Here is a 57,439-nt window from a genome sequence, read left to right on the forward strand (position 1 = left end):
TGAGCCGCTTGAGCTGCCCCTCGAACGACGGCCGGAACGCGTTCGCCAGCGGTACGACGAAGGCGTCGTACTCCTCGTTGATCCGCTTGGCCGCCGCCATGTCGGTCCTGACCCCGTTGGAGACGATCTCGGTCCCCGGTGTCTGAAGGATCTTGTGGGTGGCATCACTGAAGATCAGGTTGCCGGAGTTGGTGGCGATGACGTCCCGGTGGAGGGCTTCCTCGACGGGGACGACGTCGTAGGGGCTCTTCCCCGACCTGAGGAGGATGCGCTTCGAGGGGCGAACGTTGTGCGACACAAACGTCAATTTAAGTTTTGCCAGAGTTTCATTTCTATAAGCAACCAGCACAACCTTTTTGCCGTATGCGAAGCGTGAGCAAACAGTGACCTGCGGCGTGTCCGGGGGCTGGACCGAGGCGCGCCGACCGGCCCCCTTCGCGTAGATTGCGGAAGAGCCGAGGTGCGAGGGGACGGAACGCAAGGTGGCAGGGGCAAGACAGGCCGTGAGCGAGGCCCGCAGGATCGTCGTCAAAGTGGGTTCCTCGTCGCTGACCACCGCCTCGGGCGGCCTGGACGCCGACCGGGTCGACGCGCTCGTCGACGTCCTCGCCAAGAGCCGCAGCGGCGGGGAGAAGGAGATCGTCCTCGTCTCCTCCGGCGCCATCGCCGCCGGTCTCGCCCCGCTGGGCCTGCGCCGCCGCCCCAAGGACCTGGCCCGCCAGCAGGCCGCCGCCAGCGTCGGCCAGGGACTGCTCGTCGCCCGCTACACCGCCTCCTTCGCGCGCTACGGCGTCCGCGTCGGCCAGGTGCTGCTGACCTCCGACGACATGAGCCGGCGCGCCCACCACCGCAACGCCTCCCGCACCCTCGACAAGCTCCTCGCCATGGGCGCCCTCCCGATCGTGAACGAGAACGACACCGTCGCCACGGACGAGATCCGCTTCGGCGACAACGACCGGCTCGCCGCGCTCGTCGCCCACCTCGTCCACGCCGACCTGCTGGTGCTGCTCTCCGACGTCGACGGCGTGTACGACGGCGACCCGAGCAAGCCGGGCACCTCGCGGATAGCGGAGGTGCGGAGGCCCGCCGACCTCTCCGGTGTGGACATCGGCAGCGCCGGAAAGGCGGGCGTCGGCACCGGCGGCATGGTCACCAAGGTCGAGGCGGCCCGGATCGCGGCCGCCGCAGGCATCCCCGTGGTGCTGACCAGCGCGGTCCACGCGGCCGACGCGCTGTCCGGCGGCGACACCGGCACCTACTTCCACCCCGCCGACAAGCGCTCGGCCGACCGGATGCTGTGGCTCCAGCACGCGTCCACCCCGCAGGGCTCGCTGACCCTGGACGACGGGGCGGTGCGGGCGGTCGTGGACCGCCGCAAGTCGCTGCTGCCGGCCGGAATCGCCTCCGTCGAGGGCGAGTTCACCGCGGGCGACCCCGTCGAACTGCGGGACGGCGAGGGGCACGCGGTGGCCCGCGGACTCGTCAACTTCGACGCCAAGGAGATCCCCCGGCTGATCGGCCGCTCCACCCGGGAACTCGCCCGTGAGCTGGGACCGGCGTACGAGCGCGAGGTCGTGCACCGCGACGATCTGGTGATCCTGCACCCCTGAAAGCCTGCGATCTCCCGCGAAAGCCTGCCGCCGGGTTCCAGTACACCCGAAAACGGGGTGAACGCCCCGATCGTCGCGTCGCCCTCAGGTGGACGTTCCGCAAAACCGCCACGCGGACGCCCCCGGCCTGCTCAACTTTGTCTCAGGGACACGTTCCGCAGGACCACGAGCACGAGCGCTGCTCGGCCATTGGGTAAAGGAGGCCGTCGTGAGACGAGTGCGCCCTGGGGCGTCGGCGGCCCGCGGCGGTACCGGCGGTACCTCCTCGCGCGCGTCCGGCGAGGAGCGTGCCCTGACCAGTGTCGCGGCCGGCGACCGGTACGAGAAGCCGGAGGACCTGCCACGCCTGTGGCACGTCACCCTCAGCGTCTCCGGCAAGGAGACCCCGCTGAAGGAGGTGCGGCGCGGCCTCGAACAGCTGGCCCACGACCATCCCTTTCTCCTGACCAGCAGATACGCCAACGACCACGCGGAGATTCGCTACTGGGAGGAGGCCCGCGACCTGCACGACGCGGCCGCCGTGGCCCTGCGTCTGTGGGGCGAGCACCGCCAGACCGCCCAGCTCCCGCCCTGGGAGATCGTCGGCCTGGAGGTCATCGACCGCGAGACCTACCACCAGCGCCTCGCCGAGGGCTACGGACCGGCACCGGCGACGCCGGTGGGCGTTCATCCCTTTTGACCCTGTCTCGCGGTGTGGAATGCCCGGTGGACGCGCCCGTGCGGCGCACTACGCTTCCCTTATGACCACGCTTTCGCCGTACGACTCGATGTCCCCGGTCACCCAGGCCGCCTACCGCGCCAAGGCCGCCGCCGCCGACCTCGCGCCGCTGCCGCGGGCCGACAAGGACGACGCGCTGCTCGCCATCGCGGACGCGCTGGAGGTCCGTACGAGCGAGATCGTCGAGGCCAACGCCAAGGACATCGCCAAGGCCCGCGAGGCCGGCACCAGCGAGGCCATCATCGACCGGCTGACGCTGACGCCTGAGCGGGTACGGGCCATCGCCTCCGACGTGCGGGACGTCGTCGCGCTGCCCGACCCGGTCGGCGAGGTCGTCCGCGGCTCGACCCTGCCGAACGGCATCGACCTGCGCCAGGTCCGTGTCCCGCTCGGCGTCGTCGGGATCATCTACGAGGCCCGCCCGAACGTCACCGTGGACGCCGCCGCCCTGTGCCTGAAGTCCGGCAACGCGGTGCTGCTGCGCGGCTCGGCCTCCGCGTACGAGTCGAACAGCGCCCTCGTGCGGGTGCTCCGTGACGCCGTGGGCGGGGCCGGGCTGCCCGCCGACGCCGTGCAGCTCGTGCCCGGCGAGAGCCGCGAGAGCGTGCGCGAGCTGATGCGGGCGCGCGGCCTGGTCGACGTGCTCATCCCGCGCGGCGGCGCCTCCCTCATCCAGACCGTCGTGACCGAGTCGATCGTCCCGGTCATCGAGACCGGCACCGGCAACTGCCATGTCTACGTCGACGCCAACGCCGACCTCGACATGGCGATCGACATCCTGATCAACTCCAAGGCGCACCGCGTCAGCGTCTGCAACGCCGCCGAGACGCTCCTCGTCCACCAGGACATCGCCCCCGAGTTCCTGCCGCGCGCCCTGGACGCCCTCGCGGAGGCCGGGGTGACCGTGCACGCCGACGAGCGGGTGCTGGCGTACGCCAAGGACTCCAAGGCCACCGTCGTCGAGGCCACGCCGGAGGACTGGGAGACCGAGTACCTCTCCTACGACATCGCCGCGGCGGTCGTCGACTCGCTGGACAGGGCCGTCGAGCACATCCGGCTGTGGACCTCCGGCCACACCGAGGCCATCGTCACGACCTCGCAGCAGGCCGCCCGCCGCTTCACCCAGCTGGTCGACTCCACCACGGTCGCGGTCAACGCCTCCACCCGGTTCACGGACGGCGGCCAGTTCGGCTTCGGCGCGGAGATCGGCATCTCCACGCAGAAGCTGCACGCCCGCGGCCCGATGGGTCTGCCCGAGCTGACCAGCACGAAGTACATCGTCACCGGGGACGGACACGTACGGCGCTGAGGGCGCACGACCTGGGCGCGCGGCGGGGCATATGCATCCGACACGCGCGCCCTTTCGCGGTGTGCCGCAGAGGAGATGTCTCATCCACCGGATGAATTTCCATACCGTCTGCCCAAATTGACCCCCCAGGTCTACTCTGGATCCGTGCCGGAGGACGTGGGGGGCACGCCGTTCCCTGACGGCTGGGAGCCCGACGACGACCACGACCGCGGGGTGTCGGACGAAGAGTTCGCCTCCGTGGTCTTCGACGAGGCCTTCGTGCGGGCGGCCGTGGTGCACGAGCCGACCGCCGTCGAACGCCTCCTCGCCGCCGCGCAGGCGAGAGCGGAGGCCTCCGAGGCCGAGGCCCGCCGGGCGGCGCTCGGCAGGGGCGAGCGCTACGAGGACGGCTACGGCCCCGACGGCCCCACCGGATTCGGCCATGATCCGGAACTCGACGACCTGGACGACACCGACCTCCTCGAAGGCCGCTACGGCGCCCCCGGGACGTACGGCAAACAGGTCCGCTGGCACCGTCCCGTCGCCTGGATGCTCGCCCTCGTGATGGGTATCGGCATGGTCGTGCTGGCTTTCGCGGCGGTCTACCGCAGCGCCTCCTCCGATGGTGGGGACCCGGTTCTGCCGCCCGCCTCGACCGGCTTGGAACAGGGCACCGCGGCCGCGCCCTCCGCGTCCGCCGACTACTCCCGGCCGGCCGTCTCCGCGGTCCCGCGCACGCCCTGAACGCCGGCCGCGAGCCCATGACCGGTCCTGGTGAGGACCTGTCAGAAGTTGTCGCGTAGCGGGGCGTTTACCTGAGCCCCCCGCGACCTACTCTGAAGATATGGGAGGGCCTGGAAATCCACCCGAGGGGACACCCGAGGGCGGCCCCGGAGGTGGAGAGGACGAATACCGATCCGTCGTCTTCGACGAGTCGTTCGTCCGCGCTGCCCGCCTCCAGGAGTTCTCCGCGCAGGAGCGCATCGCCGACCACGCACCCGCCGTACGCCGTCGCCCCCCGCTGCGCCGCGGCCTGTCCCGGCAGGCGCTGATCCTGGTCCTGCTGATCGCCGTCGCCTTCGGCACCGCCATCTACATGGGCGTACGGCACCCCTACCAGACCCCCGCCGCACAGCAGCCCGTCGAGCCCCTGCGGATGACCGTCATCCCGCTCGCCCCGCAGGGCAAGGTGCCCGGGCACACCGACCCCGAGTACCTGTACGCGCACAGCCCCGCCGCGCAGTACCGCATCGGCGCCGAGGGCATCCCGCTGCCCGCCTCCCGGCGCACCGCGCACTTCTCGGACAGCCAGGTCGTCGCCGCCCTCACCACCGCCAAGGACTACATCGTCCGGTCCTCGCTCTACCCGGAGGTCCTCACCGGCGAGCAGGTCCGTCCGGTGCGCGTCCTCCTCGACGCGGACCAACTCGACCAGTTCGACGAGGGTTTCGACCGTCCGGCTGCCGACGGACGGCATGCTCCCACCGGATGGCTGGTTCGCTTCGACCCGTCCGGCGCCGAACTGGCCGACAGCAGGATCCGGGTCCAGGGCACGCTCCAGGCCGCCGAGACCGACTCGTCCACCCTCGAGGTCACCGCGGACCACACCTTCGTGTACGCGCTACGGCCCACCGGTGCCGGTGACAAGGCCGAGGCGTCCTTGTTCACCGTCCGCCGCGAGCTGCATTTCCGCTTCGACCGCGACGACCTGCGTGTGCACACCGCCCAGCTCGTCGTCTCCTACGTGCAGGCAGGCCCGCTGTCCTGCGCCGAGGACTCCACCAACCACCTGCACCCGCTGCTCGCCGGCCAGACCGCCAAGACCGGCGGCCCGGCCGGTACGGACCCGTACGCGACGGGCGGCGCTACGGCGCTGTGCGGGTCGCTGGCGACGAGCGCGCAGCCGAAGGTGTGAGCGATCGAAAGTGTGAGCGAGTGAAGGCGTGAGTGGTCGACGGCGTGAGTGAGCGAAGCACCGGGGTGTGAGCAGCCGGCGGGGCTTTCCGGTCCCGTCGGCTGCGGTGACCTCTCGGTCAGTCGCCGTCCCGCGGGGGTGTGTCCGTCCCGTTCGCCGGGCCCGGCGTGTCGGTCGGGTCCGTCGTGTCCGTCGGCGGCTGGTCCTGCGGTGCCGAGCTCGCGAACCCGCCGAAGCCGCGCCGCACCCGGCCACCCAGGTCCCCGGCCCCGCCGGCGATGTCGCTGACCAGCTTCATCAGCGGGTCCTTGGAGGTCTTGACGTGCGTGGCGTAGTGCGACGCCGACTCCCGGAACGAGTCCGAGACCGAGGTGTCCTTGTCCTCGCTGCGCCGCGGGTAGTGGCCGTCCATGATCCGCTGGTAGTCCCGGGACTCGGACCACTTCTTCAGCTCGGCGGCACGGACGGTGGTGAAGGGGTGGGAGCGCGGCAGCACGTTGAGGATCTTCAGCACGGAGTCGCGCAGGTCGCCGCCGGCCTCGTACTCCTCGGCCTGCTTCAGGAACGAGTCCACGTTCATCTCGTGCAGGTGGTTGCCGCCGGCGAGCTTCATCAGGCCGCGCATCGAGGCCGTGAGGTCCTGGCCGACCAGCAGGCCCGCGCGGTCCGCGGACAGCTCCGACTTGCGGAACCACTCACGCAGCGCGGTCACGATCGTCATGATCGCGAGATTGCCGAGCGGGATCCAGGCCACCTTGAGGGCGAGGCTGGTCAGGAACAGCAGGATGGTGCGGTAGACCGAGTGGCCGGACAGGGCGTGACCCACCTCGTGCCCGACCACCGCCCGCATCTCCTCCTCGTCGAGCAGTTCGACGAGGCCCGTGGTGACGACGATGATCGGTTCGTCCAGGCCGATGCACATCGCGTTGGGCTGCGGGTCCTGGTTGACGTACATCGGCGGGACCTTCTCCAGGTCCAGGATGTAACAGGCGTCCCGCAGCATGTCGTTGAGGTGCGCGAACTGCTGGTCGGAGACGCGCACCGAGTCGGACAGGAACAGCAGCCTCAGGCTGCGCTCGGGCAGCAGACCGCTCAGCGCCTTGAAGACCGTGTCGAAGCCGCTCAGCTTGCGCAGCGCCACCAGGGCGGAGCGGTCGGCCGGGTGCTCGTACGCACGCGAGGAGATCCCCGGGAAGCGCCTGCGCTGCCTGCTCGGCACGTTCTCGTGCCCGTTCTGCTGGTGGCCGTCGGACATGTCTTCCCCCATGTGCGTGTGTGTGGCCGGTGCGTGTGTGTGGCCTTTGCGGACCCTTGTGCGGTCCTTTGCGCCCCCGAAGCAGAGCCCAGCCTAGGCGGAGTTACGGTGGACGGGCACTACAGCGAAGGAGTTCCGCGCCATGGAGCACAACCCCCGGGCCGCCTGGCTCGCCGAGGCCGCGCGCGCCGCCGAGCAGCAGGGGGCCGGGAATCTGCTCCGGGTCGTACTGATCGTGATGGTGCTGGGCTGTGTGCTGACCGCGTGGTTCCTGCTACGGGGATACAAGCGGAAAGACGACTGAGACGAGGCGAAGGTTCCCAATGGCGGAGTCGGCGTGATCGGCGTCGGACCGCCCGCTTACGATGGGCCGACGTCTTTATCCCGCCCACACCGGATAGGTCCTGCTGAAGATGAGCTTCCACAGCACCGCTGCCCAGTTGGTCACGCTCGCCGCCGAGGGCGAGGAGCACGGTGGCAACCACGAGAGCCTCGACCCGCTGGTGACCGGCGGCGGCGCCTTCATCGTCCTGCTGCTTCTGCTGTGGATCACCACCCGATTCAACCGCGACCGCTGAGGCACCCGGTGCCCATAGCCGGGCACTCCGGGCATCCGCCGACCGGCGCCCTCAGGCCGGGCCGGTAGGGTCTGCACGCATGGGAGAGCAGGACATGCCTACCGGCCCGGGCAACGGCCCGTCGACCCCCGGCAAGCGTCGTCTCGGCGTCATGGGCGGGACGTTCGACCCGATCCACCACGGGCACCTCGTGGCGGCCAGTGAGGTCGCCGCGCAGTTCCACCTGGACGAGGTGGTGTTCGTCCCGACCGGTCAGCCGTGGCAGAAGAGTCACCGCAAGGTCTCCCCGGCCGAGGACCGCTACCTGATGACGGTCATCGCGACCGCCGAGAACCCCCAGTTCTCGGTCAGCCGCATCGACATCGACCGCGGCGGCGCCACCTACACCGCGGACACCCTGCGCGACCTGCGCGCGCTCAACCCCGACACCGACCTCTTCTTCATCACCGGCGCCGACGCCCTCGGTCAGATCCTGACCTGGCGGGACGCGGAAGAGCTGTTCTCCCTCGCGCACTTCATCGGGGTCACCCGGCCGGGCCACGTCCTGTCCGACCCCGGCCTCCCGGAGGGCGGTGTCTCGCTCGTCGAGGTCCCCGCCCTCGCCATCTCCTCCACCGACTGCCGTGCGAGAGTCGCCAAGGGCGACCCCGTCTGGTATCTGGTGCCGGACGGAGTCGTGCGCTACATCGACAAGCGCGAGCTGTACCGCGGCGAGTGAGCCGAGAGGGGCACCGGTGAACGACCGATACGACGCGGGATACGGCGACAATCACGACGACCAGTACGAGCTCGTCGGCTACGACGAGTACGGCCGGCCGGTGTACCGGCCGGCCGCGCCGCGGCAACAGCCGCAGCAGGCCCCCCAGCAGCCGTACGACCCGTACGCGCAGCAGCAGGGCTACGGATACGACCCGTACGCCACGGGCGGGCAGCAGCCGGCCCCTTCGTACGACCCGTACGACACCGGCCGGCAGGCACCCGTGCCGCCGCCCTACGACCCCTACGGCACCGGTGCCCAGCAGACCGGCGGGGCGGCGCCGTCGTACGACCCCTACGGCCAGAGGGCGGCCGGCGGGCAGCAGCCCCGCGTCGCCGAGCAGACCGCCTACATTCCGCAGCAGGCCGGCCCGGCCGAGGCGGACGCCGCGGGGCGGGACCACCGCTCCGGCGCCGACGAGCGCCACCGGGTCGAAGGCGAACGGGACTACCACACCGAGCAGTTCGCGTTCGTCGAGGAGCCGGACGGCGACTCCGAGGACGTCATCGACTGGCTGAACTTCACCGAGAACCGCACCGAGCGCCGCGAGGAGGCCAAGCGCCGCGCCCGCAGCCGTCTCGTCGCCCTCGTGGTGGTCCTGGCGCTGGTCGCGGTCGGCGGCGTCGGCTACCTCTGGTACGCCGGGAAGTTGCCGGGGCTGTCCTCGTCCTCGGATTCGAAGACCGGAACCGCCACCGCCGTCGGTGCCCAGAACCGTGACGTGATCGTCGTGCACCTGCACAACACCGCTCAGGGCGGCACCTCCACGGCGCTGCTCGTCGACAACACCACCACCAAGCAGGGCACCACCGTCCTGCTGCCCAACTCGCTCGCCCTGACGGACGACGACGGCACCACGACCACCCTCGCCAAGTCGGTCGAGGACGACGGCTCCTCCGGTACCCGCGACTCCCTCGACGGCGTCCTCGGTACCGACATCGAGGGCACCTGGCGCCTCGACACGCCCTACCTGCAGAACCTGGTCGACCTCGTGGGCAACATCGAGGTCGACACCAACACCGACGTGCCCGACCCGGACGCCAAGAAGGGCGAGGCGCCCCTGGTGAAGAAGGGCGAGGGCCAGACCCTCAGCGGCAAGATGGCCGTCGCGTACGCCACCTACCGCGCCTCCGGCGAGGCCCAGAACGCCCAGCTGGAGCGGTTCGGCCAGGTCATGCAGGGCGTGCTGCGCAAGCTGTCTTCCGACCCCACGGCGGCGACGACCACCGTGCAGACGCTGGCGCAGATCCTCGACCCGTCGCTCACCGACAAGGACCTCGGCACCTTCCTCGCCAAGCTCGCCGACCGCGCCAAGGGCGGCGACTTCAAGACCGCGCTGCTGCCCGTGCAGACCGACGGCACCCTGAGCGCCAAGGCGAGCGACAGCGTCGTCAAGGACGTCCTCGGCGGGACCGCGAAGAGCCCCGACAAGGACGCCGCGGTCAGCGTCTCCGTCCAGAACGCCACCGGTGTCAAGGACAACACCGAGAAGGCCCGCGTCGTCCTCCTCAACGGCGGCTTCACGTTCCTGGAAGGCGGCACGGCCTCCGCGGCCCGGGCCACGTCCAAGGTCGTCTACGCCGACGCCGCCGACAAGGCGAACGCCACCGAGGTGGCCAAGACCCTGGGCCTGGCAACCAGCTCCGTCACCAAGGGCAAGGTCTCGGGAAGCGCGAACGTCGCCGTCGTCCTCGGCCAGGACTACAAGCCGGCCTCCTCCTGACCGAGCCGGCCCGGGGCGGCCCCACGTGATCCATAATCGCGTGGGGTGGCCTCGGCGGTCCGTGAGACCCTTGGTGTCAAGTGTCCGCCGACCGAAAGCCTTGTAGTGACCGCGACTGACCGCTCTCTCGAGCTCATCACCACCGCCGCTCAGGCGGCCGCCGACAAGCTGGCGCACGACGTCATCGCCTACGACGTCAGCGACGTCCTGTCGATCACCGACGCCTTCCTGTTGGCTTCCGCGCCCAACGACCGCCAGGTCAAGTCGATCGTCGACGAGATCGAGGAGCGGCTCTCGAAGGAGCTCGGCGCCAAGCCGGTCCGCCGCGAGGGCGACCGCGAGGCCCGCTGGGTCCTGCTCGACTACGTGGACATCGTCGTCCACGTCCAGCACAGCGAGGAGCGGGTCTTCTACGCCCTGGAACGGCTGTGGAAGGACTGCCCCGAGCTCGAGCTGCCCGCCGACGCCAAGGCGACCCGCGGCAAGGGCGAGGAGCACGCCAAGCTGCGCGCCGAGGAGGACGCCGCCGAGTTCGGGGACCCGCGGTGAGCGCCCCCGCGGGAGCCGGCCGGAAGCCGGGCCGTGGCCGCCGTGTCATCCTCTGGCGGCACGGCCAGACCTCGTGGAACGTGGAGCGTCGCTTCCAGGGCACGACGGACGTCTCCCTCACCGAGACCGGCGTTCTCCAGGCCCAGCGCGCCGCCCGGCTGCTGGCCTCCCTGGAGCCCGACGCGATCGTCGCCTCCGATCTTCAGCGGGCCGCCGACACGGCCGGCGAGCTCGCCGCGCTCACCGGCCTGGAGGTGGCTCACGACGAGGGGCTGCGCGAGACCTACGCGGGCGTCTGGCAGGGGCTGACGCACGAGGAGATCATCGCCCGGCACGGCGAGGAGTACGCGGCGTGGAAGCGCGGCGAGCCGGTGCGCCGCGGCGGCGGCGAACTGGAGACCGAGGTCGCCGACCGTGCCGCCCCCGTGGTGTTGCGGCACGCCGAGAAGCTCCCCGACGACGGCACGCTCGTCGTCGTCAGCCACGGCGGCACGATCCGGACGACCATCGGGCGCCTCCTCGGCCTGGAGGCCCACCACTGGGAGAGCCTCGGCGGACTCTCCAACTGCTGCTGGTCCGTCCTCGGCGAGGGGGCCCGCGGCTGGCGCCTCCTCGAGCACAACGCCGGCACCCTCCCGGAGCCGGTGCTCGGCGACGACGACTGAGCGTCGCACCAGGGCCCGCGACCCGGATTTCACTTTCCGGCAGGTCGCAGGCTAAAGTTCTTCTTGTTCGCCCCGCCGAGCGGGAAGAACGCAAGGGGCTATAGCTCAGTTGGTAGAGCGCCTGCATGGCATGCAGGAGGTCAGGAGTTCAATTCTCCTTAGCTCCACAGATCGACAGTCTTGATCGCACTCTTGAGTTGTCAAGGATCGCGAGTTGTCGAAGATCGCTTGATGAAGATCCCGTCCCATTGGGGCGGGATTTCTTTTATGCCCGCCTCAGAAGGGCCGTGCGCCGGGCCGTCTCCTCGTCGTCCGGCGTGTAGACCACGATCCGGCACTCCGGCATCCCGTTGATCGACAGCGACACCGACGTCATCCGCAGCTCACCCACCTCCGCGTGCCGGAACGTCTTCACCCGCCGCCCGGGCTCCGCCACGTCGCCGATCTCCCACAGCCGCGCGAACAGCGGGCTCGCCGCAGACAGCCTGCGTATGAAGCCCTCCCAGGAGGGCTCCCCGGCATGCAGGCCGTACGCGGCGCGCAGGGTCGCCACCATCACCGGCAGCTCCGACTCCCGGAACACCAGCGGGCAGTCCTCCTCCGGCACCGTGAACAGTCCCCACAAGGCGTTGGGCGGGTGCTTGGCCGGCATCGGCTCGGAGAGGAACAGATCGCGGTAGACGGAGTTGGCGGCCAGGATGTCGTACCGCGAGTTGTAGACCACCGCGGGGCGTGGTTCGAGGGCGTGGATGATGCCCAGGACCTCCGGTCCCACGGTCTGTGCGAGGGCCTCCGGGGCGTGCGCGTACGGCACTTCGGCGAGGTGGTACAGGTGCTCCCGCTCCGGCGGGTCGAGCCGCAGCGTGCGTGCCACGGCATCCAGGACCTGTGCGGAGGCGTTGATGGGCCGGCCCTGCTCCAGCCACGTGTACCAGGTCACACCGACGCCCGAGAGCTGGGCGACCTCCTCGCGGCGCAGCCCCGGTGTGCGGCGTCGGAGGCCCGGCGGCATGCCCACGTCCGCCGGTGTCACCCGGGCCCGCCGCGTGCGCAGAAAAGCGGCCAGCTCGGGCCGGCGGCGCTGTGTCGTCCCCATCGTCACGTCCCCCATCGTCGACGCCGGACCGGTCTTCTGCCAGGTGCTGTCAGTACCAGCATCAACGGGCACTCGGCACCCGTACCGGAGGGCCGCCAGGCTCGGCGCATGACGACAACTCCCCGGACGGAGCCGGGTCCTGCACCCGTTCCAAGTCCTGCGATCAGTAAAGCGCCCGCCACTGACAATCCGCCCCGCCCGCTGCTCGCGCTCGTCCTCGCCGCCCAGTTCATGGCGCTGCTCGACGTGTTCATCGTGAATGTCGCGGCCCCCACCATCGCCACCGAACTCCACGCGTCCGGCGCGGACTTGCAGTTGGTGATCGCCGGATACGCCATCAGCTACTCCGTGCTGCTGATCACCGGCGCACGCCTCGGCGAGCGATTCGGTCACGGCCGGGTCCACCTCGCCGGACTCGCTCTGTTCACGGCGGCCTCGCTCGCCTGCGGTCTGGCGCAGGGCGCCACCGAACTGATCGTGTTCCGGCTGGTCCAGGGCGCAGGGTCGGCGGTGATGATCCCGCAGGTGCTCAGCCTGATCCAGCGCAACTTCACCGGCGAGGCCAGGGTGAAGGCGTTCGGCGCCTACTCGGCGGTCCTCGCCGTCGGCGCCGCCGCCGGGCAGGTCCTCGGTGGCGTCCTGGTCGACGCCGACCTGTTCGGCACCGGCTGGCGGCCGGTGTTCCTGGTCAACGTGCCGGTGGGCGTCGTACTGCTGGCCCTCGGCAGTCGCGTACTGCCGCCCGGCGACGGAGCCGCGGCACCGCGGCCGGCACGCGGCCTCGATCTGCCGGGTCTGGTGCTGCTCGGGGCGGCCGTGTCGCTGTTCACGGTGCCGCTGGTGCTCGGGCAGGAGGAGGACTGGCCGCTGTGGTCCTGGCTGTCGCTGGCCGCGGCGGCGGTCGTGTTCGGCCTGTTCTGCTGGTACGAGTCCCGGCTTGCCCGGCGCGGCGGTGCCCCGCTCATCGCGCCCCGCGTTCTGCGCCATCCCGGGATGGGCCTCGCCGTCTTCCGGATCCTTGCGGTGATGGCCGTCAACGGCGGCTTCCTGTTCGCGCTCACCCTGCAGGTTCAGGGCGGTCTCGGCCACAGCGCGCTGCGGGCCGGCCTCACCTTCGCGCCGACCGCTGTCGTCTTCGGCCTGGTCGGCCTGACCTGGCGCAACTGGCCGGCATCCTGGCAGCGCGCCCTGGCCCCGGCCGGGTTCGTGATCACCGCGCTGGCGGTCGCGGGAGTGGGCCTGGTCCTGAAGGGCGGCGACGAGGGCGGCGCGCTGTTGTACGTCGCGTACGCCGGCGTGGGCGCGGGGCTCGCGCTCGCCTTCAGCCCGACGCTCACCCGGGCGCTGGCCACGGTGCCGCCCGAGAACGCGGCGGACGCCAGCGGTCTGCTGGCCACGGTCACCCAGCTCGGCCAGCTCACCGGGGTCGCGGTGTTCGGCACACTGTTCTTGAACCGGCTTGAGTCACTTGGGGCCTCGGAGGCGTATACCTCTGCGGAGGCGCTTTTGGCGTGCATGTTCGCGCTGGCCGGGACGGCCGCGGTGGGTGCCGTGTCCGGACTGGTACTGAGGCGTCGCTGACCGTATTGGTCCGGCCGTGGCAGAATCAAACGGCCGGAAGGGGGCGCGGCCCGACGGGAGGGAGTAGTGATGCCTGCGAGCATCCTCGCGGAGGTCGGCCACCTTCGCGAAGCAGCATCGACACGGGATACAGTCGTCCGTCTCTGCTGCCCTTCCTGCGGTTCCGTCCATGTGGCCCAAGTGCTCGGTGACAACGGCGGGGTTTCCTACGTGTGCACGGCCTGCGGCCACAGCTGGAGCTGATCGATGGGTGCACACAGGCGAAAGTGCGACTGGTGCGGCAGCGGCACGCCGATCGTCCGTGACATGGAGCCGGTCAACCCCGAGTACCAGTACTGGTGCGAGGAGTGCGCGCGGGCGCTGATCATAAAAGGCGACCCGATCGAGACGTACCGGGAACTGGAGGGCGAGCCGATCTACGGCCGGCTCCTCGAAGAGCACTGCACGCTCAAACGGTTCTATTCGTTCGTCACGGCGTGAGTCTTCACGGCGTGAGTCGTGCCCGCGTGATCCGGCATCAGCTCTCGTAACCGGACAGAACGGAAACGATTTGGTGCTCCCCCGGATCGGCCGGTAATGTTGGCGTCGTCGCCGGGGGAACCGGGCGACGCGGTCAATATGCGGCTCCGCCGCGTGGCCACCAGGGGCTATAGCTCAGTTGGTAGAGCGCCTGCATGGCATGCAGGAGGTCAGGAGTTCAATTCTCCTTAGCTCCACATAAGTTGAAGGCGGGTCATCCAAGAGGATGACCCGCCTTCGGCGTGTGTGCGGGCCCGCCCCTCAGGGGCGGGCCCGACGGCGTGTGTTCAGCGGCCCAGGGCGCGGCGGCCGCGGCCCTGGGAGAGGACCGGGAGGTTGTTGCGGGTCGCACCCTGCGAGCGGGTGTCCTCCTCGATGCGCAGGGCGAGCGCCGGGCAGCGTCTCACCGCGCGCAGGGCCTTCGCCTCCGCGTAGCGCGGTACCTGGGCCTGCGCGACGGTGGGGAAGCCGTCGGCGCCCAGTTCGAAGACCTCCGGGAGGATGTCGGCGCACAGGCCGTGGCCCCGGCACAGCGTCCAGTCGACGTAGATCTTCTGGCGGCTGGGGCCGTTCTCCTCGGACTCGCCGCCGCCCGGGATGCCCGTGGGCATCTTCCCGCCCTCGAAGAGCGGCAGAACGCCTTCCACGGGCCTTCCGCAGCCGTTCCCGAGGACGTGCGCGGCCAGGTCGTCCGTGAACGCCTTGATCGTCGACTCCAGGAACATCGCCGACCCGTCGGGATGCGAGCACGCACCGCGCCGCTTCACGTTCTTGGCGACCTGCTTGAGGGCCTCCAGGGCGGCCGGGCCGCCGCCGTTGATGATGTCCTCCATGCCGCGCGCGGCGGCCGGCAGGCCGAGATAGCAGGGACCGCACTGTCCCGCGCTCTCCTCGGCCAGCCACTGCGCCACGCGCAGGGACTCACCCAGCGGACAGGTCTCCTGGCTGATCGGCAGGATCGCGCCGGCGCCGAGCGCACCGCCCACCGCGTCCAGGGAGTTGCGGGAGACGATCGCCTCGTTGACCGTCGCCGCGTCGATCCACTTGCCGTGGTAGCCGCCGGTCAGCACGCCCTGCGGGACCGGCGGGGCGCCGGCGAGCTGGAGGACGTAGCGCAGCGGCACGCCCGTGGGGACCTCGATGACCATGGGGCGCGCGACCGCGCCGGAGACCGTGAGCATGACGGTGCCGGGCTCGTCGTAGAGGCCGGTGTTGCCGTAGCGCTCCGGGCCGATGCGGGCGGCGATCGCCAGCTGGGCGAAGGTCTCGGCGTTCGACAGCAGGGTGGGGGCGCCGCCCACGCCGGTCTGCGAGGCGCTGACCTTGCGGCCCGGCGGGATCGCGGGGCCGCCGTCGATGGAGCGGATCAGCGACGCCGCCGCTCCGGTGACCATGCGGATGGGATTGCGCTGCACGCGCGCGCGGAGAGCCGATCGGCGGCCGTTGCTGAGGCCGCGTTCGGCAAGCGCGGCCTCCATGGAGCGTTGCGTCGACTCACGGGTGACCCCCACCACGAGCGTGCGGGCACCCAGCGCCTCCGCGACCAGCAGTGCGCCGTCCAGGATGAGGTGCGGGGCACGGTTGATGAGCACCGTGTCCTTGCGGCAGGCCGGTTCGTCCTCGCTGCCGTTGACGACGACGACCGGCCGTACGCCGCGCTTGATCGCCGACTCGGCGACGGAGCGCAGCTTCTTGTGAAAGGGGAAGCCCGCGCCGCCGCGGCCCTTCAGGTTGATGTTCTCCGAGAGCTTCGCGAGCTGCTCTCCACCCATGGGTTCGAGCGGCCCGTGCACCTTGAGGTGCATGGGCAGATCGAGCCTTTCGACAAGGTCGAAGCCCGACGTGAGCTGGGGAAGGCCGACCACGCGGACTTCTGGGACGTCGGGCAGGGCCTCGTTCACTTAAAGCCTCCGGAAGGCGTGTTCCAAGGTTCGCCCGAACCCGGTGCGTCGAAGTCGTACGAAGCACCGGGCAGTGTTTCAGTGGCGGGACCGCTGTTGTACGTGTCGTTCGGGTTGTACGTGCCGTACATGGTGTTCGACTCACCGGTGTCGTACATGTCACTCGTGCCGTATCCGGCCGCGCCGGGATTGCCGTAGGCAGGGATGTTGTATCCGGTGTCCTGGAGCGGGTCGTAGGAGGACGGGGGCGCTTCGCCGACCGGCGGCGGTGACGGGATCGGCCAGCTGCCCGACGTGCTGCCGTTGTCGGCGCGCGGGATCGCCTCCGTGGGCTGCATGTCCATCGGCAGGTCCATGCGTGCGGTCTGGTCGGCCGCATAGGGCTGCCGTTGGCGTGGCGTCGACACGGCCCGGTAGGCGGCCGCGAAGCCGTTCGCGGGCTCCGGGGCCGCGGGGGCGCCCAGGGGTGAGTCGTACGGGGGCGTCATACCGGGCTGGGAGCGCGTCCCCCGCTGGTTCTCGTAGCCCGGCAGTGCGGCGCTCTCGGCCGCCCTGGCCCGGGGTGCGGCGCCCTCGGCCATCCTGGCCCGGCTCGCGTCGAGCTCCTCGCGGCCCGGCCGTTCCTCGCCGGTCCCCAGGACCGAGGCGATCTTGTCGGCGACCCTGCGCTTGACCGGGCGCGGGGCCGCGCGCAGGGCGAGGGCCGCGGTGACGCCGAGCAGGGACAGGCCGTAGAGGATCACGAAGATCGGCTTGGCCGGGCGGCCCGCGTACAGGCCGTGGATGAGCGCCGCGCACCAGGCCGGGTAGGCCAGCATGTGCATGGCGCGCCAGCGGGCCGCGATCGGGGCGGGGGAGGCGAAGGCGCTGCGCATGGCGCCGGTGATGCCCACGAAGATCATGAGCAGGCCGGCCAGGGAGCCGAGGCCGATCAGCCCGGCGCTTCCGGTCACGCCGAGTGAGAAGGGGATCAGCGCCGAGATCAGACTCGTGTGATCGAGCGCGATTTTGGTGGTGATGTGCAACAGCAGGAACGCGATCGAGGCGACCGCGGTCGTCCGGTGCACTGCCTGTCCGATGATCCGTTGGCGTGTGTTCAGGAAGATCCGGTCCTGGGCGACCAGGCCCCAGATCACCGAGCAGCTGAGCGAGACGAGAGACAGGACGCCCGCGCCGAAATTCAGGAAGTCCAGGACTGTGTCACCTCCGACCAGCACGAATACGGGTATGAGGAGCAGGAAGGCAGCCGACGCCATCCCATAGGCCGACCGGCCCGGCTTGGGGAGCGAGCTGTTACTACGACGAGGGTTCATGGGGGCAACTCCGAGCAGTTTCGGGAAAGCGGTCCCGCTGCCGCACTCTAAGTGGCTCCATACCGATGGGTACGAGGTTTGAGTTATTGCGTTGTTATCAAACGACAGCGAGGTCGTTGTGATGTCCCTTAGTGGCTGTTACGCGAAGTAACCTTTGACGTTGGTTCAGTTGTTGTCGGGTGTCATCAGTGTGCTGGACGGGTCTGCTGAACGGGGTCTGTGACGGCGGCACCCGGTGCCAAGAAGGCATACGTAAGCGCGTCGCATCGTGCTCAACGGCTGCGGTACCCTAACGCCATGCGTGCCGTACGCCTTCTGCTTAGCGAGCCGCGCTGATCAGTCCCGACCACCGGGCGAATCGGATGGTCGGAATCGGCGCGGCGTCCCCTCCTGTGCGAGGGGATTTTTCGTTTCTTGGATGTCACAGCCGCTGGCAGAGACGATCGATGGAGCTTTGAGGATCATGAGCGAGACGAACCCCGCTGCCGCCGCTGCCGTGCCGGCGGAGGCAGCGCCGCACCGCTACACGGCCGCCATGGCGGCCGACATCGAAGCACGCTGGCAGGACTTCTGGGACGCCGACGGCACGTATGCGGCTCCGAACCCCAGTGGCGACCTGTCCGGTGACGCGGAGCTGGTCGCCAAGCCCAAGAAGTTCATCATGGACATGTTCCCGTACCCCTCCGGCGCGGGCCTGCATGTCGGCCACCCCCTGGGCTACATCGCCACCGACGTGTTCGCCCGGTTCCAGCGCATGACCGGCCACAACGTCCTGCACACCCTGGGCTTCGACGCCTTCGGCCTGCCCGCCGAGCAGTACGCCGTGCAGACCGGCACGCACCCGCGGGTGTCCACCGAGGCCAACATCGCGAACATGAAGGTCCAGCTGCGCCGGCTGGGCCTGGGCCACGACAAGCGCCGGTCGTTCGCCACGATCGACCCGGACTACTACAAGTGGACCCAGTGGATCTTCCTGCAGATCTTCAACTCCTGGTACGACGACGAGGCCGACAAGGCCCGTCCCATCTCCGAACTGATCGCCCGGTTCGAGAGCGGTGAGCGCCCCGTACCGGGGCACACGCGCGCGTGGCACGAGCTGAGCGACACCGAGCGGGCCGACGTCCTGGGCGAGTTCCGCCTGGCGTACGCCTCCGACGCGCCGGTCAACTGGTGCCCGGGCCTGGGCACCGTGCTGGCCAACGAGGAGGTCACCGCCGACGGCCGCTCCGAGCGCGGCAACTTCCCCGTCTTCAAGGCCAAGCTGCGCCAGTGGAACATGCGCATCACCGCCTACGCCGACCGGCTGCTGGACGACCTGGACGAGCTGGACTGGCCCGAGGCCATCAAGCTGCAGCAGCGCAACTGGATCGGCCGCTCCGAGGGCGCCCGCGTCGACTTCCCGATCGACGGCGAGAACATCACGGTCTTCACCACGCGCCCGGACACCCTGTTCGGTGCGACCTACATGGTGCTGGCGCCCGAGCACCCCCTGGTCGAGAAGTTCACCCCGGCAGCCTGGCCCGAGGGCACCCACGAGGTGTGGACCGGCGGTCACGCCACCCCCGGCGAGGCCGTCGCCTCGTACCGCGCGCAGGCCGCCTCCAAGTCCGACGTCGAGCGGCAGGCCGAGGCCAAGGACAAGACCGGCGTCTTCATCGGCGCGTACGCGACCAACCCCGTCAACGGCGACCAGGTCCCGGTCTTCATCGCCGACTACGTGCTGATGGGCTACGGCACCGGCGCGATCATGGCCGTCCCTGCGGGCGACCAGCGTGACTTCGAGTTCGCGCGCGCCTTCGAGCTGCCGATCCACTGCATCGTCGAACCGACCGACGGCCGGGGTACGGACACCTCGACGTGGGAGGACGCCTTCGCGTCGTACGACGCGAAGATCATCAACTCGTCCAATGACGGGATCTCCCTGGACGGCCTGGGTGTCGCCGAGGCCAAGGCACGTATCACCGAGTGGCTGGAGCGGTCCGGTGTCGGTGAGGGCACCGTCAACTTCCGCCTGCGTGACTGGCTGTTCAGCCGCCAGCGCTACTGGGGCGAGCCCTTCCCGATCGTCTACGACGAGGACGGCATCGCCCACGCCCTGCCCGAGTCGATGCTGCCGCTGGAGCTGCCGGAGGTCGAGGACTACTCGCCGCGCACCTTCGACCCGGACGACGCCGACACCCAGCCCGAGACCCCGCTGTCGCGCAACGAGGACTGGGTCAACGTCACCCTGGACCTGGGCGACGGACGCGGCCCCCGCCCGTACCGCCGCGAGACCAACACCATGCCCAACTGGGCCGGTTCCTGCTGGTACGAGCTGCGCTACCTGGACCCGCACAACGACCGGAAGCTGGTCGACCCGGAGATCGAGCAGTACTGGATGGGCCCGCGCGAGGGCCAGCCGCACGGCGGCGTCGACCTGTACGTCGGCGGCGCCGAGCACGCCGTACTGCACCTGCTGTACGCGCGCTTCTGGTCCAAGGTCCTGCACGACCTGGGTCATGTCTCCTCGGTCGAGCCGTTCCACAAACTGTTCAACCAGGGCATGATCCAGGCCTACGTCTACCGTGACAGCCGCGGCATCGCGGTGCCGGCCGCCGAGGTGGAGGAGCGCGACGGCGCGTACTACTACCAGGGCGAGAAGGTCTCCCGACTGCTGGGCAAGATGGGCAAGTCCCTGAAGAACGCGGTCACTCCGGACGAGATCGCCGCCGAGTACGGCGCCGACACCCTGCGCCTGTACGAGATGGCGATGGGTCCGCTGGACGTGTCCCGGCCGTGGGACACGCGCGCGGTGGTGGGCCAGTTCCGGCTGCTGCAGCGGCTGTGGCGCAACGTCGTGGACGAGACGACCGGCGCCCTGGCGGTGGTCGACATCGAGGACGCCGACATCGACGCGGACACGCTGCGTGCTCTGCACAAGGCGATCGACGGGGTGCGCCAGGACCTGGAGGGCATGCGGTTCAACACCGCCATCGCCAAGGTCACCGAGCTGAACAACCACCTGACCAAGGCGGGCGGAGCGGTGCCCCGCTCGGTCGCCGAGCCGCTGGTGCTGCTGGTCGCGCCGCTGGCCCCGCACATCGCCGAGGAGCTGTGGCGCAGGCTGGGCCACACCGACTCGGTCGTCCACCAGGACTTCCCGGTCGCCGACCCGGCCTACGTCGTGGACGAGAGCGTGACCTGCGTCGTGCAGATCAAGGGCAAGGTCAAGGCCCGCCTGGAGGTCTCCCCGTCCATCTCCGACGACGAGCTGGAAAAGGTCGCGCTGTCCGACGAGAAGGTCGTGGCCGCACTGGACGGCGCGGGCATCCGCAAGGTGATCGTGCGGGCTCCGAAGCTGGTGAACATCGTTCCGGCGTAGGCGTACGCCTACGGGGCCGACGTGAGCGCCTGGCGGTCCCGCCGGTGCGTGCGTCCCGAAGCGTGAGCGCCTCGGGGTGGTCCCCTACGGGCAGGTTCGGGGTTCTTCCGGAACTCCGGGCCTGCTCGTTGCGTTTACCGTTGAAGAGCGGCGCGGTGCGTGCCGCGCCGGCCGAGAAGGAGCGTCGTGGAAGCAGTGATCGCAGTAATCGCCCTGCTCTTCGTGCTCTTCGTCGCGCTCGGCGCCTACGCCACCGTGAAGGTGGTCGGCGCCGCCAAGCGCGGAGTGGACCGCACCATCACGCAGGCCCGCCGTACGGTCGAGGACCACACCCTGCGCGCCAAGTCCTTCGCCCAGCTCGGCCCGGGGGGCGAGATCGCCCAGCTGCGGCTCAAGCTGCGCACGTCGATGCGCGCCACCCAGGAGGCGCTGCACGCGGGCGTGGCCGAGGACGAGTCCCTCAAGGAGTCCCTCGGCCTCTTCGAGCGGCTCAGCGCGCACGGGCACGAACTGGACGCCGAGCTCCGACGCCTGGAGTCCGAGCCCGACAAGTCCACGCTCGGCGAGCGGATGCCCGCTCTGCGCGAGCGCACCGAGCGGATCACTCAGTCGGCGGACGCACTGCGCTGGGCGGCCCGCGACCGGGCCCGCCGCTTCGCCGACGACGACCTGGACTCGCTCAGTACGCAGATCGACGTCGAGGCCGGCGCCCTGCGGCACTGGACGACAGCGGAACCCGCCTCCGCCACACCGCCGCCCCCGTGGCCGGAGGCCCCGGCCGCCGCCGAGGCCGGCACCGCTCAGCAAACCTGGCCGGAGACACCTGGGGCCCGCACCGCCGAGGAGCCCACGCGGCCCGCCATCACCCCGCCGGGCCCGCGCCCCACGTACCCCTGGCAGAAGAAGACCCGCCCGGAGAGCACGACTTGATCCGGACACGTGCGCCCAGGTGAGAGGGGCCGGGCTGCCGCCGGGGCGCTACGCCAGGTAACCTCCAGCTCATGTCCCGCCATGTCGCGATCGTCACCGATTCAACGGCCTACCTGCCGCCGCGGACGATGGAGCGTCACGGCATCACCGCGGTGCCGCTGACCGTGGTTCTCGGCGACCGGGCGCTCGAAGAGGGCACCGAGATCTCGACCCGCTCCCTGGCCCAGGCGCTGCAGAAGCGGCGCTCCGTCACCACCTCGCGCCCCAGTCCTCAGGTGTTCGCGGAGACCTACCGCAAGGTCGCCGAGGCCGGCGCCACCGGCATCGTCTCCCTGCACCTGTCCGCCGAACTCTCCGGCACGCACGACGCGGCGGTCGTGGCGGCGCGTGAGGCGCCGGTTCCGGTGCGGGTGGTGGACACCGGCATGGTCGCCATGGCCCTCGGGTTCTGCGCGCTGGCAGCGGCCGAGGCCGCGGAGACGGGCGGCACCGTGGACGAGGCCGTCACGGCCGCGGAGAAGCGGGCCGCGGGCACGTCCGCCTACTTCTACGTCGACACCCTCGACTATCTCCGCCGCGGCGGCCGGATCGGCGCGGCGCAGGCCCTCTTCGGTTCCGCGCTCGCGGTGAAGCCGTTGCTTCAGCTGCAGGGCGGGCGGATCGAGCCCTTGGAGAAGGTGCGGACGGCGTCCAGGGCCATCGCCCGCCTCGAGGAGATCGCGGTGGACCGGGCCGGCAGCGCGCAGGTCGACATCGCCGTGCACCATCTCGCCGCCCCCGAGCGGGCGTCGGCCCTGGCGGACCGCCTGCGGGTGCGGGTGCCGGGACTGGCCGATCTGCATGTGAGCGAGGTCGGGGCGGTGATCGGGGCGCATACGGGGCCTGGGTTGTTGGGGGTTGTGGTCTCCCCGCGTTGAGGTCGGCGGAGTGAGCTGTGGGCGGAGTGTGGACGGCCGCTCGGGGATGCCTGGGGCGTGATCGCTCGTGCGGGTGACGGAGTTATCCACAACCAGGCGGTAATCCCCGGGAATTGACCAAGATCATCGCGGAAGTGCCGATCTGACCGATCCTCGGCGCATGGCACTTCGATCACGCTCACGCACAGCGAACGCAACCAGTGGCCCGGGACGCGGCCCCGCTTCCGACGGACGCACCCGTCATCGTCGGCGACCCACCCGCGGTCGTGCCCGGCATGCCTCAGCGGACGAACTCCGGCGACGGGCGGAGGCGTTGTTCGCCGAACGCGCAGGGGAGTGGCGGGAGTCGGGGAAGGGGCCACCGGGCGGGGGAGGGCAGGTCGCGGAGAGCGGCGACGGGAGCGCGGGTGCGGGGCCCGACACACTGGGCGTCGACGTGGCCGTGCCTGCGGGCCGGGCGGGGCATGAGCGTCGTGAGGCTTTGCACGCCGACATGACCGTGGGAGTCGAGGATGCGCCTGATCACGTGACCTCGGAAGCGGCCCCGGAGGCGGAGGACGCGGGTGGCGGCTTGACCGTTGGGTGGGCTGGGTCGGATGGGTCGGTCGGGTCGGTTGGGCGAGGTGGGTCGGTCGGGTCGGCTGGGCGAGGGGGGCCGGTCGAGTCGGTCGGGTCGGCTGCATCCGGTGGGTCGGATGGGTCGACTGGGTCGGCTCGACGAGGTGGGTCGGTCGGGTCGGCCGGGCGAGGGAGGTCGGTCGGGTCGGCTGCATCCGGGGGGAAGGTTGGGTCGGTCGGGTCGGTCGGGTCGGCTGCATCCCATGGGCTGGTCGAGTCTCTTGGGGCAGACGGGATCGGCGAGCCTGGCTTCCGAGGCGGTGAGGCGGCTCTTGGCGTCGGCGAGACCGGCCTTGAAGGCGGTCCCGGCTCAGTGGGTCGGGGGCGGGTGTGGGCCGGGCTTGCTCTGCGGGAGCGGATGCCGGTGTGGGTGCAGACGAGGTGTGGTCTGGAACGGCGAAGCGTCCTCGCGCTCTCCGTGTTGCTCGTGGTGGCCGCCGTTTTCGCCGCGCAGCACTTCTGGGCGGGCCGGACCGAGGCCGTCCGAGCGCCCGAGGTGGTGCGCGCGGCCACTCCGTACGAGGAGGGGCGGCAGAGCGGCGAGCAGACGGAGCCGTCGACTGCCTCGGCCGGTGCGCCGAACGCCGTGGGGACGGCCGGGGTCGAGATCGTCGTGGACGTCGGCGGCAAGGTTCGTGAGCCGGGTATCCATCGCCTTCCGGCCGGTTCGCGGGTCGCCGACGCGTTGCGGGCGGCCGGTGGGGCGCGTCCAGGTACTGACCTCGACGGTCTCAATCGGGCCCGGTTCCTCGTGGACGGAGAGCAGGTGATCGTCGGCGGTCCTGTTGCCGCCCCGATGCCTGGTGCGGGCGGTGCGGGCGGTGCGGGCGGTGCGGGCGTGGGCGGCCCGGCCGGCTCGGTGGCCGGAGCGGCACCGGCTGCCCCTGTCTCCCTCAACACGGCCACCGTGGACCAGCTCGACACGCTGCCGGGCGTCGGCCCGGTGCTGGCGCAGCACATCGTCGACTACCGCACCCAACACGGCGGCTTCCGCTCGGTGGACGAGCTGCGTGAGGTCAATGGCATCGGCGACCGCCGCTTCGCCGACCTGCGGAATCTCGTACGGCCATGAGGCACACCCCCGGCGGGCCGACGGAGCACGACCTCCCCGGATCCGGACCCGGCTCCGGCTCCGGTTCCGGTTCCGGCTCCGAACCCGGCTCCGGACCCTGCTCCGAACCCGCCTCCGGCATCCGCCTCGGCCCTGGCGTTGGCATCGGCCCCGGCCCAACCGGCGGCCCCGGCCCCGGCCCCACCGTTCACGCGGCCTCCGGGAAACGGCTGGGAGACGCACACCCCCGCCAGGAAGGGCCGGCGGATCTACGTCTCGTACCACCCGCGCTCGCGGCCTGGGCGACGGCCGCGCTGACGCTGGACGCCCCACCGCAGTGGGTCACCGGCCTGGCGGCCGGGTGTCTGGCCGTGGCAGGTGTACTCCTCATGACCTTGCGGGCGCACGTCCGGCCCGCGCGCGTCACCTGGCCGCGGGCCTCCGCCGCCGCCGTGCTGCTGTGTGTCGGGGCGGCCGCCGTGTCAGCCGGGCTTCACGGGGCCGATCTGCGGCGGGGGCCGGTGCCCGAGTTGGCACGGGAGTACGCGACCGTGACAGCCGAGGTCGAGGTGACCTCCGATCCCCGGCTCACCCGGCCCCGGATCAGGGGGAACCACGCGGCGCCGGTCTCCGTGCTGATCAACGCCGAGGTACGGCGTGTGGAGGCGGTGCGCAGGGCGGCGGTGGCGACGCGTACGCCGGTGCTGATGATCGTCGATGCGGGGTCGGGGGCCGGCCGACCTGTGGTCGGGGCGTCGGGAACGCGGGCCGCCGGGCCGCCGGCCGAAGGCACGCCGGCCGGATCGCGGCCCGACGGCCGGGAGGCGCAGGCTTCTCCGGACGGGCCGGGCCGGTCGCCCTGGCTCGGGCTGTTGCCGTCCACACGGCTGCGTGTGACCGCGCGACTGGCGCCCGCCGCGGTGGGCGGCGACCGGGTCGCTGCCGTGCTGCGGGTGCGGGATCGGGCGGCGCCGGAGGTGGTGGGGGAGCCGTCGGCGGCGCAACGATTCGCGGGCCGACTGCGCGCGGGGCTGCGGGAGGCCACGGACGGGCTGTCGGCGGACGCACGGGCGCTGCTGCCGGGGCTGGTCGTCGGGGACACCGCACGGATCACCCCGGAACTGGACGAGGCCTTCAGGGAGACCGACCTCGCGCACACCCTGGCCGTCTCAGGGAGCAACCTCACGATCATCCTCGCCCTGCTCGTCGGCCCGCCCGGTCTGGCCCAGCTCGCCGAGCGCCGCGGACTGGCGCCGCGCCTGGGCATCTCGCTGCGGACGACCGCGCTGCTCGGCGGGGTGCTCACCCTCGGGTTCGTCGTCGTGTGCCGGCCGGACCCGAGTGTGCTGCGGGCCGCGGCCTGCGGAGCCGTGGCGCTGCTCGCGCTCGCGACCGGACGCCGGAGGTCGTTGATCCCGGCGCTGGCCACGGCCGTCCTGCTGCTGGTGCTGTACGACCCTTGGCTGGCCAGGAGTTACGGCTTCCTGCTCTCCGTCCTGGCCACCGGCGCCCTGCTCACGCTGGCGCCCCGCTGGAGCCTCGCCCTGCGACGACGCCGGGTTCCGCCGAGACTCGCCGAGGCGCTGGCGGCCGCGGCTGCCGCGCAGGCCCTGTGCGCGCCGGTCGTCGCCGTGCTGTCGGCGCGGGTGAGTCTGGTGGCGGTGCCGTGCAACCTGCTGGTGGAGTTCGCCGTCGCGCCGGCCACGGTGCTGGGTTTCGCGGCGTTGGCGACGGCGCCCGTGGTGATGCCGGCGGCCAAGGGGCTGGCCTGGTGCGCGAGTTGGCCTGCGGAGTGGATCGCGGAGATCGCCCGGACCGGGGCCTCACTGCCCGGCGGGGGAGTGGACTGGCCGGACAGCTGGGCCGGGGCGGTGCTGCTGCTCCTCGTCACCGTGGTCGTTCTGCTGGTGGGCCGTCGGCTGTTGGCGCATCCCTGGTTGTGTGCGGCCTGCGGGCTGCTGGCTCTGCTGGCGGTCGTGCAGCCGCCGCCGCTGACCAGGGTGATCACGGGCTGGCCGCCGCCGGGTTGGCGGCTGGCGATGTGCGACGTGGGACAGGGCGACGCGACGGTACTCGCGGCGGGCGACGGCACGGGTGTGGTCGTGGACGCCGGACCCGACCCGACGCTCGTCGACCACTGCCTGCGCACACTCGGCATCACCAGGATCCCGCTGGTCGTACTGACCCACTTCCACGCCGACCATGTGGCGGGGCTGCCCGGAGTGCTGCGCGGACGATCGGTCGGGGCGATCGAGACGACGGGCTACGAGGAGCCCGTGGACCAGGCCGAGTTCGTACGGCGGGAGGCGGCGGCGCGACGCATTCCCGTGACCCGTGGCGTGGCCGGAGAGCAGCGCCGCACCGGGGCGCTGGCCTGGGAGGTGCTGTGGCCGCCGCCGAGCCCGGCACCGGAACCGGAGGGACCGAACGACGCGAGTGTCGCGTTGCTCGTCAGGACGGCCGGGCTGCGGTTCCTGCTCCTCGGCGATCTCGAACCTGCGGCGCAGCAGGCGCTGTTGCGGTCACCGTCCGGTGCACGGCTGGGCGGGGTGGATGTGCTGAAGGTCGCCCACCACGGCTCGGCCTACCAGGACCCGGAGCTGATACGCCGGGCGGCCCCGCGGCTGGCGCTCATTTCCTGCGGTGCCGACAACCCGTACGGGCACCCGGCTGCGAGTACGGTCGCGGCGCTTCGCGCCAGGGGCGCGATGGTGCTGCGGACCGACCAGGACGGGGCGCTCGCGGTCGCGGGTACGGGCGGCGGTGAGCTTCGAGTGGGGCGAGACTGAGGCCATGAACTCCGCACAGGTCGATGCCTATCTCCGCCGTCTGGGAGCCGAGCCGTCGGGGTGGCCCACAGGCGCCCACGGGGCCCCGAGCGCCACCGTCGAGGTCCTGCGCGATCTGCATCTGCGTCATCTGCAGCGCGTGCCCTTCGAGAACCTGTCGATCCACCTCGGGGAGGAGATCGTGCTGGAGGAGAAGCGGCTGCTGGACAAGGTGGTGGGCGCGCGGAGGGGAGGGTTCTGCTACGAACTCAACGGCGCGTTCGGGGCGTTGCTCACCGCGCTCGGATTCGACGTCACGTTGCTCGCGGGGCGGGTGTACGGGGAGGAGGGGCGGCTGGGGATTCCGTACGACCATCTCGCGCTGCGGGTGCGGACGGTGGATGGGGGTGAGTGGCTGGCCGACGTCGGGTTCGGGGCGCACAGTCACTATCCGCTGGCGTTCGGGGCGCGGGAGGAGCAGGAGGATCCCGGCGGCACGTTCCGGATCGTCGAGGCGGGTCCGGACGCGGCCGGTGTGCGGGCGGCGGACCTGGACGTCGTCGTGAACGGCAGACCTCAGTACCGCCTGGACCCGCGACCGCGGGTGCTCGGTGACTTCGTGGCCGGGGCCTGGTGGCACCGCACCTCGCCGGTCTCGCACTTCACGCAGTCGCTGGTCTGCTCGCGGGTGACGGAGGACGGAGGGAGGATCACGCTCAGCGGCCGCACCTTCAAGACGACGGTTGCTGACGGGACGCGGGAGGAACGCGAGCTGGACTCGGCAGAAGAGGTGTTGGCGGTGTACCGGGAGCGGTTCGGGATCGAGCTCGACGATGTGCCGACTGTGCGAGACCCCGACTCGCATGGCTGATTCGGACCACACGAGGCCTCTCGGGGCCACGCGTCCTTAGATCCGGCACATGTGCTGGTTTCCCATGATCTGGCCCTCTGTTGCCTCGAAAGCCCCATCAGTGGTCGAATGCGTCTTCGACAACAGCAATGTCGAGGCGTGCAGGGGTGTCGAAGATGATCGGTCGCTGGCTGGGAAGTCGAACGAACCGGACGCAGCGGACGAGTCCCCTGGCGGCGTTGCGGACCCCGCCGAGCGCCGGGGTGCTCAGCTGCCGAGTGCTCGACCCGGTCAACGAGCCGGTGACCCATGCCGAGTTCGCGGTCACCGACACCACGGGCCGCAAGGTGGTCGGCGGAGGTATGGATCCCTTCGGGTCGTTCGTGACGACGGTGCCGGCGGGGGAGTACCGGCTCGCGGTCTCGGCCGAGGGATACACGCCGTACCGGGCGACCGCGGTGGTCGGGGAGAACGCGCTCGCCTCGCTCGGCGATGTGACCCTCCAGGTGGCCCGGCCGCCCGAGCTGCCGTCGCCCGGGGACTGGGAGATCGAGCCGACGCACTCCTCGATCGCCTTCACCGCGCGGCACATCGGGCTGGCCCGGATCCACGGGCGGTTCAACTCCTTCGCGGGGGTGATACGCATAGCCGACCAGGTGGATCATTCGGCGATGCACGTGGTGATCGACGCGGCGTCCATCGACACGAACGTCAGGATGCGCGACGACCATCTGCGGTCGGAGGACTTCCTTGACGTGCAGCGCTTCCCGGTGCTGGAGTTCTACAGCGATCGGTTCGTGCACAAGGGCGGCAACCGGTGGGCGATCACGGGCGCGCTGTCGCTGCACGGGGTGACGCGTACGGTCACCCTCGACACGGAGTACCTCGGACTCGGCAACGGCATGGAGGGCGAGGTGCGGGCGGCCTGCCGGGCCACGACCGAGCTGCGCCGGGACGACTTCACGGTGAGCTGGCAGACGATGCTGGCGCGGGGGATCGCCGTGGTCGGGCCCAGCATCCGGGTCGACCTCGACGTGCAGGCCGTGCGCAAGGGCTGAGCCGATGGCCCGGGTGGGGTACCGGACAATGTCTTCGTGAGTGATGTGAGACATGTGCTGGTGCTGCCCGACCGTGATGCCGCGGAAGAGGTGGTGCAGGCGCTCGGGGACCGGTTCGGGGTCGACGAGGAACCGCGGCTGGTACGCGACGCGCTGGCCGGTGAGGACGATGCCGAGGACGCGCAGTGGCTCGTCGTGCTGCGGGACGAGGCGGAGCGGCTGGATCCCCGGGAGCTGGACGAGTTCGCCGGAGAGTGGGACGGGTGGCGGGAGGAGCCGTAGCTCCGCCGGCCACCGGTGAGGTCGTCCGAGCCGGGCCCGGCACTCGTTGTCAGTGGTGCATGCCATGCTTGGCGCAATGCCCAGGAAGACTGCGAATGACGATCCTCTCGCCCCGGTGACTCTTGCCGTGGGCCAGGAGGACCTCCTGCTCGACCGTGCCGTGCAGGAGGTGGTGGCCGCCGCCCGGGCCGCCGACGCCGACACGGACGTACGTGACCTGACCTCGGATCAGTTGCAGCCCGGGACGCTCGCCGAGTTGACCAGTCCGTCGCTCTTCGCGGAGCGGAAGGTCGTCGTCGTGCGCAATGCGCAGGATCTGTCGGCGGACACGGTCAAGGACGTGAAGGCATTTCTCGGGGCGCCGGCTGAGGAGATCACGCTCGTGCTGCTGCACGCGGGTGGCGCCAAGGGCAAGGGGCTGCTGGACGCCGCGCGCAAGGTGGGGGCGCGGGAGGTGGCGTGCCCGAAGATGACGAAGCCGGCGGACCGGCTGGCGTTCGTGCGGGGTGAGTTCCGGGCGACCGGGCGGTCCGCGACGCCCGAGGCCTGTCAGGCGCTGGTCGACTCGATCGGGAGTGATCTGCGGGAGCTGGCGTCCGCCGTGTCCCAGCTCGTCGCCGACGTCGAGGGGACCATCGACGAGGCCGTCGTCGGGCGGTACTACACAGGGCGGGCCGAGGCGTCCAGCTTCACCGTCGCCGACCGGGCGGTGGAGGGGCGGGCCGCCGAGGCGCTGGAGGCTCTCAGGTGGTCGCTGGCGACGGGCGTCGCACCGGTGATGATCACCAGCGCGCTGGCGCAGGGCGTGCGGGCGATCGGCAAGCTGTCGTCGGCTCGGGGCGGCCGGCCGGCCGATCTCGCGCGGGAGCTCGGGATGCCGCCGTGGAAGATCGACCGGGTGCGGCAGCAGATGCGGGGGTGGACGCCGGACGGCGTGGCCTTCGCACTGCGGGCCGTGGCCGAGGCCGACGCCGGCGTGAAGGGCGGCGGGGACGATCCCGAGTACGCCCTGGAGAAGGCCGTGGTGGCGATCGCGCGAGCCGCGCGATCCAGGGGACGGGCGTGATCCAGTAGCCCTTCCCTCCCAACGGAGGAGAATCGTGCGTATCAGCCATCGCCGGATCAGGAAAGGTGGCGATCGCCGTGGCTGAACACCCGCACGCCATGCTCGTCCGCAAGGGCTACGAAGCGTTCCAGCGCGGAGACATGGACACTCTGCGCGGCCTGATGACCGGGGACTGCACGCACCATGTACCCGGCTCCCACCCGCTCTCGGGAGACTTCAAGGGAGTCGACGCAATCTTCGACGGGTACTACGGTCGGCTCTTCTCGGAGACGGGCGGGTCGTTCCGTGTCGACCTGCTCAACATATTCGTCGATGGCCGCGGGCACGCCGTCTCCGTGCACCGCTTCACCGCCGACCGGGGCGACAAGCACATCGAGGAGAACGGGGGCATCGTCTTCCGGATCGTCGGAGACAAGATCACCGACCTCGACGAGTGCGCGGAGGACATCGAGAAGGGCAACGCGTTCTGGTCGTGACGGTCGGTGGGCCGCGCAGGCATGCCGAAGGCCCCGGCCCTCACCCTGGGGAAGGGCGAGGCGCCGGGGCCTTCGTTCAAGACGCTGGATCCGCGCCCGCGTGGCGAACGCAGGCCGCGCGCAGATCCGTGAGTGCCGGTCGGGAGCGGATGAGAGAGGGCCCGCTCTGGGTCCTTCCGGCGAGTCGGACCCCGAAGGATCCGGTCAGATCAAAGAAGGGTTCAGCCCTTGAGGGTCGCGACCTTCGACGCCAGCGCCGACTTCTTGTTGGCGGCCTGGTTCTTGTGGATGACGCCCTTGGAGACGGCCTTGTCGAGCTGGCGCGCGGCAGCGCGCTGGTACTCGGTGGCCTTCTCGACGTCACCCGCGGCAGCGGCCTCACGGGCCTTGCGGATCGCGGTCTTCAGGGAGGACTTGACGGCCTTGTTGCGCAGCCGGGCCTTCTCGTTGGTCTTGATCCGCTTGATCTGGGACTTGATGTTCGCCACGAATGAGCCTCTACAGGTTCAGGCACGGGGCCGCGCGGGTCCCGTACCGGTGATTTTCCAGAAGTCGTGTCTCGTGCTGAGAGGGCAGGAGACACAGCCACCCAGGCTACCAGTGGGCGACCGAGTGGCCCAAACCGGTCGCCGGTCCCCGCCCGTGGGACCATGGAGGCTACGTATCGATCCGACCCGAGACCGCAGACACTGCGGACGCCTCAAGAATCAGGACCCTGCGTGCCCGCGATCCCTAGCCATGTGCCCGAGCCGAGCCGTACCACCCCGGCTCTGATCCGCAACTTCTGCATCATCGCGCACATCGACCACGGCAAGTCCACGCTCGCCGACCGGATGCTCCAGCTGACCGGTGTGGTCGAGCAACGGCAGATGCGTGCTCAGTACCTCGACCGCATGGACATCGAGCGTGAGCGCGGAATCACGATCAAGTCACAGGCTGTGCGTCTGCCGTGGGCTCCCACCCACGACAAGGACAACACGCACATCCTCAACATGATCGACACCCCGGGGCACGTCGACTTCACCTACGAGGTCTCGCGGTCGCTCGCGGCCTGCGAGGGCACCGTGCTCCTCGTCGACGCCGCCCAGGGCATCGAGGCTCAGACCCTCGCCAACCTCTACCTGGCGATGGAGAACGACCTCAAGATCATCCCAGTACTGAACAAGATCGACCTGCCGGCCGCCCAGCCGGAGAAGTTCTCCGAGGAGCTCGCCAACCTCATCGGCTGTCAGCCCGAGGACGTGCTCAAGGTATCGGCGAAGACCGGCGTCGGTGTGGACGCGCTCCTGGACCGGGTCGTCCGTGACGTCCCCGCCCCGGTCGGTGTCGCGGACGCCCCCGCCCGCGCGATGATCTTCGACTCGGTGTACGACTCGTACCGGGGCGTGGTCACCTACGTCCGCGTCATCGACGGCCAGCTCAACAAGCGTGAGCGCATCAAGATGATGTCGACCGGCGCCACCCACGAGCTTCTCGAGATCGGCGTCTCGTCCCCCGAGATGACGCCGGCCGACGGGATCGGCGTCGGCGAGGTGGGCTACATCATCACCGGCGTGAAGGACGTCCGTCAGTCCAAGGTCGGTGACACCATCACCAGCAAGGACAAGGGCGCCACCGAGGCCCTCGGTGGGTACAAGGACCCCAAGCCGATGGTCTTCTCCGGCCTCTACCCGCTGGACGGCTCGGACTACCCCGACCTCCGCGAGGCGCTGGACAAGCTGCAGCTCAACGACGCCGCCCTGGTCTACGAGCCGGAGACCTCCGCGGCCCTCGGCTTCGGCTTCCGCGTCGGCTTCCTCGGCCTGCTGCACCTCGACGTCATCCGTGAGCGTCTGGAGCGCGAGTTCAACCTCGAACTCATCGCCACCGCGCCCAACGTGGTCTACCGCGTGATCATGGAGGACGGGAAGGAGCACACGGTCACCAACCCGAGCGAGTTCCCCGAGGGCAAGATCGACAAGGTCTTCGAGCCGGTCGTCCGGGCCACGATCCTCGCTCCGAGCGAGTTCATCGGCTCGATCATGGAGCTCTGCCAGACCCGCCGCGGCACCCTCCTCGGCATGGACTACCTCTCCGAGGACCGCGTCGAGATCCGCTACACGCTCCCCCTCGCCGAGATCGTCTTCGACTTCTTCGACAACCTGAAGTCCAAGACCCGCGGTTACGCCTCCCTGGACTACGAGCCCACCGGCGAGCAGGACGCCCAGCTGGTCAAGGTCGACATCCTGCTCCACGGCGACCGGGTCGACGCCTTCTCCGCCGTCACCCACAAGGACGCCGCGTACGCGTACGGCGTACGGCTCGTCGCCAAGCTGCGCGAGCTGATCCCGCGCCAGGCCTTCGAGATCCCCATCCAGGCCGCCATCGGCTCCCGGGTCATCGCCCGCGAGACCATCCGCGCCATCCGCAAGGACGTCCTCGCCAAGTGCTACGGCGGTGACATCTCCCGTAAGCGGAAGCTGCTGGAGAAGCAGAAGGAAGGCAAGAAGCGGATGAAGATGGTGGGTTCCGTGGAGGTTCCGCAGGAGGCGTTCATCGCCGTCCTGTCCAGCGACGAGAGCGCGGGTTCCGGCAAGGGCAAGAAGTAGCCGTCGTTTACCGCGAAAATAGGGGCTTGCCGCGTGTCAGCGCGGTGAGCCCCTACGCGTAAGTAGCGTCGCTCTCTGTATGAAGTGACAGGCCGCCGCCTCTTACGCACGGGCCGGTCGCGCTTTACTCTGATCCCTGCTCGGTAGTTACTCGTGAGTTAAACAACAGCCGCAATGAGCCAGCCGCGCAGCCGCGGGCCCCGGAGGATGTCGTGAGCGACACACAGACACTGATCGAGAACCGTCCGCCGAGTGTGGCGGCCGTCTTCCTGGAGCGCGTGGCGGCTACGCCGGACGCCGAGGCATACCGCTATCCCGTGCCCGCGGCCTCCGGCGAGGGGCCGGACGACTGGAAGTCGCTGAGCTGGGGCCAGACCGCCGAGCGGGTCTACTCCATCGCCGCCGGCCTGATCGAGCTCGGTGTGCAGCCGGAGCAGCGGGTCGCCCTCTCCTCCTCGACCCGGGTCGAGTGGATCCTCGCGGACCTGGGCATTCTGTGCGCCGGCGCCGCCACCACCACGATCTATCCGCAGACCAACGCCGAGGAGTCCGCGTTCATCCTGTCGGACTCCGGCAGCAAGGTCCTGTTCGCGGAGAACGCCGAGCAGCTCGCCAAGGCGCGGGAGAAGCGCGCCGAGCTGCCCGACCTCACCCATGTCGTGGTGATCGACGCGGCCGGCGTCGAGACCGGCGACTGGGTGCTCACGCTCGCCGAGCTGGAGCAGCGCGGCGCCGCGTACCTGGAGAAGAACCCCGACCTGATCAAGGAGAAGGTCGGCGCGATCACCAAGGACCAGCTCGCCACCCTGATCTACACCTCCGGCACCACCGGCCGTCCCAAGGGTGTCCGCCTGCCGCACGACAACTGGGCGTACATGGCGAAGGCGACCGCCGCGACCGGATTGATCAGCAGCGAGGACGTACAGTACCTGTGGCTGCCGCTCGCGCACGTCTTCGGCAAGGTGCTGACCTCGGGCCAGATCGAGGTCGGGCACGTCACCGCCGTGGACGGCCGCGTCGACAAGATCATCGAGAATCTTCCGGTCGTGCAGCCGACGTACATGGCGGCCGTTCCGCGCATCTTCGAGAAGGTCTACAACGGGGTCGCCGCGAAGGCCCGTGCGGGCGGCGGCGCCAAGTACAAGATCTTCCAGTGGGCCGCCGGGGTCGCCCGCGAGTACGCCAAGGTCGCCCAGGACAACTACCGGCGCACCGGCACGGCGTCCGTCCCCTTCGGGCTCGGAGCCAAGCACAAGGTCGCGGACGCGCTCGTCTTCGCCAAGATCCGCGAGGCGTTCGGCGGCAACCTGCGCGCCTGCGTCTCCGGCTCGGCCGCGCTCTCCCCCGAGATCGGCTACTTCTTCTCCGGCGCCGGCATCCACATCCTCGAGGGCTACGGCCTTACGGAGTCGTCGGCCGCGTCCTTCGTGAACCCCGGCGAGGCCTACCGCACCGGCACGGTCGGCAAGCCGTTCCCCGGCACGGAGGTGCGCATCGCGGACGACGGCGAGATCCTGCTGCGCGGGCCCGGCATCATGGAGGGCTACCACGGGCTGCCCGAGAAGACGGCCGAGGTGCTCGAGCCGGACGGCTGGTTCCACACCGGGGACATCGGTGAGCTGTCGCCCGACGGGTACCTGCGGATCACCGACCGCAAGAAGGACCTCATCAAGACCTCGGGCGGCAAGTACATCGCCCCCGCCGAGGTCGAGGGGCAGTTCAAGGCGGTGTGCCCGTACGTGTCCAACATCCTCGTCCACGGGGCCGACCGGAACTTCTGCACGGCGCTGATCGCCCTGGACGAGGTGGCGATCCTCGACTGGGCGAAGGAGAACGGCCTGGAGGGCAAGTCGTACGCGGAGGTTGTTGCCGCGCCGGCGGCGGTCTCGATGGTCGAGGGATACGTCAAGGAGCTCAACGAGGGGCTTCAGCGGTGGCAGACCATCAAGAAGTTCCGGCTGCTGCCTCGCGATCTCGATGTGGAGCACGGTGAGATCACACCGAGTCTGAAGCTGAAGCGGCCGGTTGTGGAGCGGGAGTACAAGCACCTCATCGATGAGATGTACGCGGGGTCGCGGGAGGCGTAGCGCGGAAGCGGAGGGGTGGCGGGGACTGTCGGCGGCTGACGGCCCGTTGTGGCTTGTCGCGCAGTTCCCGCGCCCCTTGGTCAGGAGACGCGTCCTCTGGCCACCAGGTGCCGTAGCTCCCTGACCTGTGTCCGCAATGCTGCTACGTCCAGAGGGCCGTCCCCCGTCAGTTGGGCCTCCAAGGCCGCCAAGCCCGCGCCCACGTCGCCGATACCGCCCTGTTCCTGAGCCAGCAACCGTTCCAACTGCTGGTTCTTGCGGTGCAGGTCCAGGAACACGGTGACCTTCGCGCGCAGTACCCACGGATCGAAGGGTTTGGTCAGGTAGTCGGCCGCTCCCGTCGCGTAGCCGCGGAACGCATAGCCGGAGTCGTCCTCCGCGCCCGTGAGGAAGATGATCGGGACGTCCTTGGTCTGGTCGAGACGTTTGATGTTGGCGGCGGTCTCGAAACCGTCCATGCCCGGCATGCGTACGTCGAGGAGGACGAGCGCGAACTGCTGTCTCAGGAGTGCCTTCATCGCCTCCTCGCCCGAGCGTGCCCGGACGAGTGGTTCGTTGAGAGACCCCAGGACGGCCTCCAGGGCGATCAGGTTGTCCTCCATGTCGTCGACCAGGAGGATTCCCGCATTCTGGTCGGTCGTTGCCTCAGTACTCATGTGACTGGCCTCATTCAGTCGTCAGTCGGCTGGACCGCAGCCTCCTCGACATCGGCGTGCTCGCCGTCGGCCGCGCTCTCGGGATCCAGGAGTGCGCAGACGACGGTCAGCAGCTGATCGACGTCCACCGGCTTCGGTACATAGTCGTTGGCGCCCCGCGCGATGGACTTCTCGCGGTCTCCCGGCATCGCCTTCGCGGTGAGCGCGACGATGGGCAGGCCCGTCCAGCGCGGGGCGCGGCGGATGGCGGCGATGGTCTCGTAGCCGTCCATCTCCGGCATCATGATGTCCATCAGGACGAGTTCGACGTCCGGGTTGCGCTCCAGGGTCTCGATCCCCTCCCGGCCGTTCTCCGCGTAGAGGACGGGCATGCCGACGCGGCCCAGGACATGGGTCAGGGCGAAGACGTTGCGGATGTCGTCGTCGACGATCAACACCCGCCGTCCGGACAGGACCTGACCGGCCCGGCCCGACTTCCAGGCCTCCAGCTTGGTGGGCGCGGGCCAGGAGTCGTCCGCCTCGGGGGCGGTGGGGTAGGGCCCGGTCGACAGCTCGTCCGGCACCGGCAGGGGCCGGTCCTCGGGGGTCGGCCCGGTCGCCGAATGGCCGGGGCTGACGACGGGGACGTACAGCGTGAAGGTGGACCCCTTTCCGGGCTCGCTCTCGGCGACGATACGGCCGCCCAGCAGGCCCGCGATCTCACGGCTGATGGACAACCCCAGTCCCGTGCCGCCGTACTTGCGGTTCGTAGTGCCGTCGGCCTGCTGGAACGCCTCGAAGATCACCGGGAGTTTCTCGCGGGCGATGCCGATGCCGGTGTCGGAGACGGCGAACGCGACCACCTCGTCGCTGCCCTGGACGTAGTGGTGCTCGGGGTCCTTCACGCGGTTCACGCGCAGTTCGACCCGGCCGGTGGCGGTGAACTTGATCGCGTTGGAGAGCAGGTTGCGCAGGATCTGCTGGAGACGCTGCTCGTCCGAGTACATCTCGCGCGGTACGTCATCGCCGACCGACACCTCGAAGGCGAGCCCCCGGTCGAGGGTGAGCGGGCGGAAGGTGGCGTGGACGTAGTCGAGGAGTTTGATCAACGGCAGCCTCTTCGGGCGTACGTCCATCCTGCCCGCCTCGATCTTCGACAGGTCGAGGATGTCGTTGATCAGCTGCAGGAGGTCCGATCCGGAGCGGTGGATCGTCGTCGCGAACTGGACTTCCTGGTCGGAGAGACGGCCGTCCGGGTTGTCCGACAGCAGACGGGCCAGGATCAGCAACGAGTTGAGCGGCGTGCGCAGTTCGTGGGACATGTTCGCCAGGAACTCCGACTTGTACTGCGAGGAGGTGGCCAACAGGGCGGCCTTCTCCTCCAGCTCGGCATTCGAGCGCTGCAGCTCCGCCTGCTGCTTCTGCAGTTCGTCCGAGCGCTCCTGGAGCTGCATGGCCAGGCGCTGGGACTCGCCGAGCAGGGACTCCGTACGGGAGTTGGCGATGATGGTGTTGATGGCGACGCCGATGGTGTTCACGAACTGGTCGAAGAAGGCCAGGTGGACGTCGGAGAAGCGGGAGAAGGACGCCAGCTCGATCACCCCGAGGAGCTTGTCCTCGAAGAGGATCGGGATGATGACGACGCTCGCCGGGGCCGCCTCGCCGAGACCACTGTTGATCTTGATGTAGTCCGGCGGGGCCTCCTCCACCAGGATCCGCTTCTTCTCGCGCGCGGCCTGGCGGACCAGACCGTGGACCGGCATGGCTCCCGTGTCGACGGTCGCGCTCTGCGCCGAGCCGTACCCGGCGATGAACGCGAGTCCCTTGGCGGGGACCGCCGTGTGGAGAGAGGTGCCGTCCTCGTCCGGGTCGGCCAGGAAGAACGCGCCGTACTGCGCGTTCACCAGCGGGGTCAGCTCGCGCAGGATCAGGTCGGCGACCTCCATCAGGTCGCGGTGGCCCTGCATCAGGGCCGCGAGGCGGGCCAGGTTCGACTCCAGCCAGTCCTTCGCGCGGGTCGTCTCGCGAAGGTTGGCCACCATCAGGTTGATGTTGTCCTTCAGCTCGGTGACCTCGCCCTGCGTCTCCACGGTGATCGAGCGCGACATGTCGCCCTGCGCCACGGCAGAGGCGACCTCGGCGATCGCGCGGACCTGGGTGGTGAGGTTGAGCGCGAGTTCGTTCACGTTCGTCGTCAGACGCTTCCACGTGCCGTAGACGCCCTCCACCCTTGCCTGGCCGCCGAGTTGGCCCTCGGAGCCCACCTCGCGGGCCACCCGCGTGACCTCGGAGGAGAAGGAGGACAGGGTGTCGACCATCGTGTTGATGGTCGTCTTCAGTTCGAGGATCTCGCCGCGGGCGTCCACGTCGATCTTCTTCGAGAGGTCGCCCTGCGCCACGGCCGTCGCCACCTGGGCGATGTTCCGCACCTGTGACGTCAGGTTGTCGGCCATGTAGTTGACGTTGTCGGTCAGGTCCCGCCAGACGCCGGAGACGCCCAGCACCTGGGCGCGTCCGCCGAGCCGGCCGTCGGTGCCGACCTCGCGGGCCACGCGGGTCACCTCGTCGGCGAAGGCGCGCAACTGCTCCACCATCGTGTTGACGGTGTCCTTGAGTTCGAGGATCTCGCCGCGGGCGTCGACGGTGATCTTCTTGGAGAGGTCGCCGTTGGCGACGGCGGTGGTGACCTGGGCGATGTTGCGCACCTGTGAAGTCAGGTTCAGCGCCATGAAGTTGACGTTGTCCGTCAGGTCCTTCCAGACCCCGCTGACGCCTCTGACCTGCGCCTGGCCGCCGAGGTTGCCCTCGGTGCCGACCTCGCGGGCCACGCGGGTGACCTCGTCGGCGAAGGCGGAGAGCTGGTCGACCATCGTGTTGATGGTCGACTTCAGCTCCAGGATCTCACCCTTCGCCTCGACCGTGATCTTCTTGCCGAGGTCGCCCTGCGCCACGGCGGTGGAGACGAGGGCGATGTTGCGGACCTGTGAGGTCAGGTTGTCCGCCATGAAGTTGACGTTGTCGGTGAGGTCCTTCCAGACCCCGGAGACGCCTCGCACCTGGGCCCGGCCGCCGAGGTTGCCTTCCGTGCCGACCTCGCGGGCCACGCGGGTGACCTCGTCGGCGAAGGCGGAGAGCTGGTCGACCATCGTGTTGATGGTCGACTTCAGCTCCAGGATCTCGCCCTGGGCGTCGACCGTGATCTTCTGGCTCAGGTCGCCGTTGGCGACGGCGGTGGTGACCTGGGCGATGTTCCGCACCTGCGAGGTCAGGTTCGAGGCCATGAAGTTGACGTTGTCGGTGAGGTCCTTCCAGACGCCCGACACGCCCCGCACCTGGGCCCGGCCGCCCAGCTGGCCCTCGGTGCCGACCTCGCGGGCCACGCGGGTGACCTCGTCGGCGAAGGCGGAGAGCTGGTCGACCATCGTGTTCACGGTCAGCTTCAGTTCGAGCAGCTCGCCGGTCGCCTCGACCGTGACCGTGCGCGTCAGGTCGCCGCGGGCCACCGCCGTGGTCACCAGGGCGATGTCGCGGACCTGGGCCGTCAGCCGGGACGCCATCGTGTTGACCGCCTCGGTCACGTCCCGCCAACTTCCGGACAGGCCCGTCACCTTGGCCCGACCGCCGAGCCGCCCCTCGGTGCCGACCTCACGGGCTACCCGGGTCACCTCGCCGGTGAACAGGGACAGTTGGTCGACCATCTTGTTCACGGCACGGCCGAGCCGCCGTAGATCACCGCGCAGCTGCCTGCTGCCGTCGTGCAGGTCGACCCGCTGCGTCAGGTCGCCGCCGGCCACCGCGTCCAGTACCCGCGTCGCGTTGGCCGCCGGGGCGACCAGGGCGTCCAGCAGCTGGTTCACGTCGTTGACCCGGGAGGTCCAGGCGCCCGGGCCGGGGCTGGCCGAGAGGCGCTCGTCGAGGCGGCCGTACCGCACCAACTCCCGCTTCACGCGCTGGGCTTCCGTGTTGAAGTGCGTGCTGCGGTCCATGATCTGGTTGAAGACGGCGGTCAGTTCGGCCACCAGGCCGTGGCCCGATTCCGGCACCTTCGAGAAATCACCGTCCCGGGCCGCGGTCATCGCGGCGAGCAGAGGACGTAGATCCGATGCTCGAATCAGGCCATCTTCGTGTCCATCTTCGAGCACACGCGTAGCACTGTTCTCACTCATGGCGGCCCACTTCGGTAACTCGGCGCTTATGGGCGTGGCCAGTCTGTCACTCTGTCGGCATCGACTGAGGTGTATTCGTCCGAACCGCCCGGGGAGCTGTAGATGGGGGCCATTTCGACGCAACGGGAGACTATTTCCCGTGCCTCTGATGCGCCTGCGCACGAGGGTGCGCCCCCGCGCATCGAGGTGAATCCACCCACCGACGTGTTCCCGCGCGCCGAGGCGCACGCCGCACTGCCCGGCAGCTCCCTCGCGCCGGGCGCCGCCCGCGCGCTGTTACGGGGCGCGCTCGCCGAGTGGGCCGAGCGTGGGCTGCCGGGCACCGAGCACCTCACCGACCGCCTGGCCGGCGACGCCGTGGTCGTCGTCAGTGAGCTGGTCACCAACGCCGTGGTGCACGCCGGTACCGACGTCGAGCTGGACTGCCGGCTGGAGCCGGAGACCGGCGCCCTGGTCGTCGAGGTCCTGGACCACCACCCCTCGCGGGCCCCGCGCGACGCCGCCGAACCGTCTCACGAGCCACCGGAGTACGGGCGCGGTCTCAGGCTGGTCGCCGCGCTCGCCGAGTCCTGGGGCATCACCTACCGCACGGGCGCCAAGACGGTATGGGCGCGGCTGACCGCGGAGGGGGAGTCGGCCGCCGACGCGCGGGAGTCGTACACCGGGGAACGCGAGCTGCGCGTGGCCGAGATACTCGCCCCGGAGCCGCAGCGCGTCGAGCAGGACCGGGAGTGGCTCAACCGTGGCGCCCTCTCCTTCCTCGCCGAGGCCTCCGACCTGCTCGCAGGGCAGCTCGACGAGAACCTGGTGGCCGCGCTCGCGGGGCAGCTGATCGTGCCGCGGCTGGCCGACTGGTGTGCCGTATGGCTGGAGGACGAGCTGACGGGCCGCGGCGGCTGGTCGGCCGACGGCACCGGCGGGACCGGGCCGCGCCTCGCCCGGGTGTGGCACAGCAGCGAGAACCGTATCGAGGAACTGCGCCAGGCCCTGGAGACGGAGCCGCCGCGCCCGCCCGACCCGGCACGGCCCGGGCCCGCCCCGTTCCCGTGGCCCGGCGAGGCACTCGGCCTGCACAGCCCGCACGGCTGCGCACTCGCGTACCGCCTGACGGCCGGCGGCCGCCCGCTCGGCACCCTGGTCATCGGCCGATCCGGGCTGCTCAGCTTCCCCGACGAGATCACCGGCCTCGTCGAGGACCTCAGCCGCCGGGTGGCCCTCGCCATCGGCGCGGCCCGCCAGTACGCCCGGCAGGCCACCATCAGCGCCGTACTGCAGCGCGGACTGCTGCCGGGCGCGGTCGCCGAGATACCAGGGGTGCGCAGCGCCCTGGTGTACGAGCCGTGCGACAAGGGCGGACCCAGCGGCGACTTCTACGACCTCTTCCCGGCCGGCGACGGCCGCTGGTGCTTCGCCGTCGGCGACGTCCAGGGCAAGGGGCCCGAGGCGGCCGTCGTCATCGGCCTCGCCCGGCCCTGGCTGCGCCTGCTGGCCCGCGAGGGCTACCGCGTCGCCGACGTCCTCGACCGCCTCAACCAGCTGCTCCTCGACGACGCGACGGAGGCCGCGGACGCGGCGGCCCGCGCCCTGGCCTCCGCGGGCGGCCGGCCGATGGCCCCCGGAGACGGCCCGCAGACCCGCTTCCTCTCCCTCCTCTACGGCGAACTCGCTCCCTTCGACGGAGGCGTGCGCTGCACCCTCGCCTCCGCCGGGCATCCCCTCCCGCTCCTGCTCGGGGCGGGCGGCGAGGTCCGTACGGCCGCGCATCCGCAGACCCTCGTCGGGGTCATCGAGGACGCCACGTACACCAGTGAGACCTTCGAGCTGCGGCCCGGCGACAGCCTGCTGTGCGTGACCGACGGGGTGACCGAGCGGCGCAGCGGCTCGCGCCAGTTCGACGACGAGGACGGGCTGGCCCAGGCGCTGGCCGGTTGCGCGGGGTTGGACGCGGAGCTGATCGCGGAGCGCATCAAGCGGCTGGTGCACGAGTTCGGGGTACGGCCGCCGGAGGACGACCTGGCGCTGCTGGTGCTGCAGGCCGAGTAGGTCTGTGACGCGGGTGCTGGACAATGGAAGGCATGCCTTCCGCACTCCCCGACGGCGAGCCCGTCCCCGACGACGGCGCACTGCCCGCGCCCGCGCTCGCCGGGGCGGCCGACCGTCCCCTCGGGTTCTACCTGCACGTCCCGTACTGCGCGACCCGCTGCGGCTACTGCGACTTCAACACCTACACGGCGACCGAGCTGCGCGGCACCGGCGGTGTGCTCGCCTCCCGCGACAACTACGCGGACACCGTGATCGACGAGATCCGCCTGGCCCGCAAGGTCCTGGGCGACGACCCGCGCGAGGTCCGCACGGTCTTCGTCGGCGGCGGTACGCCCACGCTGCTGGCCGCGGGGGATCTCGTACGGATGCTGGGGGCCGTCCGCGACGAGTTCGGGCTCGCGGCGGACGCCGAGGTCACCACGGAGGCCAACCCGGAGTCGGTCGACCCCGGCTATCTGGCGACACTCAGGCAGGGCGGCTTCAACCGGATCTCCTTCGGCATGCAGAGCGCGAAGCAGCACGTGCTGCGCGTGCTGGACCGCACCCACACGCCGGGGCGCCCGCAGGCATGTGTGGCGGAGGCGCGGGCGGCGGGGTTCTCGCACGTCAACCTGGACCTGATCTACGGCACACCGGGCGAGTCGGACGACGACTGGCGGGCGTCGCTGGAGGCCGCGCTGGGTGCCGGGCCGGATCATGTGTCGGCGTACGCGCTGATCGTCGAGGAGGGCACGCAGCTGGCCCGCCGGATCCGGCGGGGCGAGGTCCCGATGACCGACGACGACGTGCACGCGGACCGGTATCTGATCGCCGAGGAGATGCTGTCCGCGGCCGGCTTCGACTGGTACGAGGTGTCGAACTGGGCCACCTCGTCGGCCGGGCGGTGCCTGCACAACGAGCTGTACTGGCGGGGTGCCGACTGGTGGGGCGCGGGGCCGGGGGCGCACAGCCACGTGGGGGGCGTGCGCTGGTGGAACGTGAAGCATCCCGGGGCCTATGCGGCGGCGCTGGCGGCGGGCCGGTCGCCGGGGGCCGGTCGGGAGCTGCTGTCGGAGGAGGACCGGCGGGTGGAGCGGATCCTGCTGGAGCTGCGGCTGCGGGAGGGCGTACCGCTGGATCTCCTGAGGGAGGCCGGCCGCAGGGCGTCCCGCCGCGCCCTGTCCGACGGGCTCCTCCAGGAGGGGCCGTACGCGGACGGGCGCGCGGTGCTGACGCTGCGGGGGCGGTTGCTGGCGGACGCGGTGGTGCGGGACCTGGTGGACTGATGTGTTTCCGCCCCCGCCGCCCCTTCCCGTCCCGTCCCTGGGGGCTGCGCCCCCAGACCCCCGCTTCGGCCTGAACGGCCTCGTCCTCAAACGCCGGACGGGCTGAATCAAACGCCGGACGGGCTGAAAATCAGCCCCTCCGGCGTTTGAGGAGCGGGGTCTGGGGCGGAGCCCCAGAAGGACGGGAGCGGGCAGGGGCGGCGGGGGCGAGAAGCCTGTCCGTGCAGTCCTGCTCCGGCTTACTCCGGCGCCGTCACGAAATCGATCAGTTCCTCGACCCGGCCCAGCAGCTCCGGCTCCAGGTCCCGGTAGGACCCCACCCGCTTCAGGATCGCCTGCCACACCGCGCCCGTGTTCTCCGGCCAGCCGAGCGCCCGGCACACGCCCGTCTTCCAGTCCTGGCCGTGGGGGATGCGGGGCCATGCCTCGATTCCGACGGCCGACGGCTTCACGGCCTCCCAGATGTCGATGTACGGGTGACCGACGACCAGCGCGTGTTCGCTGGTGACCGACTCGGCGATACGGAACTCCTTGGTACCGGGGATCAGGTGGTCCACCAGGATGCCCAGGCGGGCGTCGGGGCCCGGTGCGAAGTCCTCGACGATGGACGGGAGGTCGTCGACGCCCTCCAGGTACTCCACGACGACACCCTCGATGCGCAGGTCGTCGCCCCAGACCTTCTCGACCAGCTCGGCGTCGTGCCGGCCCTCGACGTAGATGCGCCCGGCACGGGCCACGCGCGCGCGTGCGCCGGGGACGGCGACCGAGCCGGAAGCCGTACGGGTGGGGCGTACCGGCCCGGAGGAAGGCCGTACGAGAGTCACCACCCGGCCCTCCAGGAGGAAGCCGCGCGGCTCCAGGGGGAACACGCGGTGCTTGCCGAAGCGGTCCTCCAGGGTGACCGTGCCCGCCTCGCAGCGGATCACCGCACCGCAGAAGCCCGTCCCCGGCTCCTCGACCACCAGGCCGGGCTCCGCCGGGACCTCGGGTGCGGGCCTGGGCTTCTTCCACGGCGGGGTCAGGTCCGGAGAGTACTGGCGCATTCGGATGACGATAGGAGAAGACGCCGCCCGGTTTTCACGACACGCCGAAACGCTCGGCCAGGGCGTCCCGCTGCGCCCGCACGAACGCCGCGTCCACCACCGCTCCGTGACCGGGCACGTACAGCGCGTCCTCGCCGCCCAGGTCCAGCAGGCGGTCGAGGGCGGCCGGCCAGTGGGACGGTACGGCGTCGGGGCCCGCCTGCGGTTCGCCGGACTCCTCGACCAGGTCGCCGCAGAAGACCACCTCCGTCGGGCCGGGGACGAGCACGGCGAGATCGTGGGCCGTGTGGGCCGGGCCCACGTTCGCCAGCAGGACCTGGCGGCCGCCGCCCAGGTCGAGGGTCCACTCGCCGGAGACGTGATGGCCAGGGAGCGTCAGGGCGTCGACCGCCTCGTCGGCCAGGCGCGCGTCGAGCCCGTTGGCCACCGCGTCCGCACGCAGTTCCTCGCGGCCGTGCCGGGCGGTGAACACCGTGTCCATGCCGACCGCGCCGAACACCTCCGCCCCGGCGAACGCCGCCGCCCCGAAGACATGGTCGAAGTGCGGGTGCGTGAGCGCGAGATGGGTCACACGGTGACCGGACAGCGCCTCCGCCTGCGCCCGCAACCGCGCACCCTCCGCCAGGCTCGACCCGGCGTCGATCAGCAGGGCCGCGCCCGCCCCGACGACCAGCCCCGCCGTGCAGTCCCACACCGGAAGGCGGCACCGGCCGACCCCGGCGGCCGACTGCTCCCACCCCAGCTCTTCCCAAGTCACCGTCATACGGCGACGCTAACGGGGAAGCCTCCCCGGGGCACGACCTCGCAGGCCCGGCCTTGCCCCGGGCGTACCCCACGGCCGTACACTGGCTCGGGGTGCGTTGGCACTCGGATGTGACGAGTGCCAGGCGAGGCGCCGAGGGATCGACTTCTGGAGGTGTGCGCGATGCTGAGTGAACGCAGGCTCCAGGTGCTGCGCGCCATCGTCCAGGACTACGTCGGCACCGAGGAGCCGGTCGGCTCCAAGGCCCTGACCGAGCGGCACAACCTCGGTGTCTCCCCGGCCACGGTCCGTAACGACATGGCGGCCCTGGAGGACGAGGGGTTCATCGCCCAGCCGCACACCAGCGCGGGGCGGATCCCGACCGACAAGGGCTATCGGCTGTTCGTCGACAAGCTGGCCGGCGTCAAACCGATGACCGGACCCGAGCGGCGCGCGATCCAGAACTTCCTCGACGGCGCCGTCGACCTCGATGACGTGGTGGCGCGGACGGTTCGGCTGCTTGCCCAGCTCACCCGGCAGGTCGCCGTCGTGCAGTACCCCTCGTTGACCCGGTCCACCGTGCGGCATGTCGAGCTGCTGTCACTCGCCCCCGCGCGCGTGATGCTCGTCCTGATCACGGACACGGGACGGGTCGAGCAGCGGATGGTGGACTGCCCGGCGCCGTTCGGCGAGGCCTCGCTGGCCGATCTGCGGGCGCGGCTCAACAGCCGGATCGCCGGTCGCCGTTTCGCGGACGTGCCGCAACTGGTGGAGGATCTGCCGGAGGGCTTCGACCTCGAGGACCGCGGCAGCGTCTCGACGGTGCTCTCCACCCTGCTGGAGACGCTCGTCGAGGAGAACGAGGAGCGGCTGATGATCGGCGGCACCGCCAATCTCACCCGCTTCGGACATGACTTTCCCCTCACCATCCGGCCCGTTCTGGAAGCCTTGGAGGAGCAGGTCGTGCTTCTCAAGCTCCTTGGCGAGGCGGGGGATTCGGGCATGACCGTACGCATCGGTCACGAGAACGCCTATGAGGGACTCAACTCCACTTCGGTGGTGTCGGTCGGCTACGGTTCGGGCGGCGAGGCAGTCGCCAAGCTCGGCGTGGTCGGACCGACCCGCATGGATTACCCGGGAACGATGGGAGCGGTACGCGCAGTGGCACGGTACGTCGGACAGATCCTGGCGGAGTCGTAAGTGGCCACGGACTACTACGCCGTTCTCGGCGTGCGCCGCGACGCGTCGCAGGAAGAGATCAAGAAGGCCTTCCGGCGGCTCGCACGCGAGCTGCATCCGGACGTCAACCCCGATCCGAAGACCCAGGAGCGGTTCAAGGAGATCAACGCCGCCTACGAGGTGTTGTCGGACCCGCAGAAGAAGCAGGTCTACGACCTCGGCGGCGACCCCCTGTCCCAGGCGGGCGGCGCCGGTGGCGCGGGCGGCTTCGGCGCGGGCGGCTTCGGGAACTTCTCGGACATCATGGACGCCTTCTTCGGTACGGCGTCCCAGCGGGGTCCGCGGTCGCGGACCCGGCGCGGCCAGGACGCGATGATCCGGCTGGAGATCGAGCTCGACGAGGCGGCCTTCGGCACCACGAAGGACATCCAGGTCGACACGGCGATCGTCTGCACCACCTGCAGTGGTGAGGGCGCGGCGCCGGGGACCTCCGCCCAGACGTGTGACATGTGCCGCGGCCGCGGCGAGGTGTCGCAGGTGACGCGGTCCTTCCTGGGCCAGGTCATGACCTCGCGCCCCTGCCCGCAGTGCCAGGGCTTCGGCACCGTCGTCCCGACGCCGTGCCCGGAGTGCGCGGGCGACGGGCGCGTACGCTCCCGCCGCACCCTGACCGTCAAGATCCCCGCCGGTGTCGACAACGGCACCCGCATCCAGCTCGCCGGTGAGGGCGAGGTCGGGCCCGGTGGCGGTCCCGCCGGTGACCTGTACGTCGAGATCCACGAGCTGCCGCACGCGCAGTTCCAGCGCCGGGGCGACGACCTGCACTGCACGGTCACCATTCCGATGACCGCGGCCTCCCTCGGCACCAAGGTGCCGCTGGAGACGCTGGACGGCCTGGAAGAGGTCGACATCCGGCCCGGCACCCAGTCCGGCCAGTCGATCCCGCTGCACGGCCGCGGTGTCACACACCTGCGCGGTGGCGGGCGCGGCGACCTCATCGTCCACGTCGAGGTCCAGACCCCGAACAAGCTCGACCCCGAGCAGGAACGCCTGCTGCGCGAGCTGGCCAAGCTGCGGGGCGAGGAGCGGCCCACGGGGCAGTTCCAGCCGGGGCAGCAAGGGCTGTTCTCGCGGTTGAAGGACGCCTTCAACGGACGCTGACGGGTGGGCGGCGGGCGAGTGGGTTTCGCCCCCGCCGCCCCTTCCCTTCCCGTCCCTGGGGGCTGCGCCCCCGGACTCCCGCTTTCGGCCCGAAGGGCCTCGTCCTCAAGCGCCGGACGGGCTGGAAGGGTGCGGCTGCGCCCCCGGACTCCCGCTTTCGGTCCGAAGGGCCTCGTCCTCAAGCGCCGGACGGGCTGGAAGGGTGCGGCTGCGCCCCTGGACCCCCGCTTTCGGTCCGAAGGGCCTCGTCCTCAAGCGCCGGACGGGCTGGAAGGGTGCGGCTGCGGCCCTGGACCCCCGCTTCGGGCCGGGTGCAGCCGGCGTATGCCAAGAGGAAGGCTCGATTCGGACTTGATCGGAGGACGTGACAACATGCCGTCATGTCCTCCGCACTGACCGATCTCTTTCCCTATCCGATCGTGCAGGCCCCCATGGCGGGCGGCGTCTCCGTACCGACGCTCGCCGCCGCCGTGTCCGAGGCCGGCGGGCTGGGGTTCCTCGCTGCCGGGTACAAGACGGCCGACGGCCTGTATCAGGAGATCAAGCAGCTGCGGAGCCTCACGGCCCGCCCCTTCGGCGCGAACCTCTTCATGCCGCAGCCGGAGTACGCGGACCCGGCCGCCGTGGACGTGTACGCCCACCAGCTGGCCGGGGAGGCCGCCTGGTACGAGACCGAGCTCGGCGACCCGGAAAGCGGCCGCGACGACGGCTACGAGGCCAAGCTCGCCGTGCTGCTCGACAACCCGGTGCCGGTGGTCTCGTTCCACTTCGGCGTGCCGAGCCGGGACGTCCTGGACTCGCTGCGCCGGGCCGGCACCTTCACCCTGGTCACCGCGACCAGCGCCGAGGAGGCCCTCGCCGTGGAGCTGGCGGGCGCCGACGCGGTGATCGCCCAGGGCGTGGAGGCGGGCGGCCACCAGGGCACCCACCGCGACATCCCGGAGACCGACGGCTCCGGCATAGGCCTCCTCTCCCTGATCGCACAGGTCCGCGAGACCGTGAGCATCCCGATCGTCGCCGCCGGGGGCATCATGCGCGGCAGCCAGATCGCCGCCGTGCTCGCCGCGGGCGCGAGCGCGGCCCAGCTCGGCACGGCGTTCCTCGCCACCCCCGAGTCCGGTGCGAGCGCCGTGCACAAGCAGGCACTGACCAACCCCCTTTACGTGCGTACCGAGTTGACCCGCGCCTTCTCCGGCCGTCCGGCCCGCGGGCTGGTCAACCGCTTCCTGCGCGAGCACGGCCCGTACGCGCCCGCCGCCTACCCCGAGATCCACCACCTGACCTCGCCGCTGCGCAAGGCCGCGGCCAAGGCGGGCGACGCGCAGGGCATGGCGCTGTGGGCGGGCCAGGGGCACCGGATGGCCCGCGAACTGCCCGCCGGGCAGCTGGTGGAGGTGCTGGCGGCCGAACTCGGCGCCGCCAGGACAGCGTTGTCGCAGGGCGGGGCGCGATGACGGCGCCGGTGTTCGTCGTCGAGCACTTCGACGCGGGCGGCGCCGGACAGTACGTCCTCGACGGCCCCGAGGGGCGGCACGCCGTCTCCGTGAAGCGGCTGCGGCCCGGGGAGAGTGTCGTCCTCACGGACGGCGCCGGGCGCTGGGCCGAGTGCGACGTGGTCGGCACCGAGGGCAAGGACCGGCTGATCGTCCACATGACGAGCATGTCCGAGGAGCCCCCGGAGTCCCCCCGCATCACCGTCGTCCAGGCCCTCCCCAAGGGCGACCGGGGCGAGCTGGCCGTCGAGACGATGACCGAGACGGGCGTCGACGCGATCGTGCCGTGGGCGGCCGCCCGCTGCATCACCCAGTGGAAGGGCGACCGCGGCCTGAAGGCGCTCGGCAAGTGGCGGGCCACCGCTCGCGAGGCCGGCAAGCAGTCCCGCCGGGTCCGCTTCCCGGAGGTCGCGGACGCGGCAACGAGCAAGCAGGTTGCGGCACTTCTCGCCAAAGCCGACTTCGCCGCCGTACTGCACGAGAGCGGCGAGGAGACCCTGGCCACCGCCGAACTGCCCCCCGAGGGCGAGATCGTGCTCGTCGTCGGACCCGAAGGCGGCGTCTCCCCCGAGGAGTTGGCCCTCTTCGAGGAGGCGGGCGCGAAGGCGTACCGGCTCGGACCCACCGTACTGCGCACGTCGACCGCCGGGACCGCGGCGACCGCCCTGCTCCTCGGCCGCTCGGGCCGCTGGTCCTGACCCCCTGCCTCCGGAGAACAGTTCATGGAACTCGCCCAGGTACGCCTGCTCGTCAGCGACTTCGCCGCCTGTTACCGCTTCTATGCCGAAGTCCTCGGCCTGAAGCCGCAGTCGGGGGCGAAGGAGGGGCCGTACGAGAAGTTCAGCCCGGCTGTCGGCTCCGCGGGAATCGCCCTCCAGGACCGGGTCATGATGTCCGAGGTGCTCGGCGACGAGCTGGGCGACGCGGCCACCGGCCACCGCTCGCTGGTGGTGCTGCGCGTCGACGACCTGGACACCTACTGCGAGCAGGTCACCGCCCGCGGAGCGGCCCTCCTGCACGGCCCGGCTCCGATGACCGACCGGATGCGGGTCGCGCACCTCAAGGACCCGGAGGGCAATCTGGTGGAGCTTCAGGAGTGGCTGCTGCTGCGCGGCTGACGGCCACGGCCGGCAGCAGCTCCCAGCCGTCCGACTGCCCGCCGGCGGACAGCAGACCGCGCTTCGCGGCCTCGTCGACCAGAGCGCGTACGACACCGGGTTCGTGCAGGTTGACGTAGTGGCCGTGGGCGTCGCTCACGCCGCCCGAGTGGCCGGGGTAGCCGCCGCCGGCGTCGCGTCCCTCGCCGGACCGGAAGACGATCCGGGTGCGGATGCCGTCGCGGAGCAGGGTGAGGGTCTCGCGGCACGGCTCGCCGTCGCCGTGCCAGTGGCGGACGTTCCACAGGTAGACGGTCCGCTCGTCCACTACGAGCCTTCTGAGGCTGTGGTCCTTGCGCATCCGTCCACGGTAGACCTGGGGCGCACGAGTGGCCGTATGCGCTCTACCGCGACGGGCGGGACGGTGGCAGGCTGCCCTGCATGGGGGCGTTGACGAGGATGCGGCGTCGGCCGCGAGGGCGCCGAGTGGCGGCTGCGGCGACCCTCGGCGTGCTCGCCGTGGGCGGGACGGTCGCCTGCGATCCGAGCGGTCTGAACTCCGCGACCGTGGCGTACACGACCGACCAGACCGTGACGGACGAGCTGGAGCGGCAGAAGGCCGACGTGCGCTGGCTCAACTGCACGGCCTCGTACGGCGACAGCGGCTCGACGCCCACGGCCACCGAGAACGCCGTCGCCGACGTCGACTGCGAGGGCGAGACCGACGACGGCAAGGACATCACCGTCACGGGCAAGATCACGCGTGCGGTCAGCGGTGCGTGCGTGCGCGGGGACCTCACCGCGAAGATCGACGGGAAGCAGTGGTTCCACGTGGAGGGGCTCGGGAACTGCGAGGCCAAGACCACTCCGCCCGTCAACAACCCCGGGCAGCCGGGGCCGACGGTCACGGTGACCGTCACGAAGACCGTCTACTGCCAGAAGGCCCCCCAGTGCTGGCCGGACGGCAAGTGAGCCGCCGTCGAGGGCGGCAGGGCGCGTGATCCAACCTCGTCCAAACCCCTGTCACCGGTCGCCGGGCGTGCATAGGGTGATCGGGTGACACAGCCAGCGACCTCCGCGTATCTCCGGTTCCCGCACCTGCACGGCGAGTTGGTCGCCTTCACCGCCGAGGACGACGTGTGGCTCGCCCCGCTCGACGGTGGCCGGGCCTGGCGGGTCAGCGCCGACAACGTGCCGGTCACCCACCCCCGCATCTCGCCCGACGGCACCACCGTCGCCTGGACGTCCACCCGCGACGGCGCCCCCGAGGTGCACATCGCCCCGGTCGACGGCGGCCCCGCCGAACGCCTGACCCACTGGGGCAGTTCACGCACCCAGGTGCGCGGCTGGACCGCCGACGGCGAGGTCCTCGCGGTCAGCACGTACGGCCAGGCCAGCCTCCGCCGCAGCTGGGCCCGCGCGATCCCGCTCGACGGTGGCCCGGCCACGACCCTGCCCTACGGACCCGTCGGCGATGTCGCCCACGGAGGTCCCGGCACGGTCCTGCTGTCCGCGCCCATGGGCCGGGAAGCCGCCTGGTGGAAGCGGTACCGGGGCGGAACGGCGGGCAAGCTGTGGATCGACCGCGAGGGCGACGGGGAGTTCGTCCGGCTGCATGAAGAGCTCGACGGGAACATCGAGTACCCCGTGTGGGCGGGGGACCGGGTCGCCTTCCTGTCCGACCACGAGGGCGTGGGAGCGGTGTACTCCTCGCTCGCCGACGGGTCCGACCTGCGCCGGCACACCCCGCTGGAGGGCTTCTACGCCCGGCACGCGGCCGGTGACGGCACCCGGGTCGTGTATGCCTCCGCCGGCGAACTGTGGATCCTGGACGACCTCGACGGCGCCGAGCCCCGCAAGCTGGAGGTGCGGCTCGGCGGGCAGCACACCGACCGGCAGCCGTTCACGGTGAACGCCGCCCGCTGGTTCGGGTCGGCCGCCCCCGACCACACCGCGCGCGGCAGCGCGGTCGCCGTGCGCGGTGCCGTGCACTGGGTGACCCACCGCGCCGGACCGGCCCGCGCGCTCTCCGCGGAACCCGGGGTACGGGCCCGGCTGCCGCGCACCTTCCGCGCCGAGGGCGAGGAATGGGTGGTGTGGGTGACGGACGCCGAGGGCGACGACGCCCTGGAGTTCGCGCCCGCCACCGGCCACGCGCCCGGCGCCACCCCGCGCCGGCTCGCCGCCGGACAGCTCGGCCGGGTGCTGGGGCTCGCGATGGCGCCCGACGGCAGCCGGGCCGCGGTCGCCGCGCACGACGGGCGCGTCCTGCTCGTCGAACGCGAGACGGGCGAGGTGCGCGAGGTCGACCACAGCGAGGAGGGCGACGTCTCCGGGCTGGTGTTCTCGCCCGACTCGGCCTGGCTCGCCTGGTCGCACCCCGGTCCGGGCCCGCTGCGCCAGCTCCGGCTCGCCAACACCACCGACCTGTCGGTCACCGAGGCGACCCCGCTGCGGTTCAGGGACTACGCCCCGGCGTTCACCCTCGACGGCAAGCACCTCGCCTTCCTGTCCAACCGCTCCTTCGACCCGGTCTACGACGAGCACGTCTTCGACCTGGCCTTCGTGGTCGGCGACCGCCCGCACCTGATCACGCTGGCGGCGACCACGCCCTCGCCGTTCGGCCCGCAGCGGCACGGCCGCCCCTTCGAGGCCCCCGACAAGGACGAGACGCCCGACAGCGAGGGCACCCCGGCCACCCGTATCGACCTCGAAGGCCTCGCCGACCGGATCGTGCCGTTCCCCGTGGAGGCGGCCCGCTACTCCAACCTGCGCGCGGCGAAGGACGGCGTGCTGTGGCTCCGGCACCCGGTGCGCGGTGTCCTCGGCTCCTCCCGGGCCACCCCGGACGACCCGGATCCGCACACCGAGCTGGAGCGCTACGACCTCGCCCAGCAGCGCATCGAGCATCTCGCCGCCGACGCCGACCACTTCGCCGTGAGCGGCGACGGCAAGCGGGTCCTGCTGTGGACCGACGGACGGCTCAAGGTCGTGCCCAGCGACCGGCGCGCCTCGAACGACGACGACAGCGACACCAACATCACCGTCGACCTCACCCGCGTACGGCAGACCGTCGACCCGGCGGCCGAGTGGCGGCAGATGTACGAGGAGACGGGCCGCGTCATGCGGGACCACTTCTGGCGTCCGGACATGAACGGGGTCGACTGGACCGGCGTCCTCGACCGCTACCGTCCGGTGCTGGACCGCGTCGCCACCCACGACGACCTCGTCGACCTGCTGTGGGAGGTGCAGGGCGAGCTCGGCACCTCGCACGCCTACGTCGTCCCGCGCGGCGGCCACGGCGGCGGACCCCGGCAGGGGCTGCTCGGTGCGGACATCTCCCGTCATACGGACGGCACTTGGGTCATCGACCGCATCCTGCCGACCGAGACCTCCGACCCGGACGCCCGCTCCCCGCTCGCCGCGCCGGGTGTCGCGGTGCGTGCCGGGGACGCGATCGTCGCGGTGGCCGGGATGCCGGTCGACCCGGTGACCGGGCCCGGGCCGCTTCTCGTCGGTACGGCGGGCAAGCCGGTCGAGCTGACGATCTCGCCGTCCGGCGGGGGCGAGGTGCGGCACGCGGTCGTCGTGCCGACCGCCGACGAGGAACCTCTTCGCTATCACGCGTGGGTCGCGGACCGGCGGGCGTACGTCCACGAGAAGTCCGGCGGACGGCTGGGGTATCTCCACGTGCCGGACATGCAGGCGCCCGGCTGGGCCCAGATCCACCGCGACCTGCGGGTGGAAGTGGCCCGGGAGGGGCTGGTCGTGGACGTCCGCGAGAACCGGGGCGGGCACACCTCTCAGCTTGTCGTCGAGAAGCTGGCCCGGCGGATCGTCGGCTGGGCCGTGCCGCGTGGCATGCGGCCGTACAGCTATCCGCACGACGCGCCCCGCGGGCCGGTCGTCGCCGTCGCGAACGAGTTCTCCGGCTCGGACGGGGACATCGTCAACGCGGCGATCAAGGCGCTGGGGATCGGGCCGGTGGTCGGTACGCGGACCTGGGGCGGGGTGATCGGGATCGACAGCCGGTACCGGCTGGTCGACGGGACGTTGATCACGCAGCCGAAGTACGCGTTCTGGCTCGAGGGTTACGAGTGGGGGGTCGAGAACCACGGCGTCGACCCGGACGTGGAGGTCGTGCAGCGGCCGCAGGATCATGCGGCGGGGCGGGATGTGCAGCTGGACGAGGCGGTGAGGTTGGCGTTGGCGGCGCTGGAGTCGGCCCCGGCGAAGGTTCCGCCGAGCTTGCCGTAGCCCGGCGTGGGGGCTGGGCGGGGGTGGGTAGCGCAGCCCGGCGTTACGGGGTGCCGCCCGCGCCCACCCGTGCCGCCCCAGCGGCACACCTGCCCGCAGCTGGGCGACTAGCATGCCCACGTAAGGATCACCCGGCTCAAGGAGACCGCATGGCAGGGGAACCGCAGGACGACTGTCTGTTCTGCAAGATCATCGCGGGGCAGATTCCGGCGACGATCGTCCGTGAGACCGACACGACCGTCGCGTTCCGGGACATCAACCCCCAGGCGCCCACCCACATCCTGGTGATCCCGAAGGCCCACCACAGGGACGCCGCCGCCCTGGCCACCGCCGCCCCGGAACTCGCCGCCGACGTCCTGCGCGAGACCCAGGCCGTCGCCGACGACGAGAAGCTGGAGAGCTACCGCGTCGTCTTCAACACCGGCAGCGGCGCCGGGCAGACCGTCTGGCACGCCCATGCGCACGTCCTCGGCGGGCGCGGGCTGCAGTGGCCCCCCGGGTAACCGGTCGTGTCCGTACGTGAACTGGTGGTCCTCGGCACCGCCAGCCAGGTCCCGACCCGGCATCGCAACCACAACGGCTACCTGCTGCGGTGGGACGGCGAGGGCATCCTGTTCGACCCCGGTGAGGGCACGCAGCGGCAGATGCTGCGTGCCGGGGTCGCCGCGCACGACCTGAACCGGATCTGTGTCACGCACTTCCACGGCGACCACTCGCTGGGCCTCGCCGGAGTCATCCAGCGCATCAACCTCGACAGGGTCCCGCACGAGGTCACGGCCCACTATCCGCGCTCCGGACAGCGGTTCTTCAACCGGCTGCGGTACGCCACCGCCTACCGCGAGACGGTCGAGCTGGTCGAGGCGCCGGTGAGCGCGGACGGTGTGCTCGCCACCACGCCCGGCTACACCCTGGACGCCCGCAAGCTCTCCCACCCCGTCGAGTCCTACGGCTATCGCCTCACCGAACCCGACGGCCGCCGCATGCTGCCCGACCGGCTCGCCGCGCACGGCATCAAGGGCCCGGACGTCGGACGGATCCAACGGGAGGGCTCGCTGGGCGAGGTCCGTCTCGACGACGTCAGCGAGACGCGCCGCGGGCAGCGGTTCGCGTTCGTCATGGACACCCGGCTGTGCGACGGCGTGCACGCGCTGGCCGAGGGCTGCGACCTGCTGGTCATCGAGTCGACGTTCCTCGACGAGGACGAGCAACTGGCGGTGGAGCACGGGCACCTGACGGCAGGTCAGGCAGCGCGGGTCGCGCGGGACGCGGGCGTACGGCATCTCGTGCTCACCCACTTCAGCCAGCGCTACTCCGAACCGGACGAGTTCGAGCGGCAGGCGCGGGCCGCCGGCTTCGAGGGGGAGCTGACAGTGGCCCACGATCTGCTGAGGGTGCCGGTTCCGAAGCGTCGGTGAAACCGCCGTACCATTCTTCGATGCCCATCCCCAAAGCTGAACTGCACCTCCATATCGAAGGCACCCTGGAGCCGGAGCTGGCCTTCGAGCTGGCCGCCCGCAACGGCGTCGAGCTGCCGTACGCCGACACCGACCAGCTGCGCCAGGCGTACCGGTTCAAGGACCTCCAGTCGTTCCTGAACCTGTACTACGAGCTCATGTCCGTGCTCCGCACCGAGCAGGACTTCGCGGACCTCGCGAACGCCTACCTGGCCCGCGCCGCCGCGCAGGGTGTGCGGCACGCCGAGATCTTCTTCGACCCGCAGGCCCACATCGCACGCGGGGTCGGAATGGGGACGGTCGTCGAGGGGCTGTGGCGGGCGCTGGGGAACAGCGAGTCCGCGCACGGCGTCTCCACGCAGCTGATCATGTGCTTCCTGCGGGACGAGTCCGCCGAGTCGGCGCTGGAGACGCTGGAGGCGGCGAAGCCGTACCTCGACCGGATCGTCGGCATCGGGCTCGACTCGGCCGAGGTCGGGCATCCGCCGGTGAAGTTCCGCGAGGTGTACGAGGCCGCCGCCGCGCTCGGTCTGCGGCGCGTGGCGCACGCCGGTGAGGAGGGCCCGCCGGAGTACATCACGGAGGCCCTGGACGTGCTCGGCGTCGAGCGGATCGACCACGGCCTGCGCTGCATGGAGGACGATGCGCTGGTCGCCCGTCTCGTGCGGGACCGGATCCCGCTGACCCTGTGCCCACTGTCCAACGTCCGGCTGCGTGCCGTCGACGTCCTCGCCGAGCACCCGCTGCCGGCGATGCTGGAGGCCGGGTTGCTGTGCACGGTCAACTCCGACGACCCGGCCTACTTCGGCGGCTACGCCGGAGACAACTTCGACGCCGTGCGCCGGACACTGGGCCTCGGCGAGGACCGGCTGCGCGAGCTGGCCCGCAACTCCTTCGTCGCGTCCTTCCTGGAGCACGACGAGGAGCTGCGGGCGCGGTATCTGGCCGAGGTGGAGGCGTACGACTTCCCGTAGGCCGGCGGTGTGTCAGGACCCCGGTGCGGCTGCCGCCTGCCGGGGTCCTGCCGTGTCGTAGGACCGCTGGGCGGGGACGGCCGGGGCGTCGATCGGGATCTCCACGACCGGCTGCTCGGGCGTGCCGGCCTGCGGGAGCGCGTCCGCCGGGGTGCCGGTCGAGGCGGCGACCACGGCGGCCGGGGTGCCGCCCCGGCGGCGCACCGCACCGGTGAGCAGGGGGCGCCCGCCGGTGTGCAGGGCCACCGCGGTCATCGGGAGGGTGACGACCAGGAGTCCGAGGGCGAGGATCGCGCCCATGGCCGGGAAGCCGGCCCGTGCGGACAGCAGACTCCCGATGAGCGGGCCCGCCGCCGTGCCGAGCGAGGACGCGGAGCCGACGAGTACCGCCCAACGGCCGCGCGGGTCGA

At 70.9% G+C, this 57,439-nt stretch carries 49 protein-coding genes and 2 tRNA genes (2 of these 51 only partly in view); 39 read left to right on the forward strand and 12 right to left on the reverse strand.

Annotated features, from left to right (window positions below; genetic code table 11):
* Nucleotides 1-298, reverse strand: partial view of a polysaccharide pyruvyl transferase family protein gene (locus tag ADK57_RS19530; RefSeq protein ID WP_053750758.1) — the 5' end (the start) only. 1,109 nt of this gene lie to the left of the window's left edge; 298 of the gene's 1,407 nt are visible here — the first part of the coding sequence; it begins with the start codon at nucleotides 296-298; the stop codon falls past the left edge of the window.
* A gap of 205 nt (nucleotides 299-503) precedes the next feature.
* Between ADK57_RS19530 and proB the strand changes: the two genes are divergently transcribed.
* The 5 genes from proB to ADK57_RS19555 all read left to right on the forward strand — a co-directional run bounded on the left by proB (nucleotide 504) and on the right by ADK57_RS19555 (nucleotide 5,531).
* Entirely contained in the window at nucleotides 504-1,610 is a 1,107-nt protein-coding gene (gene proB, locus ADK57_RS19535; protein ID WP_053750759.1) for a glutamate 5-kinase, read from the forward strand.
* A gap of 217 nt (nucleotides 1,611-1,827) precedes the next feature.
* Nucleotides 1,828-2,289, forward strand: coding sequence for a hypothetical protein (locus tag ADK57_RS19540; protein ID WP_053750760.1), 462 nt, complete (start codon nucleotides 1,828-1,830; stop codon nucleotides 2,287-2,289).
* Nucleotides 2,290-2,350: 61 nt separating this feature from the next.
* Entirely contained in the window at nucleotides 2,351-3,637 is a 1,287-nt protein-coding gene (locus ADK57_RS19545) for a glutamate-5-semialdehyde dehydrogenase (protein WP_053750761.1), read from the forward strand.
* Between the two features lie 144 nt (nucleotides 3,638-3,781).
* A complete protein-coding gene (locus tag ADK57_RS19550; protein WP_234390303.1) occupies nucleotides 3,782-4,360 on the forward strand; it encodes a hypothetical protein in 579 nt (192 codons plus the stop codon).
* A gap of 100 nt (nucleotides 4,361-4,460) precedes the next feature.
* On the forward strand, nucleotides 4,461-5,531 hold the full coding sequence (locus ADK57_RS19555) for a hypothetical protein (protein WP_053750763.1): 1,071 nt from the start codon (nucleotides 4,461-4,463) through the stop codon (nucleotides 5,529-5,531).
* A 118-nt stretch (nucleotides 5,532-5,649) separates the two neighbouring features.
* On the opposite strand, the gene ADK57_RS19560 is transcribed toward ADK57_RS19555, so the two are convergent.
* Nucleotides 5,650-6,798 (reverse strand): M48 family metallopeptidase, encoded by a 1,149-nt coding sequence (locus tag ADK57_RS19560; RefSeq protein ID WP_420711870.1) that lies wholly within the window; start codon nucleotides 6,796-6,798, stop codon nucleotides 5,650-5,652.
* A 130-nt stretch (nucleotides 6,799-6,928) separates the two neighbouring features.
* Here ADK57_RS19560 and ADK57_RS49105 point away from each other — a divergent pair, with 130 nt between their 5' ends.
* The 7 genes from ADK57_RS49105 (at nucleotide 6,929) to ADK57_RS19585 (ending at nucleotide 11,225) form a co-directional block, all read left to right on the forward strand.
* Nucleotides 6,929-7,090, forward strand: a complete 162-nt coding sequence (locus ADK57_RS49105) for a hypothetical protein (RefSeq protein ID WP_107091591.1) — start codon at nucleotides 6,929-6,931, stop codon at nucleotides 7,088-7,090.
* A 109-nt stretch (nucleotides 7,091-7,199) separates the two neighbouring features.
* Nucleotides 7,200-7,364: a hypothetical protein gene (locus ADK57_RS50505; protein WP_199830628.1), complete on the forward strand. Its 165-nt coding sequence runs from the start codon at nucleotides 7,200-7,202 to the stop codon at nucleotides 7,362-7,364.
* Nucleotides 7,365-7,443: 79 nt separating this feature from the next.
* Nucleotides 7,444-8,082 carry a nicotinate-nucleotide adenylyltransferase gene (gene nadD / locus ADK57_RS19565; protein ID WP_053750765.1) on the forward strand — a complete coding sequence of 213 codons (639 nt, stop codon included), beginning with the start codon at nucleotides 7,444-7,446 and terminating at the stop codon, nucleotides 8,080-8,082.
* A 16-nt stretch (nucleotides 8,083-8,098) separates the two neighbouring features.
* The gene (locus ADK57_RS19570) at nucleotides 8,099-9,844 is read left to right on the forward strand and encodes a LytR C-terminal domain-containing protein (protein WP_053750766.1); all 1,746 of its coding nucleotides are present in this window, start codon (nucleotides 8,099-8,101) and stop codon (nucleotides 9,842-9,844) included.
* A gap of 105 nt (nucleotides 9,845-9,949) precedes the next feature.
* Nucleotides 9,950-10,393, forward strand: a complete 444-nt coding sequence (gene rsfS / locus ADK57_RS19575) for a ribosome silencing factor (protein ID WP_053750767.1) — start codon at nucleotides 9,950-9,952, stop codon at nucleotides 10,391-10,393.
* On the forward strand, nucleotides 10,390-11,058 hold the full coding sequence (locus ADK57_RS19580) for a histidine phosphatase family protein (protein ID WP_053750768.1): 669 nt from the start codon (nucleotides 10,390-10,392) through the stop codon (nucleotides 11,056-11,058). The genes rsfS and ADK57_RS19580 overlap by 4 nt, the downstream gene beginning before the upstream one ends.
* Nucleotides 11,059-11,152: 94 nt before the next feature.
* Nucleotides 11,153-11,225 (forward strand) — tRNA-Ala (locus ADK57_RS19585).
* A gap of 98 nt (nucleotides 11,226-11,323) precedes the next feature.
* Here the strand turns inward: ADK57_RS19585 and ADK57_RS19590 are convergent.
* Nucleotides 11,324-12,169: a helix-turn-helix transcriptional regulator gene (locus tag ADK57_RS19590; protein WP_053750769.1), complete on the reverse strand. Its 846-nt coding sequence runs from the start codon at nucleotides 12,167-12,169 to the stop codon at nucleotides 11,324-11,326.
* Nucleotides 12,170-12,262: 93 nt separating this feature from the next.
* Between ADK57_RS19590 and ADK57_RS19595 the strand changes: the two genes are divergently transcribed.
* From ADK57_RS19595 to ADK57_RS19605, 3 genes are all read left to right on the forward strand, one after another.
* Nucleotides 12,263-13,735, forward strand: a complete 1,473-nt coding sequence (locus tag ADK57_RS19595; RefSeq protein WP_199830629.1) for an MFS transporter — start codon at nucleotides 12,263-12,265, stop codon at nucleotides 13,733-13,735.
* Between the two features lie 246 nt (nucleotides 13,736-13,981).
* A complete protein-coding gene (locus ADK57_RS19600; RefSeq protein WP_053750770.1) occupies nucleotides 13,982-14,215 on the forward strand; it encodes a hypothetical protein in 234 nt (77 codons plus the stop codon).
* A 163-nt stretch (nucleotides 14,216-14,378) separates the two neighbouring features.
* Nucleotides 14,379-14,451 (forward strand) — tRNA-Ala (locus ADK57_RS19605).
* A gap of 90 nt (nucleotides 14,452-14,541) precedes the next feature.
* Here ADK57_RS19605 and ADK57_RS19610 read toward each other — a convergent pair.
* Together ADK57_RS19610 and ADK57_RS19615 are read right to left on the reverse strand one after the other, a co-directional pair.
* Nucleotides 14,542-16,155 carry an NADH-quinone oxidoreductase subunit NuoF family protein gene (locus ADK57_RS19610; protein ID WP_053750771.1) on the reverse strand — a complete coding sequence of 538 codons (1,614 nt, stop codon included), beginning with the start codon at nucleotides 16,153-16,155 and terminating at the stop codon, nucleotides 14,542-14,544.
* Complete coding sequence (locus tag ADK57_RS19615; protein ID WP_234390305.1) at nucleotides 16,152-17,468, reverse strand: cytochrome b/b6 domain-containing protein; 1,317 nt, start codon at nucleotides 17,466-17,468, stop codon at nucleotides 16,152-16,154. The genes ADK57_RS19610 and ADK57_RS19615 overlap by 4 nt, the downstream gene beginning before the upstream one ends.
* A 463-nt stretch (nucleotides 17,469-17,931) precedes the next feature.
* On the opposite strand from ADK57_RS19615, the gene leuS reads away from it, so the two are divergent.
* From leuS to ADK57_RS19665, 10 genes are all read left to right on the forward strand, one after another.
* On the forward strand, nucleotides 17,932-20,829 hold the full coding sequence (leuS, locus tag ADK57_RS19620; protein ID WP_053750773.1) for a leucine--tRNA ligase: 2,898 nt from the start codon (nucleotides 17,932-17,934) through the stop codon (nucleotides 20,827-20,829).
* A 186-nt stretch (nucleotides 20,830-21,015) separates the two neighbouring features.
* Nucleotides 21,016-21,759 (forward strand): hypothetical protein, encoded by a 744-nt coding sequence (locus ADK57_RS19625; RefSeq protein WP_053750774.1) that lies wholly within the window; start codon nucleotides 21,016-21,018, stop codon nucleotides 21,757-21,759.
* 71 nt (nucleotides 21,760-21,830) lie between these two features.
* On the forward strand, nucleotides 21,831-22,676 hold the full coding sequence (locus tag ADK57_RS19630; protein ID WP_053750775.1) for a DegV family protein: 846 nt from the start codon (nucleotides 21,831-21,833) through the stop codon (nucleotides 22,674-22,676).
* Between the two features lie 571 nt (nucleotides 22,677-23,247).
* The gene (locus ADK57_RS19635) at nucleotides 23,248-24,366 is read left to right on the forward strand and encodes a helix-hairpin-helix domain-containing protein (protein WP_420711871.1); all 1,119 of its coding nucleotides are present in this window, start codon (nucleotides 23,248-23,250) and stop codon (nucleotides 24,364-24,366) included.
* Nucleotides 24,363-27,134: a ComEC/Rec2 family competence protein gene (locus tag ADK57_RS19640; RefSeq protein ID WP_234390307.1), complete on the forward strand. Its 2,772-nt coding sequence runs from the start codon at nucleotides 24,363-24,365 to the stop codon at nucleotides 27,132-27,134. The genes ADK57_RS19635 and ADK57_RS19640 overlap by 4 nt, the downstream gene beginning before the upstream one ends.
* Before the next feature lie 4 nt (nucleotides 27,135-27,138).
* Complete coding sequence (locus ADK57_RS19645) at nucleotides 27,139-27,984, forward strand: arylamine N-acetyltransferase family protein (protein WP_053750815.1); 846 nt, start codon at nucleotides 27,139-27,141, stop codon at nucleotides 27,982-27,984.
* Nucleotides 27,985-28,139: 155 nt separating this feature from the next.
* A complete protein-coding gene (locus tag ADK57_RS19650) occupies nucleotides 28,140-29,021 on the forward strand; it encodes a YceI family protein (RefSeq protein ID WP_078973223.1) in 882 nt (293 codons plus the stop codon).
* 36 nt (nucleotides 29,022-29,057) lie between these two features.
* Entirely contained in the window at nucleotides 29,058-29,303 is a 246-nt protein-coding gene (locus ADK57_RS19655; protein ID WP_078973218.1) for a hypothetical protein, read from the forward strand.
* 76 nt (nucleotides 29,304-29,379) lie between these two features.
* Entirely contained in the window at nucleotides 29,380-30,369 is a 990-nt protein-coding gene (gene holA, locus ADK57_RS19660; RefSeq protein WP_199830630.1) for a DNA polymerase III subunit delta, read from the forward strand.
* Nucleotides 30,370-30,446: 77 nt separating this feature from the next.
* A complete protein-coding gene (locus ADK57_RS19665) occupies nucleotides 30,447-30,845 on the forward strand; it encodes a nuclear transport factor 2 family protein (protein ID WP_053750816.1) in 399 nt (132 codons plus the stop codon).
* A 221-nt stretch (nucleotides 30,846-31,066) separates the two neighbouring features.
* Here the strand turns inward: ADK57_RS19665 and rpsT are convergent, their stop codons facing one another.
* A complete protein-coding gene (gene rpsT / locus ADK57_RS19670) occupies nucleotides 31,067-31,333 on the reverse strand; it encodes a 30S ribosomal protein S20 (RefSeq protein ID WP_053750780.1) in 267 nt (88 codons plus the stop codon).
* 231 nt (nucleotides 31,334-31,564) lie between these two features.
* On the opposite strand from rpsT, the gene lepA reads away from it, so the two are divergent.
* Entirely contained in the window at nucleotides 31,565-33,433 is a 1,869-nt protein-coding gene (lepA, locus tag ADK57_RS19675; RefSeq protein ID WP_053750781.1) for a translation elongation factor 4, read from the forward strand.
* Between the two features lie 212 nt (nucleotides 33,434-33,645).
* Entirely contained in the window at nucleotides 33,646-35,520 is a 1,875-nt protein-coding gene (locus ADK57_RS19680) for an AMP-dependent synthetase/ligase (protein WP_053750782.1), read from the forward strand.
* A gap of 80 nt (nucleotides 35,521-35,600) precedes the next feature.
* On the opposite strand, the gene ADK57_RS19685 is transcribed toward ADK57_RS19680, so the two are convergent.
* A complete protein-coding gene (locus ADK57_RS19685) occupies nucleotides 35,601-36,176 on the reverse strand; it encodes a response regulator (RefSeq protein ID WP_053750783.1) in 576 nt (191 codons plus the stop codon).
* Between the two features lie 14 nt (nucleotides 36,177-36,190).
* Complete coding sequence (locus ADK57_RS19690) at nucleotides 36,191-40,321, reverse strand: HAMP domain-containing protein (RefSeq protein ID WP_199830631.1); 4,131 nt, start codon at nucleotides 40,319-40,321, stop codon at nucleotides 36,191-36,193.
* Between the two features lie 102 nt (nucleotides 40,322-40,423).
* On the opposite strand from ADK57_RS19690, the gene ADK57_RS19695 reads away from it, so the two are divergent.
* On the forward strand, nucleotides 40,424-42,364 hold the full coding sequence (locus ADK57_RS19695) for an ATP-binding SpoIIE family protein phosphatase (RefSeq protein ID WP_053750785.1): 1,941 nt from the start codon (nucleotides 40,424-40,426) through the stop codon (nucleotides 42,362-42,364).
* A gap of 32 nt (nucleotides 42,365-42,396) precedes the next feature.
* Entirely contained in the window at nucleotides 42,397-43,629 is a 1,233-nt protein-coding gene (gene hemW / locus ADK57_RS19700) for a radical SAM family heme chaperone HemW (RefSeq protein ID WP_053750786.1), read from the forward strand.
* Nucleotides 43,630-43,868: 239 nt separating this feature from the next.
* Here hemW and ADK57_RS19705 read toward each other — a convergent pair whose 3' ends face one another.
* Together ADK57_RS19705 and ADK57_RS19710 are read right to left on the reverse strand one after the other, a co-directional pair.
* The gene (locus tag ADK57_RS19705) at nucleotides 43,869-44,672 is read right to left on the reverse strand and encodes a DUF3097 domain-containing protein (protein WP_053750787.1); all 804 of its coding nucleotides are present in this window, start codon (nucleotides 44,670-44,672) and stop codon (nucleotides 43,869-43,871) included.
* Between the two features lie 34 nt (nucleotides 44,673-44,706).
* Nucleotides 44,707-45,435, reverse strand: coding sequence for an MBL fold metallo-hydrolase (locus ADK57_RS19710; protein WP_053750788.1), 729 nt, complete (start codon nucleotides 45,433-45,435; stop codon nucleotides 44,707-44,709).
* A 162-nt stretch (nucleotides 45,436-45,597) separates the two neighbouring features.
* Here ADK57_RS19710 and hrcA point away from each other — a divergent pair, with 162 nt between their 5' ends.
* The 5 genes from hrcA to ADK57_RS19735 all read left to right on the forward strand — a co-directional run bounded on the left by hrcA (nucleotide 45,598) and on the right by ADK57_RS19735 (nucleotide 50,365).
* Nucleotides 45,598-46,614, forward strand: coding sequence for a heat-inducible transcriptional repressor HrcA (gene hrcA / locus ADK57_RS19715; protein WP_053750789.1), 1,017 nt, complete (start codon nucleotides 45,598-45,600; stop codon nucleotides 46,612-46,614).
* The gene (gene dnaJ / locus ADK57_RS19720) at nucleotides 46,615-47,754 is read left to right on the forward strand and encodes a molecular chaperone DnaJ (protein WP_053750790.1); all 1,140 of its coding nucleotides are present in this window, start codon (nucleotides 46,615-46,617) and stop codon (nucleotides 47,752-47,754) included.
* 380 nt (nucleotides 47,755-48,134) lie between these two features.
* Nucleotides 48,135-49,208: a nitronate monooxygenase gene (locus ADK57_RS19725; RefSeq protein ID WP_053750791.1), complete on the forward strand. Its 1,074-nt coding sequence runs from the start codon at nucleotides 48,135-48,137 to the stop codon at nucleotides 49,206-49,208.
* The gene (locus tag ADK57_RS19730; protein ID WP_053750792.1) at nucleotides 49,205-49,945 is read left to right on the forward strand and encodes a 16S rRNA (uracil(1498)-N(3))-methyltransferase; all 741 of its coding nucleotides are present in this window, start codon (nucleotides 49,205-49,207) and stop codon (nucleotides 49,943-49,945) included. Before ADK57_RS19725 ends, ADK57_RS19730 begins: the two co-directional genes overlap by 4 nt.
* 24 nt (nucleotides 49,946-49,969) lie before the next feature.
* Entirely contained in the window at nucleotides 49,970-50,365 is a 396-nt protein-coding gene (locus ADK57_RS19735; protein WP_053750793.1) for a VOC family protein, read from the forward strand.
* Here the strand turns inward: ADK57_RS19735 and ADK57_RS19740 are convergent.
* Nucleotides 50,307-50,705 (reverse strand): hypothetical protein, encoded by a 399-nt coding sequence (locus ADK57_RS19740; RefSeq protein ID WP_053750794.1) that lies wholly within the window; start codon nucleotides 50,703-50,705, stop codon nucleotides 50,307-50,309. The genes ADK57_RS19735 and ADK57_RS19740 overlap by 59 nt on opposite strands.
* 80 nt (nucleotides 50,706-50,785) lie before the next feature.
* Between ADK57_RS19740 and ADK57_RS19745 the strand changes: the two genes are divergently transcribed.
* From ADK57_RS19745 to ADK57_RS19765, 5 genes are all read left to right on the forward strand, one after another.
* Nucleotides 50,786-51,316: a hypothetical protein gene (locus ADK57_RS19745; protein WP_420711872.1), complete on the forward strand. Its 531-nt coding sequence runs from the start codon at nucleotides 50,786-50,788 to the stop codon at nucleotides 51,314-51,316.
* Between the two features lie 84 nt (nucleotides 51,317-51,400).
* Nucleotides 51,401-54,601 carry a S41 family peptidase gene (locus tag ADK57_RS19750; protein WP_053750796.1) on the forward strand — a complete coding sequence of 1,067 codons (3,201 nt, stop codon included), beginning with the start codon at nucleotides 51,401-51,403 and terminating at the stop codon, nucleotides 54,599-54,601.
* Between the two features lie 149 nt (nucleotides 54,602-54,750).
* Nucleotides 54,751-55,104, forward strand: a complete 354-nt coding sequence (locus tag ADK57_RS19755; RefSeq protein WP_053750797.1) for a histidine triad nucleotide-binding protein — start codon at nucleotides 54,751-54,753, stop codon at nucleotides 55,102-55,104.
* Nucleotides 55,105-55,110: 6 nt separating this feature from the next.
* Nucleotides 55,111-56,016 (forward strand): ribonuclease Z, encoded by a 906-nt coding sequence (locus tag ADK57_RS19760; RefSeq protein ID WP_053750798.1) that lies wholly within the window; start codon nucleotides 55,111-55,113, stop codon nucleotides 56,014-56,016.
* Between the two features lie 20 nt (nucleotides 56,017-56,036).
* Entirely contained in the window at nucleotides 56,037-57,029 is a 993-nt protein-coding gene (locus ADK57_RS19765) for an adenosine deaminase (protein WP_053750799.1), read from the forward strand.
* A 12-nt stretch (nucleotides 57,030-57,041) separates the two neighbouring features.
* Here ADK57_RS19765 and ADK57_RS19770 read toward each other — a convergent pair whose 3' ends face one another.
* Nucleotides 57,042-57,439, reverse strand: partial view of an MFS transporter gene (locus tag ADK57_RS19770; RefSeq protein WP_053750800.1) — the 3' end only. It continues 967 nt past the right edge of the window; only the last 398 of its 1,365 coding nucleotides appear in the window; its start codon lies off the right edge, out of view; its stop codon occupies nucleotides 57,042-57,044.

Source organism: Streptomyces sp. MMG1533 (assembly GCF_001279775.1).
GTDB lineage: Bacteria > Actinomycetota > Actinomycetes > Streptomycetales > Streptomycetaceae > Streptomyces.

What these genes read in the sequence shown, in the direction of transcription:
- ADK57_RS19545 (WP_053750761.1), top strand. Translation starts at nt 2,351, where the DNA reads ATGACCACGCTTTCGCCGTACGACTCGATGTCCCCGGTCACCCAGGCC.
- ADK57_RS19555 (WP_053750763.1), top strand. Translation starts at nt 4,461, where the DNA reads ATGGGAGGGCCTGGAAATCCACCCGAGGGGACACCCGAGGGCGGCCCC.
- ADK57_RS19560 (WP_420711870.1), bottom strand. Translation starts at nt 6,798, where the DNA reads ATGGGGGAAGACATGTCCGACGGCCACCAGCAGAACGGGCACGAGAAC.
- ADK57_RS49105 (WP_107091591.1), top strand. Translation starts at nt 6,929, where the DNA reads ATGGAGCACAACCCCCGGGCCGCCTGGCTCGCCGAGGCCGCGCGCGCC.
- ADK57_RS50505 (WP_199830628.1), top strand. Translation starts at nt 7,200, where the DNA reads ATGAGCTTCCACAGCACCGCTGCCCAGTTGGTCACGCTCGCCGCCGAG.
- nadD (WP_053750765.1), top strand. Translation starts at nt 7,444, where the DNA reads ATGGGAGAGCAGGACATGCCTACCGGCCCGGGCAACGGCCCGTCGACC.
- ADK57_RS19590 (WP_053750769.1), bottom strand. Translation starts at nt 12,169, where the DNA reads ATGGGGGACGTGACGATGGGGACGACACAGCGCCGCCGGCCCGAGCTG.
- ADK57_RS19595 (WP_199830629.1), top strand. Translation starts at nt 12,263, where the DNA reads ATGACGACAACTCCCCGGACGGAGCCGGGTCCTGCACCCGTTCCAAGT.
- ADK57_RS19600 (WP_053750770.1), top strand. Translation starts at nt 13,982, where the DNA reads ATGGGTGCACACAGGCGAAAGTGCGACTGGTGCGGCAGCGGCACGCCG.
- ADK57_RS19615 (WP_234390305.1), bottom strand. Translation starts at nt 17,468, where the DNA reads ATGAACCCTCGTCGTAGTAACAGCTCGCTCCCCAAGCCGGGCCGGTCG.
- leuS (WP_053750773.1), top strand. Translation starts at nt 17,932, where the DNA reads ATGAGCGAGACGAACCCCGCTGCCGCCGCTGCCGTGCCGGCGGAGGCA.
- ADK57_RS19630 (WP_053750775.1), top strand. Translation starts at nt 21,831, where the DNA reads ATGTCCCGCCATGTCGCGATCGTCACCGATTCAACGGCCTACCTGCCG.
- ADK57_RS19640 (WP_234390307.1), top strand. Translation starts at nt 24,363, where the DNA reads ATGAGGCACACCCCCGGCGGGCCGACGGAGCACGACCTCCCCGGATCC.
- ADK57_RS19645 (WP_053750815.1), top strand. Translation starts at nt 27,139, where the DNA reads ATGAACTCCGCACAGGTCGATGCCTATCTCCGCCGTCTGGGAGCCGAG.
- ADK57_RS19650 (WP_078973223.1), top strand. Translation starts at nt 28,140, where the DNA reads ATGATCGGTCGCTGGCTGGGAAGTCGAACGAACCGGACGCAGCGGACG.
- holA (WP_199830630.1), top strand. Translation starts at nt 29,380, where the DNA reads ATGCCCAGGAAGACTGCGAATGACGATCCTCTCGCCCCGGTGACTCTT.
- ADK57_RS19685 (WP_053750783.1), bottom strand. Translation starts at nt 36,176, where the DNA reads ATGAGTACTGAGGCAACGACCGACCAGAATGCGGGAATCCTCCTGGTC.
- ADK57_RS19690 (WP_199830631.1), bottom strand. Translation starts at nt 40,321, where the DNA reads ATGAGTGAGAACAGTGCTACGCGTGTGCTCGAAGATGGACACGAAGAT.
- ADK57_RS19695 (WP_053750785.1), top strand. Translation starts at nt 40,424, where the DNA reads ATGGGGGCCATTTCGACGCAACGGGAGACTATTTCCCGTGCCTCTGAT.
- hemW (WP_053750786.1), top strand. Translation starts at nt 42,397, where the DNA reads ATGCCTTCCGCACTCCCCGACGGCGAGCCCGTCCCCGACGACGGCGCA.
- ADK57_RS19705 (WP_053750787.1), bottom strand. Translation starts at nt 44,672, where the DNA reads ATGCGCCAGTACTCTCCGGACCTGACCCCGCCGTGGAAGAAGCCCAGG.
- ADK57_RS19710 (WP_053750788.1), bottom strand. Translation starts at nt 45,435, where the DNA reads ATGACGGTGACTTGGGAAGAGCTGGGGTGGGAGCAGTCGGCCGCCGGG.
- hrcA (WP_053750789.1), top strand. Translation starts at nt 45,598, where the DNA reads ATGCTGAGTGAACGCAGGCTCCAGGTGCTGCGCGCCATCGTCCAGGAC.
- ADK57_RS19725 (WP_053750791.1), top strand. Translation starts at nt 48,135, where the DNA reads ATGTCCTCCGCACTGACCGATCTCTTTCCCTATCCGATCGTGCAGGCC.
- ADK57_RS19730 (WP_053750792.1), top strand. Translation starts at nt 49,205, where the DNA reads ATGACGGCGCCGGTGTTCGTCGTCGAGCACTTCGACGCGGGCGGCGCC.
- ADK57_RS19735 (WP_053750793.1), top strand. Translation starts at nt 49,970, where the DNA reads ATGGAACTCGCCCAGGTACGCCTGCTCGTCAGCGACTTCGCCGCCTGT.
- ADK57_RS19740 (WP_053750794.1), bottom strand. Translation starts at nt 50,705, where the DNA reads ATGCGCAAGGACCACAGCCTCAGAAGGCTCGTAGTGGACGAGCGGACC.
- ADK57_RS19745 (WP_420711872.1), top strand. Translation starts at nt 50,786, where the DNA reads ATGGGGGCGTTGACGAGGATGCGGCGTCGGCCGCGAGGGCGCCGAGTG.
- ADK57_RS19755 (WP_053750797.1), top strand. Translation starts at nt 54,751, where the DNA reads ATGGCAGGGGAACCGCAGGACGACTGTCTGTTCTGCAAGATCATCGCG.
- ADK57_RS19765 (WP_053750799.1), top strand. Translation starts at nt 56,037, where the DNA reads ATGCCCATCCCCAAAGCTGAACTGCACCTCCATATCGAAGGCACCCTG.